Origin of the sequence: Streptosporangium sandarakinum (assembly GCF_013409935.1) — a bacterium.
Lineage (GTDB): Bacteria > Actinomycetota > Actinomycetes > Streptosporangiales > Streptosporangiaceae > Streptosporangium > Streptosporangium nondiastaticum.
The window spans coordinates 1,034,238-1,091,261 of sequence record NZ_JACCCO010000003.1 but is presented as its reverse complement, the minus strand read 5'-3'; the positions used below and the strand labels follow the sequence as shown (position 1 = coordinate 1,091,261).

The window sequence follows — 57,024 nt, the reverse complement described above, 5'->3', positions numbered from 1 at the left end:
CACCCCCTCGGTGACCAGCTTGTTGGCTCCGGCCGCCGCGGACTGGGCGTCGCAGGCGTCGTCGGCGGTCTTGAGCTGCAGCTTGCGGCCGAGGACCCCGCCCTTGGCGTTGATCTCGTCTACGGCGAGCTGGGCCGCGTTGCTCATATATGGGCCGATCGCTGCCTCGCTGCCCGACTGGGGGATCAGCATTCCGAGGACGATCGGCTCGTTCGTCTTGGCGGTGTCGCCTCCGTCGCCGCCGCCGAGCAGCCCCTGGCCACATCCGGTGGCGAGCAGGGCCACGGCGGCCAGCGAGGCGATGGAGGTAAGGGGGGTGGCACGCATGTGCGGCTCCTCACGGCTAGTGATGTGTGACATTGCACTAGCGCGTGCCCTGGGCCGTCAAGGACCGAAACAAGACCGTTAGCCTTCTCGTCCCGAACCTTCACCTGCCCGCCCGCGCCCACCCGGATCGGGCGGGCGCGGGCAGGCCGGGTCAGAGCAGGAAGCCCGCGGGGAACGGGTCGCGCGGGTCGAGGAAGTACTGCGCGGTCCCGGTGACCCACGCCCGCCCGGTGATGGCCGGGACCACCGCGGGCCGGCCCGCCACCTCCGTCTCCGCGACGAGCCGCCCGACGAACCGGGTGCCGATGAACGACTCGTTGACGAAGTCGATGTCCAGGCCCAGCTCGCCCCTGGCGTGCAGCTGCGCCATCCGGGCGCTCGTGCCGGTGCCGCACGGCGAGCGGTCGAACCAGCCGGGGTGGATGGCCATCGCGTGCCGCGAGCGGCGGGCGTCGGAGCCGGGGGCGGTGAAGTGCACATGGTGGCAGCCCCGGATGCCGTCGTCCAGCGGGTGGACCGGCTCGTCCTCCTCGTTGACCGCCTTCATGATCGCCAGCCCCGCGCCGAGGATGCGGTCCTTGGCGGCGCGGTCGAACGGCAGGCCGACCGACTCGATCGGCACGATCGCGTAGAAGTTGCCGCCGTAGGCCAGGTCGTAGCGGACCTCGCCCAGGCCGGGCACCTCGACCACCCTGTCCAGGCCGACGCTGAAGGAGGGCACGTTGACGATGGTGACCGCGACGGCGGCGCCGTCCTCGACGCGCACCTCGGCGACGACCAGCCCGGCGGGGGTGTCGAGCCGGATGGTGGTGACCGGCTCGACGACCTCGACCATCCCCGTCTCCACCAGCACGGTCGCCACGCCGATGGTCCCGTGGCCGCACATCGGCAGGCAGCCGGAGACCTCGATGTAGAGCACGCCGTAGTCGGCGTCGGGCCGGGTGGGCGGTTGCAGGATGGCCCCGCTCATGGCCGAGTGGCCGCGCGGCTCGTACATCAGCAGGGTCCTGACGTGGTCCATCTCGGCCAGGAAGTGCTCGCGGCGCTCGGCCATGGTGGCCCCGGGGATGACCCCCACTCCCCCGGTGACGACCCGGGTGGGCATGCCCTCGGTGTGGGAGTCCACCGCGTGGAAGACCCGTTTCGTTCTCATCTCCCCCTCCTCGGGGACGTTCGTGTTCCCCTCGGGGACGCTGGGTCCTCCCTCGGGGGCGTTCGGTTTCCCCTCGGAGGCGCTCAGCTCTCCCTCGGGGACGCTCGTATTCCCCCTCGGAGGCGTTCGGTTCCCCCTCGGGGCGTCGGGCGGACGCTCGGGACCCGCTAGCGCAGGCCCTCCGCCAGGACCTTCTCGGTCACCGCGCGCACCGCGGCCTCCTGCTCGGGGGCCAGCGGCGTGCGCGGCGGGCGGCAGGGGCCGCCCGGCCGGCCGGCCAGGTCCATGGACAGCTTGATGGCCTGGACGAACTCGGTCTTGGAGTCCCAGCGCAGCAGCGGGTGCAGCGAACGGTACAACGGCAGCGCGGTGGCCAGGTCACCGGCCGCGGCCGCGGCGTACAGGGCCGCGCACGAGTGGGGCAGCGCGTTGGGGTAGCCGGCCACCCAGCCGACCGCGCCGGCCAGCAGCAGCTCCACCAGCACGTCGTCGGAGCCGACCAGCAGGTCCAGGCCGGGGGCCAGCTCGGCCAGCTCGTAGGCCCGGCGCACGTCTCCGGTGAACTCCTTGACGCCCACGATCAGCCCCTCCTCGTGGAGCCGGGCCAGCAGCCGGGGGGTGAGGTCCACCTTGGTGTCGAGGGGGTTGTTGTAGGCCACGATCGGCACGCCCGCCCTGGCGACCTCGCGGTAGTGCTCGAACACCGCCCGCTCGTCGGCCCGGTAGGCGTTGGGCGGCAGCAGCATGACCGCCCCGCAGCCGGCGTCGCGGGCCTGCTCGGCCCAGCGGCGCGCCTCCAGGGCGCCGTAGGCGGCGATGCCGGGCATGACGCGGTCGCCGCCGACCGCCTCGACCGCGGTCTCCACGACCCTGGCCCGCTCCTCGGCGGTCAGCGTCTGGTACTCGCCCAGCGATCCGTTCGGCACCACGCCGTCACAGCCGCCGTCGACCAGCCAGCGGCAGTGCTCGGCGTAGCGGGCGAAGTCGGGCGCCAGGTCGTCGCCGCCGAGCGGCAGCGCGGTGGCCACCATCACTCCGCGCCAGGGCTTCTCACGGGTCATCACGGTCATCCTTCCGAAGGGGGTGTTCCAGGCCGGCGAGGTCGCCGAGCCGGACGGGCTGGGCGATCGGGCGCCGCGGCGCGGCGGGGTCCTCGCCCGCCAGGCACGCCACGGCGTAGCCGCACATGCGGCCCTGGCACCAGCCCATACCGGGCCGGGCCAGAAGCTTGACGGAGCGCGCGTCGGTGGCGCCCAGGCGGCGCGCCTCGCGCACGGCCGACAGCGGCACCTCCTCGCAACGGCAGACCAGGGTGTCGTCGCGCAGCCAGTCGCGCCAGCCGGGCCGTACCGGGTAGGCCTCGTGCAGCGCCCGCGCGAAGGCCGCGAGCCGGTCCACGCGCCGCGCCAGGGCGGGCAGCGGCGGGACGCGGAGGCCCCGGTCGGCGGCGACGGTACGGCCGGCCAGGCGGCCCTCGGCCTCGGCCAGCTCCGCGCCGCCGACGCCGGTGGTCTCCCCCGCCGCGTAGACGCCGGGCACGCTGGTGCGCCGGCCCGCGTCCACCGCGACGACGGGGGTGCCGTCGGCGTCGCGGCGGGTCGCGCAGCCGAGCTGGACGGGCAGCTCCAGCTGGGGGACGAACCCGTAGCCGCAGGCGAGGGTGTCGCACTCGACCGTCCTCGTCGCGACCGGCCGCCAGTCCGCGTCGAGCCGGGCCACGGTGACGTGGGTCAGCGTGTCCTCGCCGTGCGCGGCGACGACCGCGTGGCGGCCTCGGTAGGGCACCCGGTGGCGGGCCAGGACGGCGGCGTAGCCGGCGGCCTCGGCGGCCTTGCCCGCGGCGAGCAGCGGGTGCCGGGCCAGGCCGAACCGGCCGCCCGCCTCGTAGACGCCGCGCACGTCGGCGCCGGCCCTGGCCAGCCCGGCGGCGACCGGCAGCAGGAAGGGGCCCGTCCCGGAGACCACGACCCTGCGGCCCGCCACGACCAGGGAGCCCTTGAGCAGCGCCTGGGCCCCGCCCGCGGTGAGCACGCCGGGCAGGTCCCAGCCGGGGAACGGCAGCGGCCGGTCGTGCGCGCCGGTGGCGATCAGCAGGGCGCGGGCGCGGACCGCGCGGGGCCGCTCCTCGCGGTCCCCGGCCAGGCACCGCACGGTCACCGTGGCGCCCGCCGTACCTCCCGCCGCGTCCCCGCCGGTCCGCTCGACCGCCCAGACGCGGTGGCCGAGCAGAATCTCGGCGCGCGACCGCAGCGCCTCCCACTGCCGCATGAACCGCTCCAGGCCGTGGTGCAGCGCCCCGGGGCGCAGGGCGTGGAAGGAGTCGGGCAGGTGGCGGTGGTACTGCCCGCCGGGCCGGGGCGCGGCGTCGATCACCACGACGTCCAGCCCGGCGAGGGACGCCTCCAGCGCGCCGGCGACCCCGGCGGGCCCCGCGCCGATGACGGCCAGGTCGTACACGCGCGTCACCGGCCGCTCACCTCCGGACCGGAGTCCGCCGCGGACGTGCGGACCCGGTCGCCCGGACGGGCCTCGGTCACGCAGGCCCGCAGGGCGGGGACGTCGTTGACGGTGACCAGGCAGTCGAAGCAGACCCCGATTCCGCAGAACAGCCCCCGGGGGCGGCCCCCGAACCGGGTGGAGCGCCAGGAGCGGACGCCCGCGGCGTGCAGCGCGGCGCCGACGCTCTGGCCGGGGACGACGGGGACGGGCCTGCCGTCCACGCTGATCTCGAACGCGGGGTCGGGACGCGCCCCCACGAGCTCGTACGGTGGCCGCATCAGCCCTCCTTGGCGGGTGTGCCGGTGCCGGAACGGTCCGGGTCGAAGCGGTCCGGGCGGAAGGGGTCCAGGTCCAGGCCGGGCCGGGCGCCGGTCAGGGCCTGGGCGATCAGGTGCCCGGTGGCCGGGGCCAGGCCGATGCCGGCGCCCTCGTGGCCGCAGGCGTGGTACAGCCCCGGGGCCCTGGGGTCCTCGCCGATCACCGGGAGGTGGTCGGGGCAGTAGGGGCGGAACCCGCAGTAGGCGCGGATCACCCGGCGCGCGGCCAGCGCGGGGAACAGTTCGACGGCCTGGCGGGCGAGCCGTTCCAGGACCGGGATCGAGACCGTGCGGTCGAAGCCGACCCGCTCGCGGCTGGCGCCGATGAGGACCGGCCCGGAGGGGGTGCCCTCGACCACGGCCGAGGTCTCCAGGCCCGCCGAGTCGCTGGCGACGTTGGTGACGTAGGCGGCGGTGTAGACCTTGTGCAGCACGAGCGGCTCGTCCAGCGGCTCGGTGACCAGGATGAACCCGCGCCGCGGCAGGATCGGCAGGTGTACCCCGGCCAGCGCGGCGACCTCGCCGCCCCAGGTCCCGGCGGCGTTGACGACGGCCCCGGCGGGGATGTCGCCGCGGTCGGTCCGCACGCCGGTGACGCGCTCGCCGTCGCGGAGGAACCCGGTGACCGTGACGCCGGTGCGCAGGCTCAGCGTGCCGCGCCCGGCGCCCCGGCCGCCCTCCCGGAGCAGCGTGGCCGCGGCCAGCATGGGCTGGACCTGGGCGTCCTGGGGGTAGAACACGCCCCCGGCGAAGCCCGGGGCCAGGTGGGGCTCGTAGTCGGTGAGCCGCCCGGCGTCGACCACGGTGTGCTCGACGCCCTGCCCCGCGGCCAGCGCGGTGAGGGCGGCCAGCACCTCGTCGTCCTCGGCGACGACCAGGCCGCCCTTGGGCTCGTACTCGAACCCGCCGAGCCCGGCCAGCTCGCGCCACAGCCCGGCGGACAGCACGGCCAGGTCGAGCTCGGGGCCGGGCTCCTTGTCGGAGACCAGCACGTTGCCCTCCCCGGCGCCGGTCGTGCCGCCGGCCACCGGCCCGCGGTCGAGCACGACCACGTCGAGTCCGGCCCGCGCCGCGTAATGGGCGCAGGCGGCGCCCACCACCCCGGCGCCGATCACGACGACATCCGGCACGACCCACCTCGTTTCCTCGCCCGGCTCGCCGGTACTATGTCACATACCTCAAGGGCGATCAATGCCTTCACGTCCCGATTCCACCCCATGGCCGCCCCGGCATCGCGCGGCCTCCGGTCCGGCTCCCCTCGGCTTCCACCCCGCCGCCCCGGCCTCCGGCGGCCCGGGGGCGAAGGCGGGACCATCCACCGCGCCGCCTAGCATGTGAGCCGTGAACCACCTTTTCGACCAGGCTCGTCGCCGTGCCGCGGACCTGTGGCTGTCCATGTGGTCGCCCACGACCGCCACCATGCGCCGCTGGGCGCTGGCCGCGGTGGTGGCCAACGCCGGCATCACCGTGACCGGCGCGGCCGTGCGGGTCACCAAGTCGGGCCTCGGCTGCCCGACCTGGCCCCGGTGCACCCCCGAGAGTCTGCTGCCGACCGCCCACTCCGGCATCTCGGCCGCCAACATGGCCGTCGAGTTCGGCAACCGGCTGCTGGCCTTCCTGGTCCTGGCCGCCGGCCTGGGCTGCCTGATCGCCGCGGCCCGGCTCGCGCCCCGCCGCCGGGTCCTCATCGGCCTGGCGCTGGCGCAGCCGGCCGGCGTGGTCGCGCAGTCCGTCTGGGGCGGCCTCGTCGTGCGCAGCGCGCTCAACCCGGTCACGGTGAGCGTTCACTTCCTGCTCTCCATCGCCCTGCTCGCCGCCTGCGTCGCCCTCTACGTCCGCGCCGGGGAGGGCGACGGCGCCCCCGAGTCGCTGGTCCACCGTGACATCCGGATCCTCGGCCACGTACTGGTCGCCGCGGTGGCGGTGCTGCTGGTGGTGGGCGTCGTGGTGACCGGCACCGGTCCCCACTCCGGCGACGAGATCGCCACCCGGTTCCCGTTCGACATCCAGGCGGTGGTCCGGCTGCACGCCGACGTCGTCTACATCGTCCTCGGGCTCACCCTCGCCCTGCTGCTCACCCTGCGGGTGAGCGGCGCCCCGGCCCACGCGCGGCGCGCGGCGCTGGTGCTGCTGGGCGTGGAGCTGGCCCAGGGGGTCGTGGGATACGTCCAGTACTTCCTGGCCGTGCCCGCCGTACTGGTCGGCGTGCACGTGCTCGGCGCGACGCTGGTGTGGATCTTCACGCTGCGCGCGGTGTACGCGCTGCGAGCCAGGCCCGCGCTCGCCGTCCCCTCCGCCGAGCGGGAGAGGCTCGACCCCGTCCCGGCGTGACCGGGGGCCGTGACGAAGACCGCGGCCGGGGACCAGAGCGGTCCGGCCACATCCCCGCGTGACGGGGGCCGTGACGGAGACCACCGCCGGACCGGGGCGGACCGGCCATATCCCGGCATGATCGGGACAGTCGGCGCACGCACCGGGACAATGGGCGTATGCAGCCTTCCCGCAGACTCCTCCGGCGTTCCTACCTGGCCGCCGTCCTGCTGAGCATGCTGGCGCTCGCCCCGATGACCTGGGCGTGGCTGGTCAGCTCCGGGCACCGGACGGTCGCCGACACCTCCCCCGGCTGGCTGTCGGAGGTCCCGCGGGCGCCGGTGGCGCTGGTGCTGGGCGCCAGGGTCAACGGCCGGACCCCCACCCCCATGCTCGCCCGCCGCCTGGACGTCTCCGCCGAGCTGTACCGGGCGGGCAGGGTCCGGGCGATCCTGCTGTCGGGCGACAACGGCCGCCCCGGCTACGACGAGCCGACCGTGATGCGCGACTACCTCCTCGCCCGCGGCGTCCCCGACCGCGCGCTCGTCCTCGACCACGCCGGCTTCGACACCTGGGACTCGTGCGTGCGGGCCCGCGAGGTCTTCGGGGCCACCCGGGTGACCGTGGTGAGCCAGGTCTTCCACCTGCCCCGGGCCGTCGCGCTGTGCCGGGCGGCGGGGCTTTCGACCTTCGGCGTCGGCGACGACTCCTCGCGGCGGTGGGCCTCCACCACCTATGCCTACGCCGTCCGCGAGTTCGGCGCCTCGGCCAAGGCCATGCTGGACGCGGCGCTGCGCTCCTCCCCCGTCTTCCCCGGGCCGCGCGAGACGACCCTGGACGCCGCGCTCCGGGCCGCCGGCGCGCCCTGAGCGAGCTTGAAAGGGACGGGGGTTCCTGCCCGGGCCGTCCGTACGGACGGCCCGGCGGCCGGGTGGGCGACCGGCCGCCCGGCGGGCCCCGTACGGACGGCTCAGCGGCCGGGCGGGGACGTCCGCGCGGGCGCCGGGAAGGACGCGCGGGCGCCGGCGATGCACCGCAGCAGCGCCTGCTGTTCCTCGTCGAACGTCCGCTCGTCGATCACGCCGCGCCGGGCCCGCTCGTGCAGCAGCCCCAGCTCGGTCGCGGCGAGCTGGAAGTCGCTCATCGCCCGCAGCCCGGCCCGGCCGCCGTGGTTCCTGGCCCAGTCGCGCGCCTCGCGGCGGGCCGGCAGCGACGACAGCATGAAGACGTCGTACGGGCCCACCAGGCCGGTCGGCTGGTAGGCGGGCAGGTAGGTCTGGATCAGGCCGACGATGCGCTTGCGGTCGCGGAAGACGATCACGATGAGCACCACCAGCACGACCATCAGCAGCAGGTAGGCCACGGCCAGGCCGGTGATGCCGGCGTAGGTGGTGAAACCGTTCCAGATGCCGTGCAACAGCATCGCCCCGGCCCAGCCCGCCAGGACCACCCAGGTCCTGCCCGGACCGCGGCGCAGCGCGGCGTAGGCCACCGCGACGCCGATCATCGAGGTGAACAGCGGGTGGGCGAACGGCGACAGCACGCCCCGCAGCACGACCGTCACCGCAAGGCCGTGCGCGCCGGCCTCCGACAGGGCGGCGATGTAGTAGCTGACGTTCTCGCTCATCGCGAAGCCCAGGCCGACCATGCTCGCGTAGATGACGCCGTCGGTGGGCCCGTCCAGCTCGGCCCGGCGGAACCGCAGCAGGCCCAGCAGCACCAGGCCCTTCATCGTCTCCTCGACCACCGGCGCACCGAAGGTGGCCGCGACGGCGCGGGCCGCGCCCGGGCCCAGCTGGGCGGCGTTCTCGATGTAGAGCAGGTTGAAGGAGTTGATCAGGCCGGCGACCAGCACCGCCACGCCCGCGCCCCAGGCGAAGGCGAAGACGAGGTTGCTGCGCGGCTCGGGCTCCATGCGGTCCAGCGCCAGCACGGCCGCCAGCAGCACCGGCACGGGCGCCAGGGCCAGGGCGAGCGCGATGAAGAAGTACACCGGGTCGCCGTTGAGCACGTCGAAGGAGAACGACGCCAGCGCGCACAGCCCGGTCACGACGAGCCCGGAGATCAGCGCGACGGACGGGCGGTCCCTCAGCACCCACCGGGGGTCACGGCTCGCCATGTGGCAACCGTAACGGAACAACCACGAGGTGTCCCAATCCCGCCCCCTCCGGGGGCCGCCCTGGCCGCGAGCGGTCATCTCCCCGGCTCCGTACGGTCACCCGGAGGCGGCCCCCGCCCCGGCCCCGTACGGTCCCGCCCCGAACGGCCCGGCGCGGGCGGGCCGGATCAGACGAGCATCGAGTCGATGGCGACGGTGAGGAAGAGCAGCGCCAGGTAGGCGTTGGACCAGTGGAAGAAGCGCATCGGGCGCAGGTCCACCCCGGTCTTGCCGGCCTTGACCCGGCCGAGGAGGCGGTAGACCTCCCACAGGCAGGCGCCGCCGAGGACGGCCGCCACGGCGGGGTAGAGCAGGGTGGTGTGGGCCACCGGCCACAGCAGCAGCGAGCACAGCACCGTGGCCCAGGTGTAGGCCAGGCTCTCCAGCACCACGCGGCGCTCGGTGGCGACCACCGGCAGCATCGGGACGTTCGCCGCGGCGTAGTCCTCCCGGTAGCGCATGGCGAGGGTCCAGGTGTGCGGGGGCGTCCAGAAGAACACCACCCCGAACAGAACCACGGGGGCCCAGCCGACGTCGCCGGTGATGCCCGCCCAGCCGATCAGCACCGGCATGCAGCCGGCGATGCCGCCCCAGACGACGTTCTGCGGGGTGCGGCGCTTCAGGAGCATCGAGTAGACGAACACGTAGAACAGGTTCGCGGCCAGGGAGAGACCCGCCGCGAGCCAATTCACCGCAAAGCCCAGGCCAAGAGTGGACAGGATGCCGAGAACGACGCCGAAGACCAGCGCGTTACGCGGCGGGACCTGCTCGCGGGCCAGCGGCCGGCGTCGGGTGCGGCGCATCGCCGCGTCGATGTCGCGGTCGATGTAGCAGTTCAGCGCGTTGGCGCTGCCCGCCGACAGGGTGCCGAAGACCAGGGTCGAGACGGCCGTCCACAGCGGGGGAAGGCCCCGCGCGGCCATGAACATCACCGGCAGCGTCGTGATCAGCAGCAGTTCGATGATCCGCGGCTTGGTGAGGGCGACGTATGCCTTCACGACGGCGCCGAACGAGCGCGGAGCGGCGGACGCCGCCGCGCCCGCGCGAAGCGGGGCCGTCGTCGGTTGCTTGTCGGTCAGCACCATCTAAGGCGCTTCCAGCACGTGCGGGGTCAACGCGTAACCTCTGATTAGAGCGGATCCGTGAATGCGGGCACCAGCCAGCCTTGAGGTCTCAACTGTAGTTGCTGAGAGGGGCGGTCCCGGCACAGGGTGCGGAAAGCGGCGTGAGCGGACGGCCGCGGGGAGTCCCCCGGGAGTCGTCCGCGCTGGTGAACGCCCGGCGGAGCCGCCGCCGATCGGCCTGCGCGACGCTGAGGAGGCCGACCCGTTAGGGTCCGGTGTGGGCGGGAAAAGCCAAACCGGCGCCACCATCACACGACTAGATCCGGAGATCGAGCACTTGAGCAGCGAACTCGTGCCAACCCTTGAATGGAACGACCTCGACCGCAGGGCGGTCGACGTCGTACGGGCTCTGGCGATGGACGCGGTAGAGAAAGCGGGGTCGGGCCACCCCGGCACCGCCATGAGCCTGGCCCCCGCCGCCTACCTCCTGTTCCAGAAGGCGATGCGGCACGACCCCTCCGACCCGACGTGGGTGGGGCGCGACCGGTTCGTCCTCTCGGCCGGTCACTCCAGCCTCACCCTGTACATCCAGCTCTTCCTGTCGGGCTACGGCCTGAGCCTCGACGACCTGAAGTCGCTGCGGCAGTGGAACAGCCTCACCCCGGGTCACCCCGAGTACGGCCACACCGCCGGCGTGGAGACCACCACCGGCCCGCTGGGCCAGGGCATCGGCAACGCCGTGGGCATGGCCATGGCCGCCCGCCGCGAGCGGGGCCTGTTCGACCCCGACGCCCCCGAGGGCACCAGCCCGTTCGACCACATGATCTGGTGCATCGCCTCCGAGGGGGACATCGAGGAGGGCGTCAGCCACGAGGTCAGCGCCATCGCCGCCCACCAGAAGCTGGGCAACCTCGTCGTCGTCTTCGACAGCAACCACATCTCGATCGAGGACGACACCCAGATCGCGCTGAGCGAGGACATCGCCAAGCGTTACGAGGCCTACGGCTGGCACGTCCAGACCGTCGACTGGACCGGCGACGGCGAGTACAGCGAGAACGTCGAGGCGCTGAACCAGGCCCTGGAGGCCGCCCGCGCCGAGACCGGCAGGCCGTCGTTCATCCGCCTGCGCACCATCATCGGCTGGCCCGCGCCCAACAAGCAGAACACCGGCAAGGCCCACGGGTCGGCCCTGGGCGCCGCGGAGATCTCCGCCACCAAGCAGATCATGGGGATGGACCCGGAGAAGAGCTTCGACGTCCCCGCGGAGGTGCTGGAGCACACCCGCAAGGTCGTCGAGCGCGGCCGGGCGGCCCGCCAGGAGTGGGAGAAGGCCTACACGAGCTGGCGGGAGGCCAACCCCGAGCGGGCGGCGGAGTTCGACCGGATCAGCCACCGGCGGCTGCCGGCCGGCTGGACCGAGGCGCTGCCGACGTTCGAGCCCGGCGCGTCCGTCGCCACCCGCAAGGCCTCCGGCGAGGTGCTCAACAGCCTCGCGCCGGTCCTGCCGGAGCTGTGGGGCGGCTCGGCCGACCTCGCCGAGTCCAACAACACCACGATGAAGGGCGAGCCGTCCTTCATCCCCGAGGAGTACCAGACCAAGGAGTTCCCCGGCAGCCGCTACGGCCGGACGCTGCACTTCGGCATCCGCGAGCACGGCATGGGGGCGATCCTCAACGGCATCGCGCTGCACGGCGGCACCCGCCCCTACGGTGGCACGTTCCTGGTCTTCAGCGACTACATGCGGCCCTCGGTACGGCTCGCCGCGCTGATGAAGCTGCCGGTCACCTACGTGTGGACGCACGACTCCATCGGCCTGGGCGAGGACGGCCCCACCCACCAGCCGATCGAGCAGCTGTGGGCGCTGCGCGGCATCCCGGGCCTGGACATCGTCCGCCCGGCCGACGCCAACGAGACGGCCGCCGCCTGGCGCGCCGTGCTGGAGCACACCGACCGCCCGGCCGGTCTCGCGCTGACCCGGCAGAACCTCCCGGTCTACGAGGGCACCCGCGACCACGACAAGGTCGCCAAGGGCGCCTACGTGCTGGAGGAGGCCTCCACCGGCCAGCCCGCGGTGATCCTCATCGCCACCGGCTCGGAGGTCGAGCTGGCCGTCGGCGCCCGGAAGCTGCTGGAGGAGGAGGGCATCCCGGCCCGCGTGGTGTCCATGCCGTGCGTCGAGTGGTTCCAGGAGCAGGACACCGCCTACAAGCAGCTGGTGCTGCCCCCGTCGGTCCGCGCCCGCGTCGCGGTGGAGGCGGGAATCACGCTGGGCTGGCGGCAGTTCGTGGGAGATGAAGGGGAAGTCGTGGGACTGGAGCACTTCGGTGCCTCGGCCCCCTACAAGACCCTGTACGAGCAGTTCGGCCTGACCGCCGAGCGCGTGGCCGCCGCCGCCAAGGCGAGCCTCGCCCGGACCGGGGCCGACAAGGGCGAGACGACGGGAAACTGATCATGAGCGAGATCCTGAAGAAGCTCTCCGACCAGGGCGTGTCCATCTGGCTGGACGACATCAGCCGCGAGCGGCTGCGCACCGGCAACCTGAAGGGGCTCATCCGCGAGAAGCACGTGGTCGGCGTCACCTCCAACCCGACGATCTTCGCCTCGGCGCTGAGCAAGGGCGACGCCTACGACGCCCAGATCCGCGACCTCGCCGTGCGGGGGGTGGACCTGGAGGAGGCGGTGCGCGCGATCACCACCTACGACATCCGCTGGGCCGCCGACGTGCTGCGGCCGGTCTTCGACGCCACCGACGGCGTGGACGGCCGGGTCTCCATCGAGGTGGACCCGCGCCTGGCCAAGGACACGGCCAAGACGATCGCCGAGGCGCGCGCCCTGTGGTGGCTGGTCGACCGCCCCAACACGATGATCAAGATTCCGGCCACGGTCGAGGGGCTCCCCGCGATCACCAAGGCCCTGTCTGAGGGCATCAGCGTCAACGTCACGCTGATCTTCTCCCTGGAGCGCTACCGCGCGGTGATGGACGCCTGGCTGACCGGCCTGGAGCAGGCCAAGGAGAAGGGCCTGGACCTCTCGGGCATCGACTCGGTGGCCTCCTTCTTCGTCAGCCGGGTCGACACCGAGATCGACAAGCGGCTGGAGAAGATCGGCACGCCCGAGGCCAAGGCCCTCAAGGGCAAGGCGGCGATCGCCAACGCCCGCCTGGCCTTCGCCGCCTACGAGGACGTGGTCAACTCCCCGCGCTGGCAGGCCCTGAAGGAGGCCGGCGCCCGCCCGCAGCGCCCGCTGTGGGCCTCCACCGGCACCAAGGACCCCAGCTACCCCGACACCCTCTACGTCGACCAGCTGGTCACGTCCGGCACGGTCAACACGATGCCGGAGAAGACCCTCGACGCCGCGGCCGACCACGGCCGGATCGAGGGCGACACGATCCGCCCCCTCTACGAGGACGCCTGGAACACCATGGCGGCGCTCAAGGAGGCCGGCGTCGACTATGACGACGTGGTCGCCGTGCTGGAGCGGGAGGGCGTGGACAAGTTCGAGGCGTCCTGGAAGGAACTCCTGGCCACGGTCGAGTCCGAGCTGCGGAAGGCGTGAGGCACATGACGGCATCCGTGACGATCGGCAACGAGCGGCTGGCCGAGCAGGCCGCCGAGGCCGTCAAGGACCTCGTCGCCGCGGGCTTCCACGAGGCGCTGTCGAACGGCGACCCCGGCCTGTGGGGCCCGGACGCGCAGGCCGAGGCGGCCGTCCGCCTCGGCTGGCTCGACCTGCCGCGGAACAGCAGGGAGCTGCTGCCGGAGATCGGCAAGCTGGTCGAGCGGGCCCGCGCCCAGGGCCTGGACCACGTGGTCCTGGCCGGCATGGGCGGCTCCTCGCTGGCGCCCGAGGTCATCACGACCACCGCGGACGTCCCGCTGACCGTGCTCGACACCACCGACCCCGGCCAGGTGCGCCGCGCGCTGGCCGACCGGCTGGAGCGCACGATCGTGGTGGTGGCCAGCAAGAGCGGCGGCACCGTCGAGACCGACAGCCACCGCAGGATCTACGAGCAGGCGTTCCGCGAGGCGGGCATCGACCCCGCCGAGCGGATCATCGTGGTCACCGACCCGGGATCGCCGCTGGAGCAGGCCGCCATCGAGGCGGGCTACCCGGTCATCCTGGCCGACCCCAACGTCGGCGGCCGCTACAGCGCCCTGTCGGCGTTCGGCCTGGTGCCCAGCGCGCTGGCCGGGGCCGACATCGAGAAGCTCCTCGACGACGCCGAGGCCGTGCGCCCGCTGCTCGCCCAGGCCGAGGGCAACCCGGGCCTGACGCTCGGCGCCGCCCTGGGCGCGGCCGCGGCCGCCGGACGCGACAAGCTCGTCCTGGAGGACAGCCTCGCGGAGATCAACGGCCTGCCCGACTGGATCGAGCAGCTGATCGCCGAGTCCACCGGCAAGCAGGGCCGGGGCATCCTGCCGGTCGTCGGCGCCGACCCCGACGACACCGACGACGAGCTGGTCGCCGGGATCGAGTCCGGCGGCGACGTGACCGTCAGCGGCCCGCTGGGCGCGCAGTTCCTGATCTGGGAGTACGCCACGGCCGTCGCCGGCCGCGTCCTCGGCATCGACCCCTTCAACCAGCCGAACGTGGCCGAGTCGAAGGAGAACACCGCCAAGATCCTCGACCGCGCCGAACCGCCGGTCGGCACGCCGGTCCTGGTGGACGGCCCGGTGGAGGTCTACGGCGAGGTGCCCGGCAGCTCGGCTCCCAAGGACCTGCCGGAGGTGCTCACCCGGCTGCTGGAGGCCATCCCCGAGCGGGGCTACCTCGCGGTCATGGCCTACCTCGACCGGGAGGCCGCGTTCGACGCCCCGCACGCCGAGGGCGCCTCGTTCGAGGAGATGACCGACGCCTGGAGCGCGGCCGACCCGGCCACGCTGCGCGGGCTGCTGGCCGTCCGCACCGACCGGCCGGTGACCTTCGGCTGGGGTCCCCGGTTCCTGCACTCCACCGGCCAGTACCACAAGGGCGGCCCGCAGAACGGCGTCTTCCTCCAGCTCACCGGGGCGAACGAGGCCGACGTCGAGGTGCCGGGCAAGCCGTACACCCTGGGCAGGCTCCAGCTCGCGCAGGCCCTGGGCGACCTGGGCGCGCTGGCCGACCGCGGCCGGCCCGTGGTGCGGCTGCACCTGACCGACCGGGCCGCCGGGGTCGCACGCCTGCTCGAGGCAGCGCGGGAGGTCTGAATGAGCAAGCAGAAAGCGGGGAAGGCCGCCGAGGCGGCCGTTCCCGACGGCACGGGCGACGGGCAGGTCACGCCCGCCGAGCCGCGCGCCGAGACACCGAAGGACGACGACCGCCGTACCGAGGACCTGCACACCTCCGACTCGGTGGCCGTCGCCTCGGCGGGGGCCACCGCGGGCACCACCGACGCGGTGGTGGCGGCCAACCCGCTGCGCGACCCGCGCGACAAGCGCCTGCCGCGGGTGGCCGGGCCGTGCGTGCTGGTGCTGTTCGGCGTGACCGGCGACCTGGCGCGCAAGAAGCTGCTGCCGGCGATCTACGACCTGGCGAACCGGGGGCTGCTGCCGCCGGGCTTCTCGCTGGTCGGGTTCGCCCGGCGCGACTGGGAGGACCAGGACTTCGCGCGGCTGGCCCACGACGCCGTCAAGGAGCACGCCCGCACGCCGTTCCGCGAGGAGGTCTGGAAGCAGCTGTCGGAGGGCATCTTCTTCTGCCCCGGCGAGTTCACCGACGACGGCGCGTTCGACGCGCTGGCCATGATGCTCAAGGAGATCGACGAGACCCGGGGCACCGGCGGCAACTACGGTTTCTACCTGTCGGTGCCGCCGAAGTTCTTCCCGGTCGTGATCGAGCAGCTCAAGCGGACGAACCTCGCCGACGGGCCCCCCGGGTCGTGGCGGCGGGTGGTGATCGAGAAGCCGTTCGGGCACGACCTGAAGAGCGCCCGGGAGCTGAACGCCGTCACCAGCGCGGTCTTCCCCGAGAGCTCGGTGTTCCGCATCGACCACTACCTCGGCAAGGAGACCGTCCAGAACATCCTGGCGCTGCGCTTCGCCAACAACCTGTTCGAGCCGATCTGGAACCGCGGTTACGTCGACCACGTCCAGATCACGATGGCCGAGGACATCGGCATCGGCGGCCGGGCGGGCTACTACGACGGCATCGGCGCGGCCCGCGACGTCATCCAGAACCACCTGCTCCAGCTGCTGGCGCTGGTGGGCATGGAGGACCCCACGTCCTTCGACGCCGACGCGCTGCGCCGCGAGAAGGAGAAGGTCCTCAAGGCCGTACGGCTGCCGCAGGACCTGACCCTGGGCACCGCGCGCGGCCGCTACGCCTCCGGCTGGCAGGGCGGCGAGCCGGTCGTCGGCTACACCGACGAGACCGGCATCCCGCCGGGCTCCACGACGGAGACCTACGCCGCCGTCAAGCTGGAGATCGCCAACCGCCGCTGGGCGGGCGTGCCGTTCTACCTGCGCACCGGCAAGCGGCTGAGCCGCCGGGTGACGGAGGTCGCCGTGGTGTTCCAGCGCGCGCCGCACCTGCCGTTCAGCAAGGACGAGACCGAGATCCTGGGGCAGAACGCCCTGGTCATCAGGGTCCAGCCGGACGAGGGCATCACGGTGCGGTTCGGTTCCAAGGTGCCGGGCACGGCCATGGAGGTCCGGGACGTCTCGATGGACTTCGCCTACGGCGAGTCGTTCATGGAGTCCTCCCCCGAGGCCTACGAGCGGCTGCTGCTGGACGTGCTGATCGGCGACCCGCCGCTCTTCCCGCACCAGCGCGAGGTCGAGCTGTCGTGGAAGATCCTCGACCCGATCGAGGAGTTCTGGGCGTCGCAGGGTCCGCCGGAGGAGTACCCCTCCGGGACGTGGGGCCCGGCGTCGGCCGACGAGATGATGGCCCGTGACGGTCGCGCGTGGAGGAGGCTGTAGATGGCGAACTTCATGCTCAGCGGCACGACCGCGTCGAAGATCTCCGCCCAGCTCACCCAGCTGCGGCACCAGATGGGCACGCCCGCGCTCGGCATGGTGCTGACCCTGGTGGTCGTCTGCGACGAGAGCAACCAGTACGACGCGGTCCGCGCGGCGACCGACGCGGCCCGGGAGCACCCCTCCCGGATACTGGTCGTCATCGCCCGCGACGCGTCCGAGCCCAACCGGCTCGACGCCGAGATCCGGCTCGGGGAGTCCACCCCCGGCGAGGTGATCCTGCTGCGCCTGTACGGCGAGCTGACCCGGCACGCCGACTCGGTGGTCAGCCCCCTGCTGCTCACCGACACCCCGGTGGTGGCGTGGTGGCCGGGCCACTGCCCGGAGTCGCCGTCCAAGGACCCCATCGGGGTGCTGGCCCAGCGCCGCATCGTCGACGCGCACGCCGCGCCCGACCCGGTCGCGGCGATCACCTCCCGCGCCGAGGGCTACCTCCCGGGTGACACCGACCTCGCCTGGACCCGGCTGACGTCGTGGCGGAGCCTGCTGGCCGCCGCGTTCGACCAGCAGGTCAGCAAGGTCACCGGCGGCACGGTCGAGGCGGCGTCCCGGCACGCCAGCGCCCCGCTGCTGGCGGCCTGGCTCGGCGAGCGCCTCGGCGTCCCGATCAGGGTGGCCGACTCCCAGGGTCCCGGCCTGACCGCGGTCCGGCTGGAGACCCCCGGCGGGGAGATCGCCGTCCTGCGCGAGGACGCCCGGGTGGCCACCCTGCAGCGGCCCGGCCAGCCGGACCGGCAGGTCGCGCTGACCCGCCGCCCGCTGTCGGAGCTGCTGGCCGAGGAGCTGCGCCGGCTGGATCCCGACGAGATCTACGAGGCGGCGGTCCGGCGGATCGCCCACGGCGGCCCGGAGTCCTGACGCGGCGGGCGCCCGGCGTTCCCGGGCGCCCGCGGCCGGCCGGTTCCCGCGCGGGGGTGTTCCGCGCCGGGCCCGGTTCCGTGCGAAAGCGCCCCGCGGCACGTCGCGGGGCGCTTTCGCGTCACGGGCCCTTCGGTGGGAACCTGCTGTCGCACGTCCTCATCGCCCGCCGTACTGACTTCGATGTGAAATGAGAGGTTCCGTGAGCGTTCCCACCGTGATCGTCCATCGTGACGCCGACATGCTCGCCAAGGCCGTCGCCGCGAGGGTGATCACCCGTACCGTCGACGCCCAGTCGGCCAAGGGGTCGGCGTCCCTGGTGCTGACCGGCGGCACGGTCGGCACCGCGACGCTGGCCGAGATCGCCGCCAGTCCGGCCCGCGACGCCGTCGACTGGCGCAACCTGGACGTCTGGTGGGGCGACGAGCGCTTCCTGCCCGACGGCGACCCCGAGCGCAACGAGACCGGCGCCCGGCGGGCCCTGCTCGACCACGTCGACGTCGACCCGGCCCGCGTCCACCCGATGCGCGGCCCCGACTCGGGGATGACCGTCGAGGAGTCGGCCGAGGCCTACGCCGAGGAGCTGCGCCGCGCCGCCCGCCCGGAGGACCACGGGCCGGCGCCGTCGTTCGACGTCATGATGCTGGGCATGGGCCCCGACGGTCATGTGGCCTCGCTGTTCCCCGGAATGCCGGCGCTGTACGACGAGCGGCCCGTGGTGGCGGTGCACGGCTCCCCCAAGCCGCCGCCCGTCCGCGTCTCGCTGACCCTGCCGGTCATCCGGAACTCCCGCGAGGTGTGGGTGGTCGTCGCCGGTGAGGACAAGGCGGGAGCCGTACGGCTGGCCCTGTCGGAGTCGGGGCCGATGCAGGTCCCGGCGGCCGGGGCCCGGGGCCGGCAGCGGACGCTGTTCCTGCTGGACCGCGCCGCCGCCTCCAAGATCCCCTCCTCCCTGAGCCGCATCTCCTCCCCCTGACCCGCCTCCCCTTTCGGCCGCCTCCCCCGGCCGGGCGCGCGAACCGTCCGGCCGGGCACGGGGCCGAGGCGTCTCCCCCTTCCACTCCGCTATCGCGAAGCACCTTGGTGTGACGCTTCTAGTCCTTCCGCGAGAACCACCTCCTCGTCGTCCTCATCGAGGTACGGCGAACCGGTCCGGGCGGCGGTCACGGCGTCGATCTCGGTGAGGAGGGCCTGCTTGCCGGCCGGGTCGAGGTAGGAGGCGACGACGGCGTTGCGGGCCAGCCCGGCGAGCGCCTCCCGGTCGAGGCCGAGGACCTCGGCGGCGGCCCGGTACTCGCCGCGGAGGGTGGTGGCGAACATGGGCGGGTCGTCGCTGTTGAGGGTGACGAACAGGCCCTCGCCGAGCATGCGGGGCAGCGGGTGTTCCCTCAGGTCGGATATCTGGCCGGTGCGGAGGTTGGAGGTGGGGCAGACCTCCAGCGGGATGCGGGCCTCGCGCAGGTGGGCGACCAGGCGGGGGTCGCCCAGGCAGCCGATGCCGTGGCCGATCCGCTCGGCGCGCAGCCCCTCGACGGCCTCCCAGACGCTCTCGGGGCCGGTCATCTCCCCCGCGTGCGGGACGCTGTGCAGCCCGGCGGCGACGGCGGCGCGGAAGGCGTCGCGGAACGCCTCGCGGTGCATGGGGCGCGCGTGCTCGGTTCCACCGAGGCCGAAACCTACCAGTGCCTGGGGAGGTTCGCCCAGCGCGTGGTCCAGTGTGACGCGGGCGCCCTCGGCCCCGCACTCGCCGGGGATGTCGAAGACGTAGGCGACGCGGACGCCGTGGTCGTCGAGGGCGGCGCGGGCGGCCAGGTCCAGCGCCTCGGTGACCTCCCGCATCGGCATGCCCACGATGTGGTGGGAGTAGGGGGTGACCGTCAGCTCGACGTAGCGGGCGTTCTGCGCGGCGAGGTCCCGGGCGAGGCCGGTCACGAGGGCGGCCACGTCCTCGGGCTCGCGCACCAGGGCGTTGACCGCCTCGTACACCTCGGCGAAGTGCCCGAAGTCCCGGAACCGGTAGAACTCCCGCAACTCCTTCTCGGTGGTGGGCACCCGGCCGCCGGGGTGGCGGCGCGACAGCTCCAGCACGGTGGGCACCGACGCGGAGCCGACGAGGTGGACGTGCAGTTCGGCCTTGGGCAGCGCGTCGATGAAGGCGTCGATCGTCATGGCGGAGACCCTATGCACCTCTCTTTCCTCAGCGGTAGCAGTTACCGGTTAATCTGACATTAAAAAGTCAACTTCATTTTGTCGGTGGCACAGGCTTGACTGGGTGGGCACGGATCCCGGCGTCCCGGCGCCTCACGGGCGCCGGCGGGACGACCAGCTCACGAAGGCAGGAAGCATGGCGACATACGTGTTGATCCCCGGCGCCGGATCCGACGCGTGGTTCTGGCACCGGGTGACCCCGCTGCTGCGGGCGCGCGGCCACGACGTGGTGGCGGTGGCGCTGCCCTGCGAGGACGACGCGGCCGGGCTGGCCGAGTACGCCGACGCGGTCGTGGCGGCCGTCGGCGACCGTACCGACCTGGTGCTGGTGGCCCACTCCCTGGGGGGCTTCACCGCGCCGCTGGTGTGCGAGCGGCTGCCGGTCGACCTGCTGGTGCTGCTCACCGCGATGATCCCGGCGCCCGGCGAGCCGCCCGGCGACTGGTGGGCCGGCACCGGTCACGCCCAGGCCGTGCGCGAGCCGAACGAGCGCCACGGCCGTCCGGCCGACGCCCCGCTGGACCCGGCCTTCGCCTTCCTGAACGGCGTCCCGCCGGAGATCGCGGCCCAGGTGGAGGAGCACTCGCTGAACCAGTCCGGCACCCCGTTCCTGAAGCCGTGGCCGCTGCCGGCGTGGCCGGACGTGCCGACCCGGTTCCTCATCTGCCGCGACGACCGCTTCTTCCCCGCCGGCTTCCAGCGGCGCGTCGTCCGTGAGCGACTCGGCATCGTCCCCGACGAGATGGACGGCGGCCATCTCGCCCCGCTGAGCCACCCGGAGGAGCTCGTCGAGCGCCTGGAGGGGTTCCGGGCCGCGCTGTGACCACAGGCCGTGCCTCGATCACGAGGCGCGGGCGCGTCGGACGGCGCCCACGGCCCCGCCCTGTACGAGCACGACGCGTACGGGGCGGCGCGCGGCGGTGCGGGGTACGCCCCCTTCCAGGCCGGTCCCCTGAGAGCTCCCGGCCCGGAAGGGGGCGAGCGTGCGGGTCAGGCCGCGGGCACCGCCCGGGACTCCGCGGGCTCCCCGGGCTCCGCGGACGCCGTGGAAGAGGCCGGCGGAGGGGCGGACGGGAGGGTCGCCGTCGTGACGCCGACCGCGAGCCTGGCCTCCACCACGCCGGGGTCGTCGGTGAGGGTCAGGGTCGCGCCCAGCGAGACCAGGAGCCTGCGCATGCGCGTGTTGCCGGCCAGCATGTTCGCCCGGACCTCGGCGAAGCCCAGGTCGCGGGCCTCGGCGAGGAGGATCCTCGCCAGCGCCGAGCCCAGCCCCCGGCCCTGCCAGCGGTCCTCGACGAGCAGGGCCATCTCGGCGATGCCCGGGTCGGGGGTGAACGTCAGGCCGGCCAGCGCGATCGCCTGGCCGTCGTGCCCGGCGACCAGCGAGTGGCCGTGCGCGCGGTCGCAGAGCCGGTCGAAGGCGCGGTCCGGCAGCGTGGGCACGGGGGTGAAGTAGCGGAACCGGCGTGACTCCGGTGAGCAGCGGTCGTGCAGGTCGCGGACGGCCTCGCGGTAGAGCGGGGTGACCGGGCGCACCTGCGTCTCGGTGCCGTCGGTCAGCCTGGCGGTCCGCACCGCGCCGGCCGGCCGGGGGCGGACCGGCTGGGCGAGCCGTACGAAGGAGGCGGCGCGGGCGGCCTCGGTCAGCGTGAAGGGCAGCCCGGCGCGGCGCAGCCGTACGGCGCGGCGCGGCGCGACCGGCACCGTGAGCTGCGTGGGGTCGGGCAGCTCGCTCATGTCGGCGCCGTAGACCCAGCGGGAGTCGTCGGCGCGCAGCAGCTCGCCCAGCAGCGCGGGCAGCCGCCAGGGCTCGGCGCGCAGCCGGGAGGCGAGCAGGAGCGCGCGGGTGGGCTCGTCGGTCAGCTCGTGGGCGGTGGCCGGGACGACCTGCACCCGGCGGCCTCCGGCGGCCTCCAGCGCCTGGCGCACGGTCTCCGGCCCGGCGGGGATGTCGGCCATGAACTCGTCCACGGTGCCGTCCGCGTCGGACTGGACGCTCAGGCCCAGGATGTTGCCGCCCCGCTCGGCGAGCGCGGTGGCCAGCGAGGCGAGCCGCCCGGGCCGCTCATCGACGGTAGTACGAATCCTCAGAAACCCCATCAAAGCTCCCTCCATCGCCATCAGCTTGGCGGAGCCCTGTTACGGCTCCGCTACACCGGGGTGAGCCCGCCGTTACGTCTTGAGGGAGTTGTGGATGATGCGGTTGTACAACGGTTTCCGTGGGGTGATGCACGCCCCATGACGGATATAGCAGGATATGTGGCCATGAGCACGCGAGTTCCCCTGTCTGGGGACTTTGTCAACGGGGATGTCTCCTTCTGGTACCGCTCCCTCGGCATCCCCACGGCAGGAGAACCCCTCGACGGCGACCGCGAGGCCGACGTCGTGATCGTCGGGGCCGGCTACACCGGCCTGTGGACCGCCTACTACCTCAAGCGGGCCGATCCCGGCCTGCGCGTCACCGTGCTGGAGAAGGAGTTCACCGGCTACGGCGCCTCGGGCCGCAACGGCGGCTGGCTGGTCGGCGAGCTGGCCGGCACCCCCGAGCGGTACGCCCGGACGCACGGCGTGGACGCCGCCAGGCGGCTCCAGCGGGAGATGTTCTCCTCGATCGACGAGGTCATCGCCGTCGCCGGCAAGGAGGGCATCGACGCCGACATCGTCAAGGGCGGCGTCACCACGGTCGCCACCAACGCCGCCCAGGACCGGCGGCTGCGCGCGCTGCTCGACCACGAGCGCCACTGGGGCTGGACCGAGGAGGACGTCCGGCTGCTGGACCCGGCCGAGCGGGAGAGCCGCCTGCGGGTGGACGGCGCGATCAGCGCGATCTGGAGCCCGCACTGCGCGCGGATCCAGCCCGCGAAGCTGGTCCTCGGCCTGGCCCAGGTCGTGCGCGACCTCGGAGTGGAGATCTTCGAGCGCACCCCGGTCACCGAGATCGCCCCGCATGAGGCCCGCACGCCGTACGGCACGGTCCGCGCCCGCTACGTCGTCCGCGCCACCGAGGGCTTCACCGCCGGGCTGCGGCAGTACCACCGTGCCTGGCTGCCGATGAACAGCTCGATGATCGTCACCGAGCCGCTGGGCGACCTGTGGGACGCGATCGGCTGGGAGGGCTGCGAGCTGCTCGGCGACATGGCCCACTACTACATGTACGCCCAGCGCACCGCCGACGGCCGCATCGCGTTCGGCGGGCGCGGCAAGCCGTACCTGTACGGCTCACGGGTGGACGACCGGGGCCACACCCACGCCTGGACGATCGAGGCGCTGTGGGAGCTGCTGACCGGCATGTTCCCGGCCGTGCGGGAGTCGAAGGTGGCGCACGCCTGGTCCGGCGTGCTGGGCGTGCCGCGCGACTGGTGCGCCACCGTGCACGTCGACCACGAGACCGGCATCGGCTGGGCGGGCGGCTACACCGGCCACGGAGTCACCACCACCAACCTCGCCGGCCGTACCCTGCGCGACCTGATCCTGCGCGAGGACACCGAGCTGACGGCGCTGCCGTGGGTGGACCGGAAGGTCCGCGGCTGGGAGGTGGAGCCGCTGCGCTGGATCGGCGTGCACGCGATGTACGACCTGTACCGCCGCGCCGACGCCAGGGAGAAGGCCGGTCTCGGCCGCACCTCGGCGCTGGCGCGCGTCGCCGACGCCATCACCGGCCGCTAGGTTCGGTTCCGTCGCCGGCATCGGGTTCGGCGCCCAGCTGTCTGGACGCCCGGACGCCTGGGCACCGGGAGCCTCCCGGGACATCGAGGAGAAGGAGAGCCATGCCCCACCTGCCCGGTCTCGCCGCCCGCACCCCGGCGGCGGCCGAGTGAACGAGATCCTCTTCCGCGGCGGGCGCGCCTTCCTGCCCGGCGGCGCCTTCGCCGAGGCCGTACTGGTCCGCGGCGACCGCGTCGCCGCCGTGGGCGCCGAGACCGACGTCGCGCGCCAGGCCGGCCCCGGCTGCGAGACCGTCGACCTGGACGGCGGCCTGCTGACCCCCGGCTTCACCGACGCCCACATCCACCCGGTGCAGGCCGGGCTGGAGCGGGCCAAATGCGACCTCGCGGAGGTGTACGGCCTGCCGGAGTACCTGGAGAGGATCGCCGGCTACGCCGCCGCGCACCCGGACCGGGTCTGGATCGAGGGCGGCGGCTGGGACATGTCGGCCTTCCCCGGCGGCCTGCCGCACCGCTCCCAGCTCGACTTCCTCGACCGCCCGGCCTACCTGGTCCAGCGCGACCACCACGCCGCCTGGGTGAACGGCCGCGCCCTGGAACTGGCCGGGATCACCCGCGACACCCCCGACCCCGCCGACGGCCGGATCGAGCGCGACGCCGACGGGGAGCCCACCGGGGTGCTGCACGAGGGCGCGATGGAGCTCGTCGGCCCGCTCACCCCGCGGCCCGGCATCGCCGACCAGGTCGCGGCCCTGCTGGACGCCCAGCGCTACCTGTTCTCCCTGGGCGTCACCGCCTGGCAGGACGCCATCGTCGGTCCCTTCGCCGGCTCCGACGACCAGCTCCCCGCCTACCTTGAGGCGGCATCCTCGGGCCGGCTCACCGCCCGGGTGGTGGGCGCGCTGTGGTGGGACCGGGCGCGCGGCGCCGAGCAGATCCCCGAGCTGCTGGAGCGCCGTCGCTCGGCCGAGGGCCTGGAGCGGTTCCGCGCCACCTCGGTGAAGATCATGCAGGACGGCATCGCCGAGAACTTCACCGCCGCGGTGATCGAGCCCTACTGCCGCTGCGGCGGCACGGGCGGCGGGACGGGCCTGTCGTACGTGGACCCGGAGCTGCTGAAGGGCCACGTCGCCGAACTGGACCGGCACGGCTTCCAGGTGCACTTCCACGCGATCGGCGAGCGGGCCGTACGCGAGGCGCTGGACAGCCTCACCGGGACCGACCCGGCGAACCGGCACCACGTCGCGCACCTGCAGATCATCGAGCCGTCGGACGTCCCGCGCTTCGCGAAGCTGGGCGTGACGGCCAACCTGCAGCCGCTGTGGGCCACCCACCACGCCCAGATGGACGAGCTGACGATCCCGTACCTGGGCGAGGAGCGCTCGTCGTGGCAGTACCCCTTCGCCGACCTGCTGCGGACCGGCGCCCGGTTCTGCGCGGGCAGCGACTGGCCGGTCTCCAGCGCCGACCCGATCCAGGGCATGCACGTCGCGGTCAACCGCACCGAGCCACCGAGCTCGGTGCACGCCGGCTACCCGACGGCGCAGACCCCGTTCCTGCCCGGCCAGTCCCTGGACCTGGCGACCGCGCTGACCGCCTACACCGCGGGCTCGGCGTGGATCAACGGCGACGACGACGCCGGGACGATCGCCCCCGGCAACCGCGCCGACCTGGTCGTCCTGGACCGCGACCCGTTCACCGAACCCGCCGCCGACATCTGGCGGGCGAGGGTCGCCATGACCTTCGTCCGCGGCGAACAGGTCCACGGCCGCTGACGCCACCGGCGCGGCCCAGCCGCGCCACCCCGGCCGCCGGCGGCGCGGCGATCGACGCCAGGAGCGCGGCGACGCACGCGGTCCAGTACGGCAGGTACTGGGTGCTGTGGTCGTAGTCCCGGGAGCCGACCGTCACGTACACCGACCAGACGAGCAGCGGCCCCGCCACACCCGCCGTCACCGCCGATCCCGTGCTCGCATCCCGCCGCGCCGTCCAGGCGGCGACCACGACGGCCAGGACGGTCGAGACGATCAACATGCTCAGGGCTCCGTCCGCCAGGGAGCCCGGGAGGCCGCCCATCACCTCGATGGCGGTGAACAGCAGGATGAAGCAGAGCAGCCCGCGCCGCGTCCCGGCGTGCCGGAGCGCGGCTGCGCCCGCCGCCGCGCCGATGCCCGCGCCCGCGAGGGACGCGGTCAGCGCCACGACCGGGGGGTCGTCGACCGCGCCGAGCGCCTGGAGATACTGCAGCGGCCCGGCCGTCACCGCGCAGCCGAGCCATGCGGCCGACGGCAGCGCCAGGAACCGGTCACGGCCGCCGGGCATCCTGCCCGCGATCACCGAAGCCGCCACGACCGCAGCGGCGGGATACCAGACGGCGCGGGTCAGGTCGCGGTACCAGCCGGGACCGTCCCACTCGTGATACCGCTCCCACAGCGTCCTTCCCAGCGCCTCGGCCGCGACGAGCTGGCCGCAGGCGAGCACCGCGGCGGTGAGCGCGGCGGCCACCACCGCGGGTACGGCCGGCCCCATCCCGCGGGCCTCGGTGCGCGGCAGCCCTCCGGCCGCGACCAGATAGGCGAGCACGGCCCCGATCACCCAGCCCGGCCAGCCCGGCCAGCCGGCCATCACGTCGGCGAAGTCTCCACCGTCGGAGGCGTCCGTGACGCTCTCTCCGACCATGACGGCGGCGACGCTGCCGTACAGGGTCGCGACGGCGGCCTTCGCCGGGTCCCCGCGAAGGAGGCCCCCCGCCACCAGGCCGGTCGGCATCCCCGCGAGCTCAAGCCGGTCGATCGCGGCGAGGAGCACGGACACGCACGGCCCGGCGGCCAGCACCCCGGCCACCGCGAGCACGACTCTTCCCGCCTTCGGCATCGGCCCATGAAAACAGAAGGACCATGATCCTCCCACCCGTATGCCGCGAACCGTCCAGCGCGGTCCCACCCGCACCGGTGGCGCGGGCCGCGCCGTACGGTTCCTCCGGCCGTACGGCGCGGCTCCCCGCAGCAGCGGTGCGACGACTTGGTGGGACCGGGCACGGTGTGCTTCACCCTCTTCTCCATCGTCTCGATCCTTGAGGCCGGGACGTCCGGGTGACCGGGCCCACCGCGCGGCGGGACGCCGGCCGGGGCGACGGCGTCCCGTACGGCCAGGCCCGCGGTCCCGCCGCCGCCCCGGCGGACTCAGGCGCCCCTCCGGCGCCCCGGCCGGGTCACCGCCTCAGGTACGTCCGGCCTCCTGTGCCACGTGCTCCAGCCGGGCGCGGTACTCCTCCCACCACGACCGGTCGCCCGGCGGCAGGTTGCTGCCGTCCTGCCGCAGTCCGGCGGCCCCGTCGATGAGCTCCCGGACGATGTCGGCGTGCCCGGCGTGCCGGTCGGTCTCGGCGATCATGTGGATCAGGATCCGGTGCAGGGTCACCTCGTTCCGCCCGTCGGGCCACCACGGCACCCGGCCGGCCGCGTCCAGCTCCAACGCCTCGATCGTCGCGTCCGAATGCGCCCACACCCGGCGGTACAGCGCGACGATCTCATCACGCGATTCCTCGGCGGTCGCCCACATGTCCGCGTTGGCTTCGGCGTCGTCCTCCATCCAGGGCAGCGGTTCGGGGAACGGCCTGCCGAAGACGTCACCGAAGTATCCGGCCTCGGTGCCGGCCACATGCTTGACCAGCCCGAGAAGATTGGTCCCGGTGGGGGTCATCGGCCGGCGGATGTCGTACTCCGACAGTCCGTCGAGCTTCCAGAGCAGGGCCTCGCGGGCGACCTTCAGGTAACGGTGAAGATCCGACTTCGGATCCGATGCAGTCATGCCGGACATCCTGCCACCCTTTGTCGCGGGCCGGTCCGCCGCTTCCGCGGCACGCCTCCTGGGTAGATCCCGGGGATGGGGGACATCATCGCCAGACGGGTGTACGACGACGGCGGGCAGGTCGAGGGGACGGCTTTCCTGGTGGACGGGATGTGGCCGCGCGGCGTGCGCAAGGAGGACCTGGAGCGGGTCCACTGGGTCCGCGACCTCGCGCCCTCGGCGGAGCTGCGGCGCTGGTTCGGGCACCGCCCGGAGCGGTTCGCGGAGTTCCGCCGCCGCTACCGCGAGGAGCTGGACGGCGAGGCTGACGCCGTCCGCCCGCTGCTGGAGGCCGCGCGCCACGGGCCGGTCACGCTGCTGTACGCGGCCAAGGACACCGAGCACAACAACGCCGTGGTGCTGCGGGAGTATCTGCGCGACCGGCTCGCCGGGCAGGACGGCTGACCCTCCCCGTCGCCTCCGGGGCCCTCAGGCCTCTTCGAGGCCGCCGACGGCATCACCATCGCATGAGCGGTACCGGCCGGAAGCCGGCCACGACGGGCCGGAAACGCGACCGGTACGGTGCGGTCATGCATCGAAGCCGCGTCTACGCCCTTCTGATCGACGCTCCCGAGGCCGAGGCCGCCGACGCGGCGGAGGTCAGTGCGCGACGGTGATCACGATCTTGCCGACCTGGGCGTTCGACTCCAGGTACCGGTGGGCCTCGACGATCTCGCTCAGGTCGAAGGTGCGGTCCACCACGGCCCGGAACGCGCCCGAACGCAGCCCGGAGGTCACGAACGCCGCCGCCCGGCGCAGCCGTTCGGGCCGGCCGGCCGTCTCGATCATGGTGTACGTGCGCATGTTCAGCGCGGGCATGCCGAGTTCGATGCCCGGGTAGGGGGTGGGCTCGCCGCTCAGCGCGCCGTACACCAGGAGCGTGCCGTCGTCGGCCACCACCCTGGCCAGGTCCCGCACGCCGGGGCCGGCGACGGCGTCGAAGACGAACTCGGCGCCCCGGCCGCCGGTCGCCGCCAGCACCCGCTCGGCCACGTCCTCCGATCCGGTGACGATCACCTCCGCCGCGCCCTCCTTCAGCAGCGCCTCCTTCTTGGCGGCGGTGCGGGTGAGGGCGATCGGCGTGGCACCGACGCGGTCGGCGACGTGGATCGCGGCCAGTCCCACACTGCTGGAGGCCGCGTTCAACACGACCGTGTCCCCCGGCCGCATCCCGCCGACCTCCACCAGTGCGCCGTAGGCCGTCAGGTACGGCATCCACACCGCCGCGCCCTCGACGGCGCCGATCCCCTCGGGGCGGTGCAGCACCGACGCCGCGGGCACGATCGCCCGTTCGGCGTAGACCCCGTGGCCGTTCTGCGAGAACCCGGGCACGGTGCTGACCGGCTGCCCGGGCCGGAACCCTTCGACGCCCTCACCGACCGCCTCCACCACGCCCGCGGCCTCGGTGCCCAGCCGGGCGGGGAACCGCTTCACCGGCTCGATGTAGTGGCCGGTGCGGAACAGCACCTCGGCCCGGTTCAGTCCGATCGCGTCCACGCGGATCCGGACCTCGCCCGGACCCGGCTCACCGACCTCCGCGTCCTCCAGCCTCATCACCTCGGGGCCGCCGAGCTCGTGGAACAGCACCGTCTTCGCCATCATGTCGCTCTTCCTCCGCAAGAGATGATGATCGACCCAAGCACGTAAGTACGATAGATGTCAAACTACGATGAACATCGTACTAATGGGCCCCGGCGCGGAACGCGCCCCTCGACGCCCCGGCGTGCCGGCAACCGCGTCCCAACGGGTTCCCGACGCTCCCGGCGGCCCGGCGGCCCGGCGGAACGTCCCCGCCGGGCCCGACGCGCCGTACGGCGGGCATCCCCACGGGGACCTGCCGTACAGCGGGCGGACGGGCGCGCCGTACGGCGGGCGCGGCGGTCAGGCGTCCACGGTCACCGGCGCCCCGAACCACCGGGCCAGGGCGGCACGGAGGGCCTCACGCTCGGCGGAGTCCGGGCGGGGCGACGACGAGGCCCAGGCGACGTAGCAGTCGGGCCGCAGCAGCAGGGCCGTGATCTCGCCGGACCCACCGTCGCCCGGGCCGCCGGAGCCTCGCGAGCCGGCCGAGCCGTCCCGGACACCCGGGGCGTTCGTGGTCGCCGGGTCCAGGAGGCGCGCGGTAATGACCTTGACCCGGTCGTCCCACCCGGCCGCCTCCCCGGCGAGGGACGCGTCCCCGGTCAGGTCCAGCAGCAGCGGCCGGGCGTCCGCGGTCAGCTCGGCGAGCCGTACCGGACCGGCGCCGTCGCCGGTGTCGGTGTCGGTCTCGGTGTCGAGTGACACGTCGGGCGCCCACCGGCCTACCAGGGGGTGGGCGTCGCCCGCGCCCATGTCATAGCGGACGTCCGCCCCGGCCATGGTGCCGGCGATGTGCCGGACGACGTTCCGGTCGCCGAGCAGCTCGGTGAACAGCCGGCGCAGCGCGGTGACCTCCTCGCCCGGGGCGATCAGCGCGGACTGCGCCTGGGTGTGCATGACGACCCGCTCGGCCGCCGGCCGCCGTTCGGCCTCGTAACTGTCCAGCAGGCCGGGCGGGGCCCAGCCGCGGATCTCGGCGGCGAGCTTCCAGCCGAGGTTGACCACATCCTGCAGGCCCAGGTTGAGGCCGGGGCCGCCGATCGCCGAGTGCACGTGCGCCGCGTCGCCGGCCAGCAGCACCCTGCCGTCCCGGAACCGGTCGGCCAGCCGGGTGTTGCCGCCGACCAGGCGGCGCATCAGGTGCGGGCCGGGCCCCGTGTCCGGGCCGAGGGGGAGGTCGGCCCCGAGGACCCGGCGGACGCTCTCCCGCAGCTCCTCCAGGGTCAACGGCGGCCGCCCGTCGTCCTCGGCGGCGCCGGGCTCCCACTCCATGGTGGTCACCAGGGTCGAGCGGCCGGGGAAGGGCGCGAAGACGAACAGCCCGCGCTCGGTGCGGTGGTGCATGAACGGCGGGACGAGCCCGTGGCCGAGCACGTTCAGCCCGCCGGTGGCCGGGTCCACCAGCTCCGGCGGCACGGTGACGGACGCGGTGCGGGAGACCGTGGAGTCCCGTGTCACGCCGGGGAAGCCGATCCCCGCCAGCTTCCGGATCACGCTGCGCCCGCCGTCGGCCCCGACGAGATAGCGGGCCCGCAGCCGGTAGGGGCCGTCGGGCCCGGCGACGTCGGCGACGACCTCCTCGGCGTCCTGCGACAGACCGGTGAGCTCGTGTCCCCGGCGGATCTCGACGCCCAGCTCGACGGCGCGCTCCTCCAGGACCTGCTCGATGCGCAGTTGCGGCGTCCCCAGGACGTAGAGCGGGTTGTCGTCCAGCGTGCTCAGGTCGAGCGGCAGCGCGCCGAACACGAAGGCGGGCACCGGCCGGGGCGGCTCGGAGCCGCCGCCGAGCCGCCCGTACAGGCCCCGGCGGTCGAGCATCCGCACCACCTGGCCGACCAGGCCGTTGGCACGGTTCTCGGTGGTACGTGCGGGCAGCCGCTCCAGGACGATCGGCCGCACTCCGGCCAGGCTCAGCTCACAGGCCAGCATCAGCCCGTTGGGGCCGGCTCCGGCGATGACCACGTCTGCGGACATGGTGGTTCCTCCTCTGTGGGACGGGGGGACTCGGGTCCCGGGGGTCCGGGCTCCGAGCGAAGGGGGCATGAAAGGTACGCTCCGTCACTAATACCTGACGCACGGTGTGCGAAGGCGGCCATGACGGACCACCCAGGCGGCGGGCCGGTGGATGCGCCCGAGTACGGGGCCCGGCGGGATCGGGCCTCCCAGGCCGGATTCTCAGGGGCGGGGCTGAGCCAGGGCCGGTGGATCCGGGTACGGGGCCCGGCGGGGATCGGGCCTCTCAGGCGGAACTCTCGGGGGCCGGCCGATCAGTCCTCTCAGGCGGGACTCTCGGGGGCCGGGCCGATCAGGGCCGGCGGGTCCGGGAGACTCGGAGGATCGACGAGGGCCGGAAGGCGGAAGGACCGTTCTCAGGCCCGGGGACCGGCGGCCTCCTCCCGCTCCGGCACCGGCAGCCCCGCGGCGAGCTGGCCGAGCGCGTCGCGGAGCATCGGCCCGAACGGCACGGGCGGGTCGGCCCGCAGCCAGCGCTCCATGACCAGGCTGACGGCCGCGCCGACCGCGCCGGACACCAGCCGCGGATACAGGTCGCGGACGACGTCGGTGCCGGTGCGCTCGGCGATCGCCGCGGCGAGCTCCGCCTCGGCGGCCGCGTTCGCCTTGAACATCTCGCCCTGCAGCGAGGGCTCGCTGATCATCAGGCTGACGCCGGTGATCCACCGCCGGTCGGGCACCCGTCCCCCGTCGGCCGCGCCACCGGACGTGTCCCCGGGCGAGAACTGGGTCTGCACCGCGTTGCGGATCGCCTCCCACAGCGGCTCGGACTCCGGCCGGGCGCGCAGTTCCTCCGCGATCCGGCGGGCGCGGTCGAGGTGCCGGGCGGCGATCGCCTCACCCTTGCCGGAGAAGTAGTTGTTGAAGGTGCGGGGGGAGACCCCGACCTCGGCGGCGATGTCCTCCACCCGGACGGCGTCCAGCCCGCGCTCGACGACCAGGCGGATGGTCGCCCAGCTCAGCGCGGCACGGGTCTCCTGCTTCTTGCGCTCCCGAAGTCCCGGTCGTTCGGGTTTCCCGGTGTCCATGGGACCACCGTACATATATTTGCGTATCAGGAAAAGATGCGCGATACGAAAGTTTTTCCGGGCGCCGGCGGGATCTCCACCCCGGGGTGGAGATCCCGTATCTCCACCCCGGCGCCGATCCGCCCCGGCGCGCTTCTCCCTACCGTCTTCCCCGTGAACCCGCTCAACCCGACGAACCCGCTGAGCACGGCGGCCGTCATCGTCCTCGTCGTCGCCTTCGTGCTGTACCGCCAGATGATGACCCGGGTCGCCACCCGGACCGGTCTCCTCTGGCTCGCCCTGTTCATGATGGTGGCCGGCGTCGCCTCCGGCGCACTTGCGGATCCCCGTCACCTGCCGCTCAGCCTGCTCCTGCTGGCCGTGGAGGCCGCCTGCGCGGTGGCCTTCGGCGTCCTGCGCGCCTCGACCGTCCGGGTCTGGCGGGACGAGACGGGGGTCCCCTGGTCCAGGGGCACCGGCTGGACCCTGCTGGGCTGGCTGGCCTCGGCCGCCGCACGCGTCGCGCTGTTCGGCGCCGGCCACGCGCTCGGTCTCGCGTCGGCGCCCACGGCCATCCTGTTCTTCATGGGCCTGACCATCGGCGTCCAGTCCCTCCTCGTCGCCCGCCGCGCCCGCGCCCTGCCCCTCGCCGCCCCGGCACGCGCGTGACCGTCCCCGCCGTACGGAGAACCGCGCGGAGAGCGGCCCGGCGCGGCCGTACGGCGGGTCCGCCGGTATCTTCGGGGACATGTCCGGAATCCGGCGGCGAGCCGCGGTCCTGCTGCGGGTCGCGGTGGCCGCGACGTTCGCCGCGTTCGCCGTCGCCCAGGCGATCCGGGACCAGACCGCCGCCCCCGGCCACCGCCTCGCGGTCGCGGCACTGGCGCTGGTCGTCGCCGGGTGCCTGGCCGCCGCTCCCCCGCCGGGTTCGCCCCGGCGGGAGAGTCCCCCGGTCACGGTCCTGGGGATCCCGATCAGGCTCGGCGCCGCCGTGATCGCCTCGATCGGCCTCCTCGCCCTCTCCCCCGACGGCGGCCCGGCCGTCGCGGCCCTGCTCTTCACCGTCGGAGCGGCGGCCTTCCGTCACCCGCCGGACCGGGCGCTGCCGGTGGGGCTGCTCGCGCTGACCGGCCTGCTGCTGATCGGCCTGGCCGGCCACGCCTGGGAGCAGGAGCTGTCCCTGGCCCTCAACGTCTGCGTGATCTTCCTCATCGCCTACGCGGTCCGGCAACGCCGGGCGGCCCGGGCCGCCGAGGCGCGCGAGGCCGTGCTCGCCGAACGGGCGCGGATCGCCAGGGAGATCCACGACGTGCTGGCGCACTCCCTGTCCGCGCAGATCGTGCACCTGGAGGGCGCGCGCCTGCTGCTGCGGGCCGAGCGGCACGCCGAGGCGCTGGAACGGGTGGAGCACGCCGGGAAGCTCGCCAGGTCGGGGCTGGAGGAGGCCCGCAGGGCGGTGTCGGCGCTGCGGGAGGACAGCCCGCCGCTGCCGGTGGCGCTTCAGGCGCTCGCGGAGGAGTTCCGGGCGACGACCGGGCAGGCGTGCCCGCTGACGGTGACCGGTTCCGAGCGGCGGCTGGCGCCCGGAACAGAGCTGGCGGTGGTCCGCACCGCCCAGGAGGCCCTCACCAACGTCGGCCGGCACGCTCCCGGGGCACCGGCCACCGTACGGCTGGCCTTCGGCGACGAGGTCTGCGAGCTGGAGGTGACCAACCCCTCCGGGAACGGTCCGCGGACGCCGGGAGGGGGGTACGGCCTCGTCGGGATGGCCGAGCGGGCCGAACTGCTCGGCGGAGCGCTGGAGGCCGGGGAGACGGACGAGGGATTCCGGGTGCGGCTGAGGCTTCCGGCGGCGGAACGGTCCACGGAGAAGCCTCCGACGGCGGAGCGGTCCGCGGAGAGACTTCCGGTGAAATGGGCCTTCGAGCGGCCGGAGGGGGTGGCGAGGTGACCGGGGGCGGCTCAGAGACGAACGACGCGCCCGTCCGGGTGCTGGTGGTCGATGACCAGACGGTCGTGCGCGAGGGGCTGACGCTGCTGCTGGGGCTGCTGCCCGGCATCGAGGTGGCCGGTTCCGCGGGCGACGGGGAGGCCGCCCTGCGACTGGTCGAGGCCGAGCGGCCGGACGTGGTCCTGATGGACCTGCGGATGCCCCGGATGGACGGCGTCGAGGCCACCGGGCGGATCCGCGCCGCGTACCCGGACGTCCAGGTCGTCGTGCTGACCACCTACTCCGACGACGAGTCGGTGTTCGCCGCGCTGCGGGCCGGGGCCCGGGGTTTCCTCACCAAGAGCGCCGACGCCGAGGAGATCTCCCGGGCCGTCGCCGCCGTGACGCGGGGGGACGCCCAGCTCGACCCGGCCGTCCAGCGCCGCCTCCTGGACGCCATGCCTTCGGCCCCGCCGCCCGTCCCAGCCCGGGGAGGCGCGGAGGACACCCGGCCGGACCCCGGCCGGAGCCGCACCGGCCCGCCGGACCCCGTACAGGACAGCACCGGCCCGCCGGGCCCCGCGCGGCACCACGGCACCGGGACGGCCTCCGCACGGGAGCGCGGCGCCCTGCCCGACGGGCTGACCAGGCGGGAGGGGGAGGTCCTGCGGCTCATCGCCGAGGGCCGCTCCAACGCGGAGATCGCCGCGGCCCTGTTCATCAGCGAGGCCACGGTGAAGACGCACGTCAACAATCTCTTCGCCAAGATCGGGGCGCGCGACCGCGCCCAGGCCGTCGGCTACGCCTACCGCCGCGGCGTGGCCGGGCTCTGAGCCCCGGGCGAGGGCGCGACCACCGCGGCGTGGCCGGGCTCCGAACCCCGGTCGGGCGTACGGCGGGACGCGAGGGGCCCCCGCGGAAACTCTCCGCGGGGGCCCCTCATGTCTGCCGGAGCAGTGGATCAGTACATCGGGCGGGAGGAGGAGCGCAGCCGCTCCAGCGCCTCGGCCAGGATCTGGGCCCCGTCCTTGTCGCTGCGGCGCTCCTTGACGTACGCGAGATGCGTCTTGTACGGCTCGTTGCGCGGCGGCGCGGGCGGGTTGCTCTCGTCCTGGCCGGCCGGGAGGCCGCACCGCGGGCAGTCCCAGAACTCCGGTATGGGGGCGTCGCTGGCGAAGCTGGGACGCGTCTCATGCATGTTCGCGCACCAGAACGGGACCCTTACACGGGGAGCCGCCTCGCCACGCTCCGCCTCTCCCATCGGGCCGGCTCCGACACGGCTGCCACGGATCGCGTTGCCACTACCCACGGATGAACTCCTCGCTCGATGGCCCCCCGCCGCTCCGGGTGGGCGCGGGGGGCTGAACCACTGTCACGCTTGGCTAAAGCCAGGGCGCCTGAAAGCCCGGGTCAGGGCTTGAGAAGAAGGCCCAGCGCGATGATGCAGACGAACCAGACCACACCGGTGATGATGGTGAGCCGGTCAAGGTTGCGCTCGACCACGGAGGACCCTCCGAACGATGACGAGAAGCCGCCACCGAACAGATCCGACAGACCCCCGCCCTTGCCCTTGTGGAGCAGGACGAGCAGGATCATCAGCAAGCTCGCCAGAATGAGGGCGATGGAGATTCCGATTGTCACCGTTGACCTGTTCCCTATTTACGCGCGGCCCGCGTCCGGGCACGACCCTTGTGTGACGCCTGAGGCGTGACGATTCAAACTTGCTCTAAGAGGGTACGACCTCCTGTCAAGTCGTACCCCCCGAACGCCCCGGTCAGCCCGACATTTCACCAAAACGGCAGATTTTCACGAACTCCACCGGGTCGAGGCTGGCACCGCCGACCAGGGCGCCGTCCACGTCGGGCTGCGCCATGATGCCGACGATGTTGTCGGCCTTGACCGATCCTCCGTAAAGGATACGGACGGCGGCGGCCACATCGGCGTCATACAGCTCGGCGAGTCGGGAGCGCAGCGCCCCGCAGACCTCCTGGGCGTCCTGCGGGGTGGCCACCTCGCCGGTGCCGATCGCCCACACCGGCTCGTAGGCCAGCACGATCGACGCGGCCTGCTCGGCGGTGACCTTGCGCAGCGCCCCGTCGAGCTGGGCGACGCTGTGGGCCACCTGGCCGCCGGACCGGCGGACCTCCAGGTTCTCCCCCACGCACAGGATCGGCGTGAGCGAGTGCCGGTAGGCCGCGTGGACCTTGGCGTTGACCACGTCGTCGTCCTCGCGGTGGTACTGCCGCCGCTCGGAGTGCCCGATCACCACGAAGGTGCAGCCGAGCTTGGCGAGCATCGCCCCGGAGACCTCCCCGGTGTACGCGCCGCCGTCGTGCTCGGACAGGTCCTGCGCGCCGTACACCAGGCGCAGCTTGTCACCGTCCACCAGCGTCTGGACGCTGCGCAGGTCGGTGAACGGCGGCAGGACCGCCACCTCGACCCGGTTGAGGTCCTTGTCGTTCAGCGCGAACGCCAGCTTCTGGGTGTGAGCGATGGCCTCCAGGTGGTTGAGGTTCATCTTCCAGTTGCCGGCGATGAGGGGCTTGCGTGCCGTGCTCATCTGTCACCCGCCGTTCCTCGTCCGCTCCGCGGAGCGCTTCTCACATGCCTGGCGTCGGAAGCGGGCGCGCCGGGACGGCGCGCCCGCTCACCGCGTCGGTTCACTCCCCGGCCTCCAGAGCGACGAGCCCGGGCAGGGTCTTGCCCTCAAGGTATTCGAGGCTGGCCCCGCCGCCGGTGGAGATGTGCGAGAACCCGTCCTCGGGGAGTCCGAGCCTGCGCACGGCCGCGGCCGAGTCTCCACCGCCGACGACGGTGAACGCCTCCGATGCGACCAACGCCTCGGCGACCGCGCGGGTTCCCCCGGAGAACGCCTCGAACTCGAAGACGCCCATCGGGCCGTTCCAGAACACCGTCCGCGCGTCGGCCAGCTTCTCCGCGAACAGCTCGCGGGTGCGCGGGCCGATGTCGAGGCCCTGACGGTCGGCCGGGATCGCGGTGGCGTCGACCACCTCGTACTCGGCGTCCTCGGCGAAGTCGACGGCCGCCAGCACGTCGACCGGCAGGACGAGCTCCACGCCGCGCTTGGCCGCCTCGTCGAGGAAACCGCGCACGGTGTCGAGCTGGTCCTCCTGGAGCAGCGAACGCCCCACCTCGCGGCCCTGGGCGGCCAGGAAGGTGTAGGCCATGCCGCCGCCGATGAGGAGCCGGTCGACCTTGGTCAGGAGGTTGCCGATCACGCCGAGCTTGTCGGAGACCTTCGCACCGCCGAGGACCACGACGTACGGCCGGGCCGGCTCCTCGGTCAGCTTCCGCAGGACCTCGACCTCGGCGAGCACGAGCCGGCCCGCCGCGTGCGGCAGCAGCTTCGGCACGTCGTAGACGCTGGCGTGCTTGCGGTGCACCGCGCCGAAGCCGTCGCCGACGTAGAGGTCGGCGAAGGCCGCGAGCCTCTCGGCGAACGCGGCGCGCTCGGCGTCGTCCTTGGACTCCTCGCCCCGCTCGAACCGCAGGTTCTCCAGCAGCGCCACCTGGCCCTCGCCGAGCCCCTCGACGACGGACCGGGCCGAGTCGCCCACCACGTCGGCGGCGAAGGCGACGTCGGCGCCCAGCAGCTCACCGAGGCGCCGGGCCACCGGCGCCAGGGAGTACTTCGAGTTCGGCTCGCCCTTGGGCCGGCCGAGGTGGGCGCAGACCACCACCCGGGCGCCCTTGTCGGTGAGCTCCCGGATCGTCGGGACGGAGGCGCGGATGCGGCCGTCGTCGGTGATGACGTCCCCGTCCAGGGGAACGTTGAGGTCGGCGCGCACCAGGACGCGCCGGCCCTTCACGTCGAATGCGGAGAGGTCCTTCATCAGAGGGCTCGGCCGACCTTCTCGACGAGGTCGACGAGACGGTTGGAGTAGCCCCACTCGTTGTCGTACCAGCCGACGACCTTGACCTGGTTGCCGATCACCTTGGTCAGGCCGGCGTCGAAGATGCACGACGCCGGGTCGGTGACGATGTCGCTGGAGACGATCGGGTCCTCGGTGTAGGTCAGGTAGCCCTTGAGCGGGCCCTCCGCGGCGGCCTTGAGGGCGGCGTTGACCTCCTCGACGGTGGTCTCGCGGCCGACCTCGACGGTCAGGTCGGTGGCCGAGCCGGTGGGCACCGGCACGCGCAGCGCGTAGCCGTCGAGCTTGCCCTTCAGCTCGGGCAGCACCAGGCCGATGGCCTTCGCGGCGCCGGTGGAGGTCGGCACGACGTTCAGCGCGGCGGCGCGGGCGCGGCGCAGGTCCTTGTGCGGGCCGTCCTGCAGGTTCTGGTCCTGCGTGTAGGCGTGGATGGTGGTCATCAGACCCTTCTCGATGCCGAAGGTGTCGTTGATGACCTTGGCCATCGGGGCCAGGCAGTTGGTCGTGCAGGAGGCGTTGGAGATGATCGTGTGCTTGGCCGGGTCGTAGAGGTCGTCGTTGACGCCCATCACGACCGTGACGTCCTCGTTCTTGGCCGGAGCCGAGATGATGACCTTCTTGGCGCCGTTGTCGGCGTGCACCCGGGCCTTGTTGGCGTCGGTGAACAGGCCGGTGGACTCGATGACGACGTCCACGCCCAGGTCGCCCCAGGGGAGCTTGGCCGGGTCGCGCTCGGCGAAGACCTTGATGGCCTTGCCGTCCACGATGATCTCGTCGGCGGTGCTCTTCACCTCGTACGGCAGGCGGCCGAGGATGCTGTCGTACTTGAGCAGGTGGGCGAGCGTGGCGTTGTCGGTCAGGTCGTTGACCGCAACGATCTCGATGTCCTTGCCGCTGGCAGCGACCGCACGCCAGAAGTTGCGGCCGATGCGGCCGAATCCGTTGACGCCTACGCGGATGCTCACGGTACCGATCTCCTCGTACGTCGGTGCGCCGGCCCCGGGGGACCGACGGCTTGTGGCGGGCTGAAAACCTCACCACGAACCCTATAGGACCCAAATTGGTTTAGACCACTGGTGGGGTGGGGTGTGTTCGGCATGCCCGGTGACCTGCCGCGACGCCCCGGGCGACGCTCAGGGCGCGAGCATGTCGACGGTGAGGTTGGCCTCGGTGTTGGGGATGCCGATGTCCTGGGCACGCTTGTCGGCCATGGCGAGCAGGCGGCGGATGCGCCCGGCGATGGCGTCCTTGGTCAGCGGCGGGTCGGCGAGCTGGCCCAGCTCCTCCAGGGACGCCTGCTTGTGCTCCACCCGCAGCCGCCCGGCCACCACCAGGTGCTCGGGGGCCTCCTCGCCGAGGATCTCCAGGGCCCGCTGGACCCGGGCGCCGGCCGCGACCGCGGCGCGGGCCGAGCGACGCAGGTTGGCGTCGTCGAAGTTGGCCAGGCGGTTGGCCGTCGCCCGCACCTCGCGGCGCATCCGGCGGTCCTCCCACAGCAGCACGCTGTCGTGGGCGCCCAGCCGGGTCAGCAGGGCGCTGATCGCGTCGCCGTCGCGGACCACCACCCGGTCGACGCCGCGCACCTCGCGCGCCTTGGCGTGGATCTTCAACCGGCGGGCGGAGCCGACCAGCGCGAGCGCCGCCTCCGGCCCGGGGCAGGTGACCTCCAGCGACATGGAGCGGCCCGGCTCGGTGAGGGAGCCGTGCGCCAGGAACGCCCCGCGCCAGGCTGCCTCGGCGTCGCACGTCGCCCCCGCCACCACCTGCCGGGGCAGGCCGCGGACCGGGCGGCCGTGGTTGTCGATCAAACCGGTCTGGCGGGCCAGCGCCTCACCGTCGCGGTACACCCGCACCACGTAGCGGGCGCCCTTGCGCAGTCCCGCGGGGGCGAGGACGAGCACCTCGGCCCGGTGCCCGAACACCTCGGCGATGTCCTTGATGAGCCGCCGCGCCGTGACGTTGGTGTCCAGCTCGGCCTCGATCACGATCCGCCCGCCGACCAGGTGCAGGCCGCTCGCGAAGCGAAGGAGCGTCGACACCTCGGCCTTGCGGCAGCACGGCTTCAGGACCGGTAGCCGGCTCAGCTCGTCCTTCACCACTCCTGTCATCGCCGCCATATCGTTCGTCCTCCCCCATCAGACCTCGTGCGGCCCGGAACGACCGGGCACACAGAAGTTTCTCGCACTCACGGGCACCGCTGACCAGGATCAACGCTTCCCACGGAAAATCTCGTCCAGGACGGAGGCAAGACGTTGCGCATCGTGCCGCGGGGAACCGTCGGGGGACGCGACGTCCGCCAGCACCAGCCGCCCGCCGAGCACGGCCGCGGCCTTCTCCAGCTCCTCGCGATCGTCGGCCACCCCGGCGTCGGCGAGCACCACGTCGGTCTCCAGGGCCGGAGCGTGCTGGCGGAGCACCTCCAGGTGCTTCTGGGGGGAGAACCCGTCCGTCTCGCCGGGCTGCGGGGCGAGGTTCAGCGCGACCAGGCGGCGCGCCCGGGTGGTGTGCAGCGCCTCGGCCAGCTCGGGCACCTTCAGGTGGGGCAGCACGCTGGTGAACCACGACCCGGGGCCGAAGACCACCCAGTCGGCGTCCAGGACCGCCTGGACCGCCTCGGGGCTGGCCGGAGGGTCGGCCGGGACCAGCGAGACGGCCCGGACCCGGCCGGGGGTGAGGGCGCAGGCCACCTGCCCGCGCACGGTGCTCACCACGCCGTCCAGCTCGACCTCCGCGACGATGTCGAGCGGCACCGACGACATCGGCAGCACCCGGCCGTGCGCGCCGAGCAGCCGCCCGACCCAGTCGAGGCCGGCGACCGTGTCGCCGAGCCGCTCCCACAGCGCCACGATCAGCAGGTTGCCGAGCGCGTGCCCGTGCAGCTCGCCCTCACTGCGGAAACGGTGCTGGACGACCTCGCTCCAGGTACGGCCCCACTCGTCGTCGCCGCACAGGGCGGCCAGCGCCATCCGCAGGTCGCCCGGGGGCAGCACGCCCAGTTCGCGGCGGAGCCGCCCGCTCGACCCGCCGTCGTCGGCCACCGTGACCACGGCCGTGAGCCCGGAGGTGACCCGGCGCAGCGCCGACAGCGAGGCGTACAGCCCGTGGCCGCCGCCCAGCGCGACGACCTTGAGATCCTCGATCACTCCCGGCCCACATCCCGGTGGCTCACCTGAACGTCCAGGCCGCCGCGGTCACGCAGCCGCGCCCCGATCTGCTCGGCCATGGCGACGCTGCGGTGCTTGCCGCCGGTGCAGCCCACCGCGAGCGTGGCGTAGCCCTTGCCCTCGCGGGTGTAGCCGGCCGCGATGATGCCGACCACCTCCTCGTAGGCGTCGAGCAGTTCCTTGGCGCCCGGCTGGCCGAGGACGTAGTCGCGCACCGCCGGGTCCAGGCCGTTCATCGGGCGCAGCTCGGGCACCCAGTGCGGGTTGGGCAGGAACCGGCAGTCGACGACCAGGTCGGCGTCGACCGGCAGGCCGTACTTGTAGCCGAAGGAGACGACGTTGACCCGCAGTCCCGGGCGGTCCTCGCCGCCGAAGAAGGCGACGATCTTGCCGCGCAGCTCGTGGACGTTGAGGTTGGAGGTGTCGATGACCAGGTCGGCGTTGGCCCGCACCTCCCGCAGGATGCCCCGCTCGCGGGCGATCCCGTCGACCAGCCGGCCGTCCCCCTGCAGGGGGTGCGGGCGGCGGACGTTCTCGAACCTGCGCACCAGTTCCTCGTCGCTGGCCTCCAGGAACACCACCCGTACGGCGACGCCCCGCCCGTCGAGCTCCCCGATCGCGGCGTTGAGGTCGGTGGTGAAGGCCAGACTGCGCACGTCGACCACGGCCGCCACCTTGTCGGCGGCCAGCTTGACCCGGCCGGCCTCCTCCGCCATGGCGAACAGCAGCCCGGGCGGCAGGTTGTCGATGACGAACCAGCCCAGGTCCTCCAGGGCCTTGGCGGCGGTGCTCCGTCCCGCCCCGGACATGCCGGTGACGATGACGAACGCGGTCTGGCCGCCGTCGGCCCGCCGCTGGTCCGGCCGTCCGCCGGTCGCGCCCGGCGCCTCACCCGCGCCGCGGTCGCCGCCCGCGGTCGGCTCGTCGTTCGGGGCCTGTTCCTCACTCATGAGCTCTCATCCTTCAACGCCGACACGATCGTCTCGGCCGTGGCGGGGCCGATCCCGGGAACCTCGCAGATCTGGGCGGCGGTCGCCTCCCGCAGCCGCTTCACCGATCCGAAGTGCTTGATCAGGGCCTGCCTGCGGGCCGGCCCGAGCCCCGGCACCCCGTCCAGGGCGCTTTCCCTGACGCTCCTGGACCGCTTGGAACGATGGTAGGTGATGGCGAAGCGGTGGGCCTCGTCGCGCACCCGCTGCAGCAGGTAAAGGGCCTCGCTCGCCCGGGGGAGGATCACCGGCAGCTCCTCGTCCGGGAGCCAGACCTCCTCCAGCCGCTTGGCCAGGCCGCAGACCGCCACGTCGTCCACGCCCAGCTCGTCCAGCGCGCGCCGGGCGGCGGCGGCCTGCGCCGGGCCGCCGTCCACGACGACGAGGTTGGGCGGGTAGGCGAACTTGCGCGGCCTGCCGGTCTCGAGGTCGATGCCCGGCCCGGCGCCCGCCCCGGGATCGATCCCCGGCCCGGCGCCCGCCTCGGGATCGGCATCCGGCTCGGCGCCCATCTCGACGTCGAGCTCCCCGGTGGCCGAGCGCTCCTCCAGGTACCGCTTGAACCGCCGCGAGATCACCTCGTGGATCGAGGCGACGTCTCCCCCGGTGGTGCGGACGGAGAACCTGCGGTACTCGCTCTTGCGGGCCAGGCCGTCCTCGAATACCACCATGGAGGCCACCACGTCCGTGCCCTGCATGTGGGAGACGTCGTAGCACTCGATGCGCAGCGGCGCCTGGTCGAGGCCGAGGGCGTCGGCGACCTCCTGCAGCGCCCTGCTGCGCGACGTCAGGTCGCTGGCCCGCTTGAGCTTGTGCTGCCGGAGCGCCTCCGCCGCGTTGCGCTCGACGGTCGTCAGCAGGTCCCTCTTGTCGCCGCGCTGCGGGACGCGGATCTCCACCCGGCCCCCGCGGTGCTCGCCGAGCAGCTCGGCGATCGCGTCGGCGTCCGACGGCAGGGTCGGCACCAGCACCTCCCGGGGGACCGCCTCGGCGGCCGCGTCGCCGTAGATCTGCAGCAGGAACCGCTCGACCAGCTCGCCGGGGCCGGTCTCCTCGACCTTGTCCACCACCCAGCCGCGCTGGCCCCTGATACGGCCACCGCGGACGTAGAAGACCTGGACGGCCGCCTCCAGCGGGTCCTCGGCCAGCGCGACCACGTCGCAGTCGGTGTTGTCTCCCAGCACGACGGCCTGCTTCTCCATGGCCCGCCGCAGGGCCTGGATGTCGTCGCGCAGCCGGGCGGCCCGTTCGTACTCCTGCTCGGCGGCGGCCCGGGCCATCTCGCGCTCCAGCCGTCTGACGAACCGGCCGGTGTTGCCCGCCATGAAGTCGCAGAAGTCCTCGGCCAGGGTCCGGTGGTCCTCGGGGCTGATCCGGCCCACGCAGGGCGCCGAGCACTTGTCGATGTAACCCAGCAGGCAGGGCCGGCCGACCTGCCCGGCCCGCCGGAACACCCCCGTCGAGCAGCTCCGGATCGGGAACACCCGCAGCAGCAGGTCGACCGTCTCCCGGATCGCCCAGGCGTGGGAGTAGGGGCCGAAGTAGCGGGTGCCCTTGCGCTTGGCCCCCCGCAGGACCTGCACGCGGGGGAACTCCTCCCCCATGGTGACCGCGAGGTAGGGGTAGGACTTGTCATCGCGGTACTTGACGTTGAACCGCGGGTCGTACTCCTTGATCCAGGAGTATTCGAGCTGGAGCGCCTCCACCTCGGTGCCGACGACCGTCCAGTCGACGCCGGCGGCCGTGGTGAGCATGGTCTGGGTGCGCGGGTGCAGCCCGGCGAAGTCGGCGAAGTAGGAGTTCAGCCGCTGACGGAGGTTCTTGGCCTTGCCGACGTAGATCACCCGGTCGCCGGGGTCCCTGAACCGGTAGACGCCGGGGGACTCGGGGATCGACCCCGGACTCGGCCGGAAGCTCGCCGGACCGCCTGCAGATCTCGCCACACCAAGAGCCTATCGGCCCGCACCGACAGGTTTCCTTCCCGCGAGCCCTCCCGGGCCGGGGCTCCCGCGACCCGGCCCGGAAGTCCCGGTGAAGACCGTCGGGGTCTCAGCCGAGGACGATGGAGTCGCCCTCGACCTTCATCTCCTTGGCCTCCAGGGGCCGCGTGGCCGGTCCCCGGGTCACGGCCCCGTCGGCGATGGCGAACTTGCTGCCGTGGCACGGGCAGTTGATCGTGCCGTCGGAGACGCTCTGCACCTGGCACCCCCGGTGGGTGCAGACGGAGCTGAACGCCTTGAAGTCCCCGGCCGCGGGCTGGGTGACCACGACCTTGCGGTCCGGGAAGACGGCGCCGCCGCCCACGGGGATGTCGGCGGTCTTGGCCAGCGCCCCCTGCCCCTGCTGCGCGCCGGTGCCGGCGGACCCGCCGGCCGTCTGGTCGCCGGTCACGGTGGCCGTCTGGTCGCCGTCCCCGCCGCAGGCGGTCAGCACCGCCGCCACGCCGGCGCCCCCGGCTCCCAGCAGCACCGCACGGCGTGTCGCGTCCGTCATCGTCACTCTCCCCAGATCGTCGTCAGGTGCGAACCCCCCGATGTGGATCAGCATGCCGTACCCGGTGTCAAAAATCTGTGAAGCTTCAACTTCTGCCGTGCTCCATATCGGGGCGCGGCGGGTCAGACGAGGACGATGCCACTGCCCTCGACCTTCAGCGGGAACTCGGCGAGGGGGGCCTCCGCCGGGCCCCGGAGGAGCTTGCCGGAGTCGGCGGCGAACTGGCTGCCGTGGCAGGGGCAGTTGATCTTGCCGTCCGCGACGCCGCCGACCGCGCAGCCCCGGTGCGGGCAACTGGCGCTGAACGCCTTGAACACCCCGGAGGAGGGCTGGGTGATCAGGATCTTCCACTGGGAGATGACGAGGCCGCCGCCCACGGGGACGTCGGAGGTCTGCGCGACCACCTTCCCCTTGACGCCGGGCGGCACGATCGCCGGGCCGGGATCCTCCGCGGCGCATCCGGCGAGCGCCGCCCCGCAGGCCACGACGGCGGTGGCGCCGATGACGTGCCTGCGCGTGGGCATGGCGGAACCTTCACTGCTGCTCATTGCGGCCCTTCCTCGTCTTCCCCGTGCCGGAGGCGGCGACCCGTTCAGGGGGCGGTCCTCGCCACCGGCTCACACCATCGGCCTGTGCCGCCGGTCCGTGCCGCCGGCCACGGCCGCCGGTCCGCGCACGCGGGCCGCGCCGGACCGGACTGTCGCACCAAGGGTATTGGCGCCGCGGCCCGGTCCGGCATCCGGCCTCAGGTGCCGAGGATCTTGCGCAGGAAGCGGCCGGTGTGGCTGTCGTCCACCAGCGCGACCTCCTCGGGGGTGCCGGTGGCGACCACGGTGCCGCCCCGTGAGCCGCCCTCGGGGCCCATGTCGATCACCCAGTCGGCGGTCTTGATGACGTCGAGGTTGTGCTCGATGACGATGACCGTGTTGCCGCCGTCGACGAGCTTGCCGAGCACGCCCAGCAGCCGCCGGATGTCCTCGAAGTGCAGACCGGTGGTCGGCTCGTCCAGCACGTAGACCGTCCGGCCGGTGGAGCGGCGCTGCAGCTCCGAGGCGAGCTTCACGCGCTGCGCCTCTCCCCCGGACAGGGTCGTGGCCGGCTGGCCGAGCCGGACGTAGCCCAGGCCGACGTCGTTGAGCGTCTTGAGGTACCGCTTGATCGAGGGGATGGAGTCGAAGAACTCCAGCGCCTCCTCGATGGGCATGTCGAGCACCTCGGAGATGGTCTTGCCCTTGTAGTGGACCTCCAGGGTCTCCCGGTTGTACCGCGCGCCGTGGCAGACCTCGCACGGCACGTAGACGTCCGGCAGGAAGTTCATCTCGATCTTGATGGTGCCGTCGCCCGAGCACGCCTCGCAGCGGCCGCCCTTGACGTTGAAGCTGAACCGGCCCTTCTGGTACCCCCGGATCTTCGCCTCGGTGGTCTGCGCGAACAGGTCGCGCACCTTGTCGAAGACGCCGGTGTAGGTCGCCGGGTTGGACCGCGGGGTGCGGCCGATGGGCGACTGGTCGACGTGCACCACCTTGTCGACGAGGTCCATCCCGTTGATCCGCGAGTGGCGGCCGGGGACGGTGCGCGCGCCGTTGAGCTCCTTGGCCAGGGCGTTGTAGAGGATGTCGTTGACCATCGTCGACTTGCCGGAGCCGGAGACGCCGGTGACGGCGGTGAACACGCCCAGCGGGAACTCCACGTCCACGCCCTTGAGGTTGTGCTCGCGGGCGCCCTTCACGGTGAGCTGGCGCTTCCTGTCGCGCTTGCGGCGCGCCGCCGGAACCGTGATGGTCTTGCGGCCGGACAGGTAGGCACCGGTCAGCGACCCCTCGCTGGCCAGCAGCTCCGGCACCGGACCGGAGACGACGACCTGGCCGCCGTGCTCGCCGGCGCCGGGGCCGATGTCCACCACCCAGTCCGCGGCGGCGATGGTGTCCTCGTCGTGCTCGACCACGATGAGGGTGTTGCCCATGTCCCGGAGCCGGATCAGGGTCTCCAGCAGCCGCTGGTTGTCGCGCTGGTGCAGCCCGATGGACGGCTCGTCCAGCACGTACAGCACGCCGACCAGGCCGGAGCCGATCTGGGTGGCCAGGCGGATGCGCTGGGCCTCGCCGCCGGCGAGGGTGCCGGCCGCGCGGTCCATGGTGAGGTAGTCGAGGCCCACGTCGAGCAGGAAGCCCATCCGGGCGTTGATCTCCTTGACCACCCGCTCGGCGATCTGCATGTCGCGCTCGGACAGCTCCAGGCCGGCCAGGAACGCCGCGCAGTCGGCGATCGACATGGCCGACACCTCGGCGATCGAGCGGTCGTTCACCGTGACGGCCAGCGAGACGGGCTTGAGCCGGGCGCCCTTGCACGCGGGGCAGGGGATCTCCCGCATGTAGCCCTCGAACTTCTCCCGCATGCCGTCGCTCTCGGCCTCGGCGTGGCGGCGCTGCACCCAGGAGATCGCGCCCTCGAAGGTGGTGTAGTAGGAGCGCTCGCGGCCGTAGCGGTTGCGGTAGCGGACGTGGACCTGCTCGTCGTGGCCGTGCAGCAGCGCCTTCTGCGCCTTGCGCGGGAGCCGCTCCCAGGGGGTGTCGAGCTTGAAGCCCATCGCCAGGCCGAGCGCCTCCACCAGGCGGACGAAGTAGTCGCTGGTGTGCCCGCCGGCCCAGGGCGAGATCGCGCCCTCGGCCAGGGTCCTCTCCGGGTCGGGCACGACGAGGTCGGGGTCGACCTCCATCCGCACCCCGAGGCCGGTGCACTCCGGGCAGGCGCCGAAGGGCGAGTTGAAGGAGAACGAGCGGGGCTCCAGCTCCTCGAACGAAAGGTCGTCGTAGGGGCAGTAGAGGTGCTCGGAGTAGAAGCGCTCGCGGTTCGGGTCGTCCTCGGGGAGGTCGACGAACTCCAGCGTGATGGTGCCGCCCGACAGCTGCAGGGCCGTCTCGACCGAGCCGGTGAGGCGGCTGCGCGCGCTCTCCTTCACCGCGAGCCGGTCGACGATCACCTCGATGTCGTGCTTCTCCTGCTTCTTCAGCGTCGGCGGCTCGTCCAGCCGGACGACCGTGCCGTCGACCCTGGCCCGGGCGAAGCCCTTGGCCTGGAGCTGGCTGAACAGCTCGGCGTACTCGCCCTTGCGGCCGCGGACGACCGGGGCCAGCACCTGGAAGCGGGTGCCCTCGGGCAGCTCCATCACCCGGTCGACGATCTGCTCGGGGCTCTGCCTGGCGATGGGGCGCCCGCAGCTCGGGCAGTGCGGCTTGCCCACCCGCGCCCACAGCAGCCGCAGGTAGTCGTAGACCTCGGTGATGGTGCCGACCGTCGAGCGGGGGTTGCGGCTCGTCGACTTCTGGTCGATCGACACCGCGGGCGACAGGCCCTCGATGAAGTCGACGTCGGGCTTGTCCATCTGCCCGAGGAACTGGCGGGCGTAGGCCGACAGCGATTCGACATAGCGACGCTGACCCTCGGCGAAGATGGTGTCGAAGGCCAGGCTGGACTTGCCCGATCCGGACAGTCCGGTGAAGACGATCAGAGAGTCTCGCGGCAGGTCCAGCGAGACGTCCTTGAGGTTGTGTTCACGTGCGCCACGCACGATGAGGCGGTCAGCCACAGTAGTCCCGACGTCGATGTGGAAGGTTGAGAAGCGGTCGCGGGAAGACTAGCGACGGGGTCCGACAATTTCGCGGAGCGTCGTGCGGGGGATCAGGTCTCCCGTCCGCTTCAAGGTTACGGCCTTCCGCGCGTGCCGCGGGGCCGCCTGATGTCCAACCACGAAGACACGATCGTTTATGCCCTGGCCCGGCGGCCCGCCCAGGTGATGGAGTGTGGGGCATGAACGTCATAGACAGGCTCCTGGCCGAGCTGGACGGCTCCATGGGGCGGCTGCTCTCCACCGTCGCCGGGCTGCCCGACGACGACGTCGCGGAGCCCTCCCGCCTGCCCGGCTGGAGCCGGGGACACGTGCTCGCCCACATATCGCGCAACGCCGACAGCCACGTCAACCTGCTGACCTGGGCCAGGACCGGCGTCGAGACGCCGCAGTACCCCGACGCCGAGACGCGCGAGGCCGGGATCCGGGCGGGGGCCGCGCGGCCCGTCAAGGAGCAGCTGGCCGACCTGGAGGACAGCGCCGCACGGCTGGCGGAGGCGGTGCGGGCCATGCCCGCCGACGGGTGGCGGGCGACGGTCGGCGGCATGCGCGGGACCGGCCACCCCGCCTGGTACGTCCTCGTCCGGCGGCTGCGGGAGGTCGAGATCCACCACGTGGACCTGGGCGCCGGCTACCGGTGCGCCGACTGGCCGGAGGCGTTCGTCCGCCGGGAGCTGTACGACGCGATGGTGTCGTGGCCGCACGGGCACGGCACGGTCAGCGAGATCGTGGTGGAGGAGGTCAAGGACGGCGACAAGCACCGCCAGGTCTGGCGGGGGCTGGGCTCGGGGCCGGTCGTCCAGGGCGACGCCTGGAGCCTGCTGGGATGGTTGACCGGGCGCGCCTCGGGAACGGGCCTGAGGATAATGCCGGAGGGGACCGCGGGGAACCGGCCCGCCTCGGCGGACGTCGGGCCGCTGCCCGCGCCGCCACCCTGGCTGACCCTGCCCGCGCCCCCGAACCTGCCCGACGCCCCGCCCGAGGAGTACCCGCCGACGACCCCCTCCTGAAAGACGGGGCGCGGAGACGCGCCGGGTTTCCTCCCGGCCCCGAAGGACCGGGTTTCCCACCCTGGAGGTAACTGATGACCTATACCGGTGACGTGCGGGTCGGCGGTCCCGCCGACGTCCGCGAGCTGAGCGCCCTGACGATCTCCAAACTGGCCGTCGGGCCGTACGACAACAACGCGTATCTGGTGCGTTGCAACGAGACCGGCGACGGCGTGCTCATCGACGCCGCCGCGGACGCCGACCGGCTGCTGGCGCTCATCGGCGACCGGCCGATCAGCAAGATCGTGACCACCCACCGGCATCACGACCACTGGCAGGCGCTGGAGCGGGTGGCCGGGGTGACGGGGGCGGCGGTGGTCGCCCACCCGCTCGACGCGCCGGAACTGCCGGTTCCGGTGGAGCAGGAGGTGGAGCACGGCGACGGCGTCACCGTCGGCGTGGTGTCCCTGGAGGTGATCCACCTGCGCGGCCACACGCCCGGCTCGATCGCGCTGCACTACCCCGGGCACCTGTTCACCGGCGACTCGCTGTTCCCCGGCGGCGTCGGCAACACCGAGAAGGATCCGAAGCGGTTCGAGCAGCTCTTCACGGACGTGTCGGAGCGGATCTTCAACCGGCTGCCCGACGACACCTGGGTCTACCCGGGCCACGGCAAGGACACCACGCTGGGCGCCGAGCGCCCGTCCCTGCCGGAGTGGCGGGCCCGCGGCTGGTGAGCCTCCGGCGGGTCCGCGCGCCGTACGGCCGGCGCCCGGACCCGCCGCGCGGGACCGTCGCGCACCGTCCGTGAACGGCCGCGCGGGCGCACGGCCCGCCGGGCGGGAGCCCGCGGGGAGCCGTGCGCCCGGCCGTCAGCCGACGCGCTCGGCTTCCTTGCGCTCCTTGCGCTTGGCCCGCTTGAACATCAGCACGCGCAGCGGGATGGCGGCCACGATGGCGATCTGCATGACGGCCCCGACCTTGATCAGCGAATCGCCCCCGGACAGCCCGGCGGCCCATATGGTCAGGCAGGCGACGTTGATCATCATCCAGGCCAGCACGACGGCCGCCAGGTTGCCCTTGGGCTTGGGGTACTCGATCCGGCTGACCATGAGGTAGGCCACGCCCAGGATGGGCACCACCGCCAGCTTCGACGGCGGGAACAGAAGGACGATCGACACCACCGTCATCGCGCCCATGGGGATGGGCAGACCCATGAAGTCGCCGCTCTTGGTCTTGACGCAGGCGAACCTGGCGAGCCGGATGACGCCGGCCAGCAGCACCGACGCCGCGGCCACCATCACCAGCGGGAACGGGGTGGCGGGATTGAAACCCGCCCAGATGACGACCATGAACGCCGGGGCGAAGCCGAAGCTGATGACGTCGGCGAGGTTGTCCAGCTCCGCGCCCATGGCCGAGGCGCGGAACTTGCGGGCCACCAGGCCGTCGAACAGGTCACAGGTGGCGCCGATCAGCAGCAGCACGACGGCGGTGCCGAAGAACCGGGGGTCGGCCTCGAACGGCTTGCCCTCCTGCAGCGCGCGGATGGCCGACCAGGCCAGCACGCACACGGCCAGGAAGCCGCACAGCGCGTTGCCGAGCGACAGGGAGTCGGCGGCCGAGAGCCGGAACGCCTTGCCGACGGGGCCGCGCGGCTCGTCGTCCGTCTCGTCGAGCGGCCAGCCGGCGTCAGCCGTGGTCAAGACCGGTCACCCCCGCGACGGTCTTCTGTCCGACCGACACGGCGGGGGCGATCCCCTCGGGCAGGTAGACGTCCACCCGCGAGCCCAGCCGGATGAGGCCGATCCGCTCGCCCCGCACGACCTTGGCGCCCGCCGCCAGGTAGGGCACGATGCGCCGGGCGACGGCACCGGCGATCTGGACCAGCTCGATGTCGCCGAGTTCGGTGTCCAGGTGCCACACGACGCGCTCGTTGGAGTCACTGTCCTTGTTGAAAGCGGGCAGGAACCCGCCGGGGACGTGCTCGACGGAGGTGACCGTGCCGGCCAGCGGCGCGCGGTTGACGTGCACGTTGAGCGGGCTCATGAAGATGGCCACCCGCGTGCGGCCGTCGGGCCACGGGTCGATGCTCTGCACCACGCCGTCCGCGGGGGACAGGACGCGCGCTGTGCCCGGCACGCGGTCGGGGTCGCGGAAGAACCAGAGCATCCCGCCGGTGAGCGCGGTCAGCGGGAGGGCCGCCAGGGCCCAGCGCCGGTCACGGCGGCTGAGCAGCGAGGTCGCCGTGGCGGCGGCCACGGTCGGGAGAAGCCACGGGGAAACGCCACGAGCCAGTCTGATCCGGCCGGGCTGAGGGCTTGCTGAATCGTGGGACACGGGGAACCTTTGTGATGTATTGCGGCGTTAGACCGGTATGTCTACCTGCTTGAGGCAGGATGCTACCCATCTCATAACCCTTATACGGCGGAACCAGACAAGAAAACCGCCTCGGGCGCCGATCCTCTAGCCCTGTTCGGCACCCGCGGGGGTGGTCACTTCCCTGTTCCTGCTCTCGTCGCGGCGGGCTTTCACCAGGCTGGCGACGGTGGTGACCGTCATGGTGACGCCGATGACCGCCAGCGAGAGCCAGATCGGCACCTCCGGTGCCCAGGAGACGCCGCTGGAGTGCAGCGCCTCGAGAATCAGCTTAACCCCGATGAAACCAAGGATGAACGCCAGACCGTAGCTGATGTAGACGAGCTTCTGCAGCAGCCCGCCCAGCAGGAAGTAGAGCTGGCGCAGGCCCATCAGTGCGAACACGTTGGCGGTGAAGACGATGAAGGCGTCGGTGGTGAGACCGAAGATCGCCGGGATCGAGTCGAGCGCGAACAGCAGGTCGGTGGTGCCGATGGCGACCATCACGATCAGCATCGGGGTGACCATGCGCTTGCCACCGATCTTGACGAAGACCCGGGAGCCCACGTAGTCGTCGGTGTGCGGCAGCGCCCGGCGGGCCCAGCGCAGGACCGCGTTCTCGTTGAAGTCGTCCTCGTCCTCGCCGTGCTGGCGGATGAGCTGGACGGCGGTGTAGATGAGGAAGAGGCCGAAGACGTAGAACAGCCAGCTGAAGCTCGACAGCGCGGCGGCGCCCACGGCGATGAAGACGCCTCGCATGACCAGCGCCATCAGGATGCCGACCAGCAGCACCTTGTGCTGGTGGACCTTGGGCACCGCGAAGCGGGTCATGATGATGTAGAAGATGAACAGGTTGTCGACGCTCAGGCTGTACTCGGTGATATAGCCGGCGACGAACTGCGCCGCGGAGGTCGCCCCGCTGGTGATCCACAGCACGACGGCGAAGATGACGGCGAGCGTGACGTAGAAGCCGACCCACGCCCCCGCCTGCTTCATGGAGAACTCGCGGGGCTCGCCCCGGTCGACGATCCACAGATCGAGGGCGAGGACCACGAGAAGGCCGCCGATGACGGCGATCCAAGCCCAGACAGGAACGATCACGGTTGGTAACCTCCGGCGGCGCGCACGACTGACTGCCGGAGGTCTCTCCCGCCCGCGGAAGAACGCGGACCGACAGCCCCGGGGGCCCCATGGAGCGGGGCGGCACCGTGATGACGAGACTGTCGCGAAGGGATACTCCCCCCCTAACCAAGCCAGTATAGGTGGGTGGCTTGGAACCGCCTAATTCAACGATCAGGCGTGGTCGGTTGTTCCAACCCTGCGCCTCCCCCGAACAGCGTCCGGTAAACCGCCAGCGCGGCCTCCAACGCCTCCCGGCGGCCGGGCAGCGCGCGCCCCCTCAGGACCGCCGCCCGCCCCAGGTCCCGGGCGAGCCCGTCGTCGGCCAGCACCCGGGCCACCGCCTCGCGCATGGCGTCCGCGTCGCCGTACGGCACCAGCAGCCCGGCCTCCCCCACCATGGCGGGCAGGCCGCCCACGGCGGTGGCCACGACGGGCACCCCGGCCCGCAGCGCCTCCTGGACGGTGAGCGGCTGCCCCTCCCATCGGCTCGGCACCAGCAGCGCCCTGGCCACGGTGAGCAGGTCCGCGACGTCGCCGCGGTCGCCCAGCAGCCGCACCGGCAGCCCCTCGCGGTCGATCCGCTCCCGCAGCGGCCCGCGCAGCGGCCCCTCACCGGCCACCAGGAAAACCGGCCCCCGCTCCTCCCCCGCTGCCGGGGACTCCGGTCCCCGCTCCTCCCCCGCGCCGGGAGCGAAGGCGGCGGCGACGTCGAGCAGCGTCTCCAGGCCCTTCTGCTGGGCGAGCCTGGCGACCGTCAGCAGGACCGGGCGCTCGCCCACGCCGAGTTCCGCCCGCACCCGCGCGGGCGGGCGCCCGGACGGGGCCAGCGGGGGCGCCGGGACCACCGCGTCCGCCACGTGCCGCGCCCCGAGCCGGCGCATCCGCTCTCCCAGGTCGGCGGAGACCACCAGGACGCGGTCGGCCCGGCGGGCCACGATCCGCTCCAGGACGGCGTGGACCGCGCCGACCGCGCCGCCGGCGGTGGCGGCGTTGTGCAGCGTCACCACCAGGGGCGTGCCGGTCCCGGCCAGCGCGAGCGCGGCCAGCGCCCCGGCGCGCAGCCCGTGGGCGTGCACGACGTCGGCGCCGCGCAGCGCCCGCAGCCGGCGCAGCGCCTGGAGGTCCCCCCTGGGACGGGGCCGGTCCGAGATCGGCACGGGCGTGAACCGCGCCCCGAGACGGCCGAACCCGAAGCTCTCCCCGGTGGCCGGCGGGCCCGCCACGACCACCCGCACTCCCCGCTCCGCCAGCCCGCCGGCCAGCATCGCGACGTGCCGCCCGACCCCGCCCGCGCTGGTCCCCAGCACGAACGCCACCCGCGCCGCCTCAGCCATCGGAACATCCCCCTCCCGTGACGCCGCCCGCGCCGTCTCGGCCATCGGAGCGTCTCCCTCCTGTGGCGGACATCCCCTTGCCTCCGCCGGGGCCGCCGGACCCGGTGATCCTGCCCAGCCCGCCGATCCCGCCGAGCAGCGCCCGGGCGTCCGGCCCGTCGACCACCACGGCCACGACCGCGAACGCCGCCGCGCCCGCCAGGGCGGCCACCACCCCGGCGATCACGCTCGTCCACGTCGACGTGCCCGTCAGGGCGTCCGCGACGACCAGGCCGGCGCCGTAGGCGGCGGCCCCGCCGAGCACCGCGGCGAGCAGTGCCCGCCCCGTCCCGGCCAGCGCCCCGGCCCCCGCGCCCCGGCGTACGGCCAGCGCCAGCAGCGCCCCGCCGGCCGTCACACCGGCGGTGCTGCCCAGCGCCAGCCGTCCCACCACCTGCGAGGGGTCGTCCGCGGCGGCGCGGGCCAGCACGACCTGCGCGGCCAGCGCGACCGCCCACCCGGCGACCGAGGCGAGCGCCGCCGCCCTTCCCTCGCCGCGGGCGTACAGCACCCGCGCGAGGTGGAACATCAGGCCGTAGCCCACCAGGCCGAGCGCGAAGAACGCGACCGCGCGGGCCATCGCCGGGGGGTCGCCGCCCTCGGTGCCCGCCACGAAGACCCGCGCCACGGGCGTGGCGACCGCCGCCATCACCCCGGCCGACAGCCCCGTCACCAGCAGCACCACCCGCGTGGTGGACGACGCGAGGTCGTCGAACCCGGTCCGGTCGCCATCGGCCGCCCGGGTGGACAACAGCGGGAACGAACTGGTGGCCACCGGTACCACGAACACCGCGAAGGGCAGTTGGAACAGCGCCCAGGCGTAGGTGTAGACGCCCACCACGCCCGCCCCGCCGAAGTGGTTGGCCAGCCGGACCACGACCGTCAGCGTGACCTGCTGGGCCACCAGCACGGCCAGGTTCGCGACCGCCAGGCGCCGGGCGCGGGCCGCCACCCCGGGCGGGAACGACAGCGAGGGCCGCAGCCGCAGCCCCAGCCGCGCCACCGGGCCGAGCACGGTCAGCACCATCGCCGCGGCCGCGACGGTCGCGCCCACGGACAGCGTCAGGCTCCCGGCCGGGGTCAGGCGCGACAGGTCATCGGCGGCGCCGCCGTTCACCGCCTCGAACGCCACGAGGGAGGCGACCACGACCAGACTGGAGACCAGCGGCGCCAGCGCGGGCCCCATGAACCGCCGGTGGGCCTGCAGCACGCCGTACAGGACCACGGCGAGCCCGAAGAAGATCATGCGGGGGGCGAAGACGACGAGCATGTCCGTCCCGGCCGCGACGACCTGCGACAGGTCGCACTCCCTGGCGTCGCCGCTCAGCAGCGAGACGATCGGCCCGGCCAGGACCGCGATGAGCAGGGTCAGCGGCACCAGGACCAGCATCGTCCAGGTGAGCAGCGCCGAGGTGATCCGGCCGGCCTCCTCCCGGGCACCGGGATCGTCGCCGGACCGGGAGGCGGCCGAGGCCAGCACCGGGACCACCATCCCGGCCAGCGCGCCACCGGCCACCAGCTCGAAGACGATGTTGGGGACGTAGTTGGCGGTGTTGTAGGCGGTGCTCAGGCAGGAGTTGGCGACGGTGTGCGACTGGACCCAGTACCGGCCGAACCCGATGATCCGGGCGGCCATGGTGACGATCCCGATGAGGAGCGCCGCGCCCGCGACCCCCTGCCCGATCTTCCTTCGCATCAGCCGGCGGGCGCCTGCTCCGGGGGACGGCGGCCGAGCATGTCGATGCGGTTGAGCACCGGGTTGCCGGCGATGACCTTGGTGAAGCTGACCTTCTCCGAGGCGGCGGTCAGCGCGGCCACGGTGCCGAGCGCGGCCAGACGGCCTGGACGCCCCAGGGTGACGGCGGCGGCCAGGCCGAGCAGCGCGCCCAGCGCGTTGGCCCCGGCGTCGCCCAGCATCGCCCGCTCACCCAGGTCCTCGGGCAGCAGGGCGGCCGAAGCGCCGAGCGGCAGCGCGGCCAGGGCCGCGGCCACCGGGTCGCCGCGGCGCAGGCCCGCGGCGAGCAGCGGCGCGCCGGCGAGCAGGCCGACCTTGATGGCGCGGCCCGGGCGCAGGTCGAACAGGTTGGCCAGGTTGGCGGCGCCCGCGACCAGCATGCCGTCGATCACCGCGTCGGCGGGCCGACGCGCGGTCAGCGCGGCCGCGGCCAGCCCGGTCAGGCCGATCCCGGCGATCTTCACCGCGCCGCTGGTGACCTCGCCCTTGGCCAGCGCGCCCAGGTGGCCCCGGAACCCCTTGGAGGCCGTCACGCCGTACAGGTCGTCGTAGGCGCCCAGGCCGCCGGCGCCGGCCGCGGCCAGCAGCGCGGCCGCGCGGACCCGGGCGGGCAGGCCGGGGACCGCCGCGGCGGCGACACCCGCGCCCGCGACGAACGCCGGGCCCTCCAGAAGCGTGATGGGCTCGCCCCGGTGGTTGGTGCGGCTCCAGGTCTCGGCGTCGCCGACCGGCGGCCTGCGGGTGAAGGCCGCGTACGCGGCGCGGGCCGCGGCCGCGCCGAGGAGTGCGCCGGCCAGGGCGGCGGTGAGAGCGCGACGAGCCATCGGGTCATCCTCCGGAGGTGGCCGTGGGGGCCGGCGACGCGCTGGGCTCGACACCCGAGACGCCCGGGCCGATGCCGTACTGGCCGGTGGCCCCGGACAGTTGCTCCCGCAGAGCGTAGACCACCACGACCCGCCCCATGGGCTTATCGGCGTTGTCGACGGTGGAGACCTTCTCGGCGGCGGCGGTGTCGTCACGCAGCGCCGCGACGACGCCACCCGTCGTGGCGGAGGACGGCCCGCCGGCCACGACGACGCCCCGGCCGGTCTCGTCCAGGCCCAGCGCCATCGACACGAGCGCGTTCGCCTGCTGGGCCGCGCCCTCCCCGGTGTACGGCTCGGCCGGGGCGATCAGCACGGCCAGGGCGGCGCGCTTGGCCGGCTCGCCGGTGACGGTGAGCAGCCCGCCGGCCTCGAAGGCGTCCAGGACCCCGGCGGCCACCGGGTTCTCCTTGCCGATCTGGGCCGGGTCGTCGGTCACGATCGCGTCGGCGAGCGCGGTCGCCACCTTCCGGTACGGCGTGGCGTCCGCGGGGAAGGTCATGTCGGCCGGCTTGGCGTCGTCGG

Annotated in this window: 52 protein-coding genes (2 of these 52 running past the window's edge); 18 read left to right on the top strand and 34 right to left on the bottom strand. The window is 73.3% G+C overall.

Translation table 11 applies throughout. The features are described 5' to 3' along the window. The 6 genes from HDA43_RS31215 to HDA43_RS31190 all read right to left on the bottom strand — a co-directional run. Window positions 1-327, bottom strand: partial view of a branched-chain amino acid ABC transporter substrate-binding protein gene (locus HDA43_RS31215; RefSeq protein WP_179827978.1) — the 5' end (the start) only. It extends 843 nt beyond the left edge of the window; the window shows 327 of its 1,170 coding nt (coding positions 1-327); its start codon is at window positions 325-327; its stop codon lies off the left edge, out of view. Between the two features lie 151 nt (window positions 328-478). Next, entirely contained in the window at window positions 479-1,480 is a 1,002-nt protein-coding gene (locus tag HDA43_RS31210) for a proline racemase family protein (protein WP_179827976.1), read from the bottom strand. Between the two features lie 167 nt (window positions 1,481-1,647). Then, a complete protein-coding gene (locus tag HDA43_RS31205; RefSeq protein WP_179827974.1) occupies window positions 1,648-2,541 on the bottom strand; it encodes a dihydrodipicolinate synthase family protein in 894 nt (297 codons plus the stop codon). Continuing rightward, window positions 2,531-3,946 (bottom strand): NAD(P)/FAD-dependent oxidoreductase, encoded by a 1,416-nt coding sequence (locus HDA43_RS31200; protein ID WP_179827972.1) that lies wholly within the window; start codon window positions 3,944-3,946, stop codon window positions 2,531-2,533. Before HDA43_RS31200 ends, HDA43_RS31205 begins: the two co-directional genes overlap by 11 nt. Beyond that, the gene (locus HDA43_RS31195) at window positions 3,943-4,257 is read right to left on the bottom strand and encodes a (2Fe-2S)-binding protein (RefSeq protein WP_179827970.1); all 315 of its coding nucleotides are present in this window, start codon (window positions 4,255-4,257) and stop codon (window positions 3,943-3,945) included. The genes HDA43_RS31200 and HDA43_RS31195 overlap by 4 nt, the downstream gene beginning before the upstream one ends. After that, window positions 4,257-5,426, bottom strand: coding sequence for an NAD(P)/FAD-dependent oxidoreductase (locus tag HDA43_RS31190; protein WP_179827968.1), 1,170 nt, complete (start codon window positions 5,424-5,426; stop codon window positions 4,257-4,259). Before HDA43_RS31190 ends, HDA43_RS31195 begins: the two co-directional genes overlap by 1 nt. 211 nt (window positions 5,427-5,637) lie before the next feature. Between HDA43_RS31190 and HDA43_RS31185 the strand changes: the two genes are divergently transcribed. Then, window positions 5,638-6,627 carry a COX15/CtaA family protein gene (locus tag HDA43_RS31185; protein WP_312873629.1) on the top strand — a complete coding sequence of 330 codons (990 nt, stop codon included), beginning with the start codon at window positions 5,638-5,640 and terminating at the stop codon, window positions 6,625-6,627. Between the two features lie 158 nt (window positions 6,628-6,785). Further along, entirely contained in the window at window positions 6,786-7,475 is a 690-nt protein-coding gene (locus tag HDA43_RS31180; RefSeq protein WP_179827966.1) for a SanA/YdcF family protein, read from the top strand. Between the two features lie 101 nt (window positions 7,476-7,576). Here HDA43_RS31180 and HDA43_RS31175 read toward each other — a convergent pair whose 3' ends face one another. After that, window positions 7,577-8,725: a PrsW family intramembrane metalloprotease gene (locus HDA43_RS31175; protein ID WP_179827964.1), complete on the bottom strand. Its 1,149-nt coding sequence runs from the start codon at window positions 8,723-8,725 to the stop codon at window positions 7,577-7,579. Between the two features lie 167 nt (window positions 8,726-8,892). After that, entirely contained in the window at window positions 8,893-9,849 is a 957-nt protein-coding gene (locus tag HDA43_RS31170; RefSeq protein ID WP_179827962.1) for a heme o synthase, read from the bottom strand. Between the two features lie 394 nt (window positions 9,850-10,243). Here HDA43_RS31170 and tkt point away from each other — a divergent pair, with 394 nt between their 5' ends. From tkt to pgl, 6 genes are all read left to right on the top strand, one after another. Further along, complete coding sequence (gene tkt / locus HDA43_RS31165; RefSeq protein WP_246424914.1) at window positions 10,244-12,277, top strand: transketolase; 2,034 nt, start codon at window positions 10,244-10,246, stop codon at window positions 12,275-12,277. A 2-nt stretch (window positions 12,278-12,279) separates the two neighbouring features. After that, a complete protein-coding gene (gene tal / locus HDA43_RS31160) occupies window positions 12,280-13,383 on the top strand; it encodes a transaldolase (RefSeq protein ID WP_179827959.1) in 1,104 nt (367 codons plus the stop codon). A 5-nt stretch (window positions 13,384-13,388) separates the two neighbouring features. Then, window positions 13,389-15,017, top strand: a complete 1,629-nt coding sequence (locus HDA43_RS31155) for a phosphoglucose isomerase-related protein (RefSeq protein WP_179827957.1) — start codon at window positions 13,389-13,391, stop codon at window positions 15,015-15,017. Continuing rightward, entirely contained in the window at window positions 15,018-16,730 is a 1,713-nt protein-coding gene (gene zwf, locus HDA43_RS31150) for a glucose-6-phosphate dehydrogenase (protein ID WP_246424764.1), read from the top strand. It abuts the gene before it with no gap. Continuing rightward, on the top strand, window positions 16,731-17,645 hold the full coding sequence (locus tag HDA43_RS31145) for a glucose-6-phosphate dehydrogenase assembly protein OpcA (RefSeq protein WP_179827955.1): 915 nt from the start codon (window positions 16,731-16,733) through the stop codon (window positions 17,643-17,645). 202 nt (window positions 17,646-17,847) lie between these two features. After that, on the top strand, window positions 17,848-18,621 hold the full coding sequence (gene pgl / locus HDA43_RS31140; RefSeq protein WP_179827953.1) for a 6-phosphogluconolactonase: 774 nt from the start codon (window positions 17,848-17,850) through the stop codon (window positions 18,619-18,621). An 89-nt stretch (window positions 18,622-18,710) separates the two neighbouring features. Here pgl and add read toward each other — a convergent pair whose 3' ends face one another. Further along, a complete protein-coding gene (gene add, locus HDA43_RS31135) occupies window positions 18,711-19,814 on the bottom strand; it encodes an adenosine deaminase (RefSeq protein ID WP_179827952.1) in 1,104 nt (367 codons plus the stop codon). 175 nt (window positions 19,815-19,989) lie between these two features. On the opposite strand from add, the gene HDA43_RS31130 reads away from it, so the two are divergent. Then, window positions 19,990-20,676, top strand: a complete 687-nt coding sequence (locus HDA43_RS31130; protein ID WP_179827950.1) for an alpha/beta fold hydrolase — start codon at window positions 19,990-19,992, stop codon at window positions 20,674-20,676. 167 nt (window positions 20,677-20,843) lie between these two features. Here the strand turns inward: HDA43_RS31130 and HDA43_RS31125 are convergent, their stop codons facing one another. Next, window positions 20,844-21,953: a GNAT family N-acetyltransferase gene (locus HDA43_RS31125; protein WP_179827948.1), complete on the bottom strand. Its 1,110-nt coding sequence runs from the start codon at window positions 21,951-21,953 to the stop codon at window positions 20,844-20,846. Between the two features lie 165 nt (window positions 21,954-22,118). On the opposite strand from HDA43_RS31125, the gene HDA43_RS31120 reads away from it, so the two are divergent. After that, window positions 22,119-23,519, top strand: a complete 1,401-nt coding sequence (locus HDA43_RS31120; RefSeq protein WP_179827947.1) for an NAD(P)/FAD-dependent oxidoreductase — start codon at window positions 22,119-22,121, stop codon at window positions 23,517-23,519. A gap of 148 nt (window positions 23,520-23,667) precedes the next feature. Further along, a complete protein-coding gene (locus HDA43_RS31115; protein WP_179827946.1) occupies window positions 23,668-25,293 on the top strand; it encodes an amidohydrolase in 1,626 nt (541 codons plus the stop codon). On the opposite strand, the gene HDA43_RS31110 is transcribed toward HDA43_RS31115, so the two are convergent. Next, entirely contained in the window at window positions 25,214-26,392 is a 1,179-nt protein-coding gene (locus HDA43_RS31110) for a hypothetical protein (RefSeq protein ID WP_179827945.1), read from the bottom strand. The two genes, HDA43_RS31115 and HDA43_RS31110, sit on opposite strands and share 80 nt — an antisense overlap. Window positions 26,393-26,542: 150 nt before the next feature. On the opposite strand from HDA43_RS31110, the gene HDA43_RS36800 reads away from it, so the two are divergent. Further along, the gene (locus HDA43_RS36800) at window positions 26,543-26,614 is read left to right on the top strand and encodes a DUF2776 family protein (protein ID WP_376770533.1); all 72 of its coding nucleotides are present in this window, start codon (window positions 26,543-26,545) and stop codon (window positions 26,612-26,614) included. A 123-nt stretch (window positions 26,615-26,737) separates the two neighbouring features. On the opposite strand, the gene HDA43_RS31100 is transcribed toward HDA43_RS36800, so the two are convergent. Beyond that, window positions 26,738-27,328, bottom strand: coding sequence for a DinB family protein (locus HDA43_RS31100; protein ID WP_179827944.1), 591 nt, complete (start codon window positions 27,326-27,328; stop codon window positions 26,738-26,740). A gap of 75 nt (window positions 27,329-27,403) precedes the next feature. Here HDA43_RS31100 and HDA43_RS31095 point away from each other — a divergent pair, with 75 nt between their 5' ends. Further along, window positions 27,404-27,772 (top strand): DUF488 domain-containing protein, encoded by a 369-nt coding sequence (locus tag HDA43_RS31095; RefSeq protein ID WP_179827943.1) that lies wholly within the window; start codon window positions 27,404-27,406, stop codon window positions 27,770-27,772. A gap of 195 nt (window positions 27,773-27,967) precedes the next feature. Here the strand turns inward: HDA43_RS31095 and HDA43_RS31090 are convergent, their stop codons facing one another. The 3 genes from HDA43_RS31090 to HDA43_RS31080 form a co-directional block, all read right to left on the bottom strand. Beyond that, a complete protein-coding gene (locus HDA43_RS31090; protein ID WP_246424763.1) occupies window positions 27,968-28,969 on the bottom strand; it encodes a zinc-dependent alcohol dehydrogenase family protein in 1,002 nt (333 codons plus the stop codon). A 279-nt stretch (window positions 28,970-29,248) separates the two neighbouring features. Then, on the bottom strand, window positions 29,249-30,922 hold the full coding sequence (locus HDA43_RS31085; protein ID WP_179827942.1) for an FAD-dependent monooxygenase: 1,674 nt from the start codon (window positions 30,920-30,922) through the stop codon (window positions 29,249-29,251). Between the two features lie 395 nt (window positions 30,923-31,317). Beyond that, window positions 31,318-31,989, bottom strand: coding sequence for a TetR/AcrR family transcriptional regulator (locus HDA43_RS31080; protein ID WP_179827940.1), 672 nt, complete (start codon window positions 31,987-31,989; stop codon window positions 31,318-31,320). A 153-nt stretch (window positions 31,990-32,142) separates the two neighbouring features. On the opposite strand from HDA43_RS31080, the gene HDA43_RS31075 reads away from it, so the two are divergent. The 3 genes from HDA43_RS31075 (at window position 32,143) to HDA43_RS31065 (ending at window position 34,731) form a co-directional block, all read left to right on the top strand. Beyond that, a complete protein-coding gene (locus tag HDA43_RS31075; protein ID WP_179827938.1) occupies window positions 32,143-32,637 on the top strand; it encodes a hypothetical protein in 495 nt (164 codons plus the stop codon). Between the two features lie 79 nt (window positions 32,638-32,716). Beyond that, window positions 32,717-33,919, top strand: a complete 1,203-nt coding sequence (locus HDA43_RS31070) for a sensor histidine kinase (protein WP_179827937.1) — start codon at window positions 32,717-32,719, stop codon at window positions 33,917-33,919. Then, complete coding sequence (locus HDA43_RS31065) at window positions 33,916-34,731, top strand: response regulator (RefSeq protein WP_312873628.1); 816 nt, start codon at window positions 33,916-33,918, stop codon at window positions 34,729-34,731. The genes HDA43_RS31070 and HDA43_RS31065 overlap by 4 nt, the downstream gene beginning before the upstream one ends. Before the next feature lie 128 nt (window positions 34,732-34,859). On the opposite strand, the gene HDA43_RS31060 is transcribed toward HDA43_RS31065, so the two are convergent. The 12 genes from HDA43_RS31060 to uvrA form a co-directional block, all read right to left on the bottom strand. Next, window positions 34,860-35,207 (bottom strand): RNA polymerase-binding protein RbpA, encoded by a 348-nt coding sequence (locus HDA43_RS31060; protein WP_179827933.1) that lies wholly within the window; start codon window positions 35,205-35,207, stop codon window positions 34,860-34,862. Window positions 35,208-35,308: 101 nt separating this feature from the next. Then, window positions 35,309-35,539: a preprotein translocase subunit SecG gene (gene secG, locus HDA43_RS31055; protein WP_179827931.1), complete on the bottom strand. Its 231-nt coding sequence runs from the start codon at window positions 35,537-35,539 to the stop codon at window positions 35,309-35,311. A 133-nt stretch (window positions 35,540-35,672) separates the two neighbouring features. Further along, complete coding sequence (gene tpiA / locus HDA43_RS31050; RefSeq protein WP_179827929.1) at window positions 35,673-36,458, bottom strand: triose-phosphate isomerase; 786 nt, start codon at window positions 36,456-36,458, stop codon at window positions 35,673-35,675. Between the two features lie 100 nt (window positions 36,459-36,558). Beyond that, window positions 36,559-37,752, bottom strand: coding sequence for a phosphoglycerate kinase (locus HDA43_RS31045; protein ID WP_179827927.1), 1,194 nt, complete (start codon window positions 37,750-37,752; stop codon window positions 36,559-36,561). Continuing rightward, window positions 37,752-38,756: a type I glyceraldehyde-3-phosphate dehydrogenase gene (gap, locus tag HDA43_RS31040; RefSeq protein ID WP_179827924.1), complete on the bottom strand. Its 1,005-nt coding sequence runs from the start codon at window positions 38,754-38,756 to the stop codon at window positions 37,752-37,754. The genes HDA43_RS31045 and gap overlap by 1 nt, the downstream gene beginning before the upstream one ends. A 168-nt stretch (window positions 38,757-38,924) precedes the next feature. Continuing rightward, window positions 38,925-39,908 carry a DNA-binding protein WhiA gene (whiA, locus tag HDA43_RS31035; protein WP_179827915.1) on the bottom strand — a complete coding sequence of 328 codons (984 nt, stop codon included), beginning with the start codon at window positions 39,906-39,908 and terminating at the stop codon, window positions 38,925-38,927. Window positions 39,909-39,998: 90 nt separating this feature from the next. Next, window positions 39,999-40,934, bottom strand: coding sequence for a gluconeogenesis factor YvcK family protein (locus tag HDA43_RS31030; protein ID WP_179827913.1), 936 nt, complete (start codon window positions 40,932-40,934; stop codon window positions 39,999-40,001). Next, window positions 40,931-41,905 carry an RNase adapter RapZ gene (gene rapZ, locus HDA43_RS31025; protein ID WP_179827911.1) on the bottom strand — a complete coding sequence of 325 codons (975 nt, stop codon included), beginning with the start codon at window positions 41,903-41,905 and terminating at the stop codon, window positions 40,931-40,933. The genes HDA43_RS31030 and rapZ overlap by 4 nt, the downstream gene beginning before the upstream one ends. Next, window positions 41,902-43,887 carry an excinuclease ABC subunit UvrC gene (gene uvrC / locus HDA43_RS31020; protein WP_179827909.1) on the bottom strand — a complete coding sequence of 662 codons (1,986 nt, stop codon included), beginning with the start codon at window positions 43,885-43,887 and terminating at the stop codon, window positions 41,902-41,904. The genes rapZ and uvrC overlap by 4 nt, the downstream gene beginning before the upstream one ends. Before the next feature lie 106 nt (window positions 43,888-43,993). After that, window positions 43,994-44,437, bottom strand: a complete 444-nt coding sequence (locus HDA43_RS31015) for a Rieske (2Fe-2S) protein (protein WP_179827907.1) — start codon at window positions 44,435-44,437, stop codon at window positions 43,994-43,996. 122 nt (window positions 44,438-44,559) lie between these two features. After that, window positions 44,560-44,985 carry a Rieske (2Fe-2S) protein gene (locus tag HDA43_RS31010; protein WP_179827906.1) on the bottom strand — a complete coding sequence of 142 codons (426 nt, stop codon included), beginning with the start codon at window positions 44,983-44,985 and terminating at the stop codon, window positions 44,560-44,562. A 197-nt stretch (window positions 44,986-45,182) separates the two neighbouring features. After that, window positions 45,183-48,023, bottom strand: coding sequence for an excinuclease ABC subunit UvrA (gene uvrA, locus HDA43_RS31005; RefSeq protein ID WP_179827903.1), 2,841 nt, complete (start codon window positions 48,021-48,023; stop codon window positions 45,183-45,185). Between the two features lie 221 nt (window positions 48,024-48,244). On the opposite strand from uvrA, the gene HDA43_RS31000 reads away from it, so the two are divergent. Both HDA43_RS31000 and HDA43_RS30995 read left to right on the top strand, forming a co-directional pair. Continuing rightward, window positions 48,245-49,072 carry a maleylpyruvate isomerase family mycothiol-dependent enzyme gene (locus tag HDA43_RS31000; RefSeq protein WP_179827901.1) on the top strand — a complete coding sequence of 276 codons (828 nt, stop codon included), beginning with the start codon at window positions 48,245-48,247 and terminating at the stop codon, window positions 49,070-49,072. Between the two features lie 74 nt (window positions 49,073-49,146). Continuing rightward, a complete protein-coding gene (locus HDA43_RS30995; RefSeq protein WP_179827899.1) occupies window positions 49,147-49,788 on the top strand; it encodes an MBL fold metallo-hydrolase in 642 nt (213 codons plus the stop codon). Between the two features lie 135 nt (window positions 49,789-49,923). Here HDA43_RS30995 and pssA read toward each other — a convergent pair whose 3' ends face one another. The 7 genes from pssA to HDA43_RS30960 all read right to left on the bottom strand — a co-directional run. Continuing rightward, window positions 49,924-50,754 (bottom strand): CDP-diacylglycerol--serine O-phosphatidyltransferase, encoded by an 831-nt coding sequence (gene pssA, locus HDA43_RS30990; protein WP_179827897.1) that lies wholly within the window; start codon window positions 50,752-50,754, stop codon window positions 49,924-49,926. Then, a complete protein-coding gene (locus tag HDA43_RS30985; RefSeq protein ID WP_179827895.1) occupies window positions 50,741-51,388 on the bottom strand; it encodes a phosphatidylserine decarboxylase in 648 nt (215 codons plus the stop codon). Before HDA43_RS30985 ends, pssA begins: the two co-directional genes overlap by 14 nt. 126 nt (window positions 51,389-51,514) lie before the next feature. Next, on the bottom strand, window positions 51,515-52,507 hold the full coding sequence (locus tag HDA43_RS30980) for a TerC family protein (RefSeq protein WP_179827894.1): 993 nt from the start codon (window positions 52,505-52,507) through the stop codon (window positions 51,515-51,517). A gap of 185 nt (window positions 52,508-52,692) precedes the next feature. After that, window positions 52,693-53,862, bottom strand: a complete 1,170-nt coding sequence (locus HDA43_RS30975) for a glycosyltransferase family 4 protein (RefSeq protein ID WP_179827893.1) — start codon at window positions 53,860-53,862, stop codon at window positions 52,693-52,695. Beyond that, window positions 53,855-55,597, bottom strand: coding sequence for a murein biosynthesis integral membrane protein MurJ (gene murJ / locus HDA43_RS30970; RefSeq protein ID WP_179827891.1), 1,743 nt, complete (start codon window positions 55,595-55,597; stop codon window positions 53,855-53,857). The genes HDA43_RS30975 and murJ overlap by 8 nt, the downstream gene beginning before the upstream one ends. Continuing rightward, the gene (locus HDA43_RS30965) at window positions 55,597-56,460 is read right to left on the bottom strand and encodes a hypothetical protein (RefSeq protein WP_179827890.1); all 864 of its coding nucleotides are present in this window, start codon (window positions 56,458-56,460) and stop codon (window positions 55,597-55,599) included. The genes murJ and HDA43_RS30965 overlap by 1 nt, the downstream gene beginning before the upstream one ends. A gap of 4 nt (window positions 56,461-56,464) precedes the next feature. Next, window positions 56,465-57,024, bottom strand: partial view of a copper transporter gene (locus HDA43_RS30960; protein WP_179827888.1) — the 3' portion only. The gene runs 406 nt beyond the window's last position; only the last 560 of its 966 coding nucleotides appear in the window; its start codon lies beyond the right edge, outside the window; it ends in the stop codon at window positions 56,465-56,467.

Excerpts from the sequence above, each read along its gene's own strand:
- HDA43_RS31100 (WP_179827944.1), bottom strand. The coding sequence starts at position 27,328 with ATGACTGCATCGGATCCGAAGTCGGATCTTCACCGTTACCTGAAGGTC.
- HDA43_RS31015 (WP_179827907.1), bottom strand. The coding sequence starts at position 44,437 with ATGACGGACGCGACACGCCGTGCGGTGCTGCTGGGAGCCGGGGGCGCC.
- zwf (WP_246424764.1), top strand. The coding sequence starts at position 15,018 with ATGAGCAAGCAGAAAGCGGGGAAGGCCGCCGAGGCGGCCGTTCCCGAC.
- HDA43_RS31070 (WP_179827937.1), top strand. The coding sequence starts at position 32,717 with ATGTCCGGAATCCGGCGGCGAGCCGCGGTCCTGCTGCGGGTCGCGGTG.
- HDA43_RS31045 (WP_179827927.1), bottom strand. The coding sequence starts at position 37,752 with ATGAAGGACCTCTCCGCATTCGACGTGAAGGGCCGGCGCGTCCTGGTG.
- HDA43_RS31000 (WP_179827901.1), top strand. The coding sequence starts at position 48,245 with ATGAACGTCATAGACAGGCTCCTGGCCGAGCTGGACGGCTCCATGGGG.
- HDA43_RS31010 (WP_179827906.1), bottom strand. The coding sequence starts at position 44,985 with ATGAGCAGCAGTGAAGGTTCCGCCATGCCCACGCGCAGGCACGTCATC.
- HDA43_RS31085 (WP_179827942.1), bottom strand. The coding sequence starts at position 30,922 with ATGTCCGCAGACGTGGTCATCGCCGGAGCCGGCCCCAACGGGCTGATG.
- HDA43_RS31195 (WP_179827970.1), bottom strand. The coding sequence starts at position 4,257 with ATGCGGCCACCGTACGAGCTCGTGGGGGCGCGTCCCGACCCCGCGTTC.
- HDA43_RS31170 (WP_179827962.1), bottom strand. The coding sequence starts at position 9,849 with ATGGTGCTGACCGACAAGCAACCGACGACGGCCCCGCTTCGCGCGGGC.
- HDA43_RS30975 (WP_179827893.1), bottom strand. The coding sequence starts at position 53,862 with ATGGCTGAGGCGGCGCGGGTGGCGTTCGTGCTGGGGACCAGCGCGGGC.
- whiA (WP_179827915.1), bottom strand. The coding sequence starts at position 39,908 with ATGGCGGCGATGACAGGAGTGGTGAAGGACGAGCTGAGCCGGCTACCG.
- murJ (WP_179827891.1), bottom strand. The coding sequence starts at position 55,597 with ATGCGAAGGAAGATCGGGCAGGGGGTCGCGGGCGCGGCGCTCCTCATC.
- tal (WP_179827959.1), top strand. The coding sequence starts at position 12,280 with ATGAGCGAGATCCTGAAGAAGCTCTCCGACCAGGGCGTGTCCATCTGG.
- HDA43_RS31210 (WP_179827976.1), bottom strand. The coding sequence starts at position 1,480 with ATGAGAACGAAACGGGTCTTCCACGCGGTGGACTCCCACACCGAGGGC.
- HDA43_RS31205 (WP_179827974.1), bottom strand. The coding sequence starts at position 2,541 with ATGACCCGTGAGAAGCCCTGGCGCGGAGTGATGGTGGCCACCGCGCTG.
- HDA43_RS31080 (WP_179827940.1), bottom strand. The coding sequence starts at position 31,989 with ATGGACACCGGGAAACCCGAACGACCGGGACTTCGGGAGCGCAAGAAG.
- HDA43_RS31130 (WP_179827950.1), top strand. The coding sequence starts at position 19,990 with ATGGCGACATACGTGTTGATCCCCGGCGCCGGATCCGACGCGTGGTTC.
- HDA43_RS31155 (WP_179827957.1), top strand. The coding sequence starts at position 13,389 with ATGACGGCATCCGTGACGATCGGCAACGAGCGGCTGGCCGAGCAGGCC.
- HDA43_RS31180 (WP_179827966.1), top strand. The coding sequence starts at position 6,786 with ATGCAGCCTTCCCGCAGACTCCTCCGGCGTTCCTACCTGGCCGCCGTC.
- HDA43_RS31145 (WP_179827955.1), top strand. The coding sequence starts at position 16,731 with ATGGCGAACTTCATGCTCAGCGGCACGACCGCGTCGAAGATCTCCGCC.
- HDA43_RS31110 (WP_179827945.1), bottom strand. The coding sequence starts at position 26,392 with ATGCCGAAGGCGGGAAGAGTCGTGCTCGCGGTGGCCGGGGTGCTGGCC.
- add (WP_179827952.1), bottom strand. The coding sequence starts at position 19,814 with ATGACGATCGACGCCTTCATCGACGCGCTGCCCAAGGCCGAACTGCAC.
- HDA43_RS30965 (WP_179827890.1), bottom strand. The coding sequence starts at position 56,460 with ATGGCTCGTCGCGCTCTCACCGCCGCCCTGGCCGGCGCACTCCTCGGC.
- rapZ (WP_179827911.1), bottom strand. The coding sequence starts at position 41,905 with ATGAGTGAGGAACAGGCCCCGAACGACGAGCCGACCGCGGGCGGCGAC.
- HDA43_RS31125 (WP_179827948.1), bottom strand. The coding sequence starts at position 21,953 with ATGGGGTTTCTGAGGATTCGTACTACCGTCGATGAGCGGCCCGGGCGG.
- tpiA (WP_179827929.1), bottom strand. The coding sequence starts at position 36,458 with ATGAGCACGGCACGCAAGCCCCTCATCGCCGGCAACTGGAAGATGAAC.
- HDA43_RS31090 (WP_246424763.1), bottom strand. The coding sequence starts at position 28,969 with ATGATGGCGAAGACGGTGCTGTTCCACGAGCTCGGCGGCCCCGAGGTG.
- tkt (WP_246424914.1), top strand. The coding sequence starts at position 10,244 with ATGGACGCGGTAGAGAAAGCGGGGTCGGGCCACCCCGGCACCGCCATG.
- HDA43_RS31175 (WP_179827964.1), bottom strand. The coding sequence starts at position 8,725 with ATGGCGAGCCGTGACCCCCGGTGGGTGCTGAGGGACCGCCCGTCCGTC.
- HDA43_RS30995 (WP_179827899.1), top strand. The coding sequence starts at position 49,147 with ATGACCTATACCGGTGACGTGCGGGTCGGCGGTCCCGCCGACGTCCGC.
- HDA43_RS31120 (WP_179827947.1), top strand. The coding sequence starts at position 22,119 with ATGAGCACGCGAGTTCCCCTGTCTGGGGACTTTGTCAACGGGGATGTC.
- HDA43_RS31095 (WP_179827943.1), top strand. The coding sequence starts at position 27,404 with ATGGGGGACATCATCGCCAGACGGGTGTACGACGACGGCGGGCAGGTC.